This window comes from Streptomyces sp. NBC_01775 (assembly GCF_035917675.1).
Taxonomy (GTDB): domain Bacteria; phylum Actinomycetota; class Actinomycetes; order Streptomycetales; family Streptomycetaceae; genus Streptomyces.
Window position 1 is genome coordinate 2,780,944 of sequence record NZ_CP109104.1, and the last position, 57,671, is coordinate 2,838,614.

The following is a 57,671-nucleotide window of genomic DNA, read 5'->3' on the forward strand; positions in this document are numbered from 1 at the left end:
CGGTTCAGGAAAGGCGCGTCCCCAGCTGCGGCGGCGGACTGGTCGTCCTGCGGCTGCTGCTGTGGGCCGCTGTCGTACGACGACGGACCTCCTGGGGGCGTTGCCACGTTTCCTCCTCCGGCTCACGGACATACGGTCCGATGCGTCTTGGGGCTGTCCCTGCTCTCTCAACGCTCCTGCTCGGCACCGCGTCCCCGCACTTTATGGTGCCCGGACGCGATGTGCACTGTCGTCCGGCTCTTGCGTCCTAGTTGAGAAGACTGCCCTGTAGCTCGGCACGCAGGTCCGGGGTGAGGACATTTCCGGCACGGTCGACAAGCAGCGCCATCTCGTATCCGACAAGACCGATATCGGCCTCCGGGTGGGCGAGGACAGCGAGGGAAGATCCGTCCGAGATGGACATGATGAACAAGAAGCCACGCTCCATCTCCACCACCGTCTGGTTGACCGAGCCGCCCTCGAAGATGCGGGAGGCTCCTGCGGTGAGGGAGGTCAGTCCCGAGGCCACCGCTGCCAGCTGATCGGCGCGGTCACGCGGGAAGCCCTCGGACATCGCGAGCAGAAGTCCGTCGGCTGAGACCACCACCGTGTGCGACACCCCTGGGGTGTTGTCCACGAAGTTGGTGATCAACCAGTTCAGGTTCTGCGCCGCCTGGCTCATCGGGCTCACACTAACGCTCCTGATCGTAGGTGCTGCCGGGGCCGAAGCCCTGTCGGTCATTCTGGTTGGCGTCGCCCGCTGTGCGTCCTCGGCGGACGCCACGGTGCAGGTTGCTCAGTCTGCCGCGCACGTCCTCGGGTGCGCGAGAGACCGAAGGGCCACTCTGCGGGCTCTCTTCCGCGGCGCCCTCGACCAGGTTGGCCCTGGGCACCCGCCGCGGCAGGCCGGACGAGGTGACGCCGCCGGCCTGCGGATCACGCAGCTGTCCCGCCCTGTCCCAGCGTTCGTCGTTGGGAGACCGCCGGTGGGTTCCGGTTTCCTCCTGTGACCGCGGCTGTGCCGCCTGCTCGGGCGAGGTGCCCGGGCCGTCGGAACGGGCCTGGTGCTGCGCTGCCTGAGCCCCTTCTTGCTGCGGTCGCCCCGGCTCACGACGCGGAAGACCAGCGTCGGTAGTGGAGCGGTAGCTGCTCGGGAGGGGACCCGGACGGTCGAAGCCTACGCGGTCCTGCTCCCCGTCGGGAGTGCCGGGAGCAGATTCCGCTTCCGGTTGCTGCGAGGCGTACTGACCTTCGTACGCAGCATGTTGGGGCGGGACCGGACCCAGGGCCGGCTGCTCGGCGGATTGCGCGTAGGGCGACAGGGCGGGCTTGTCGTACGGCCCGGCGCCGGTCTCGTACGGCTGCTCGTACCCCGCCGCCTCGGGCTGCTGCCCGTACGCCGCGTCCGCCGGCTGCCCGTACGGGGCTTGCGCGGGCTGCCCGCCGTAGGGCTGCCCCTGCTGCTGCGCGTAGGGATCGTGCGGCTGCGGCGGCTGGGGCCGGCCGTACGGCTGCTGGGGGTAGTCCTGGCCGTTGAGCCCGTAGGGCAGCTCCTGGGGCTGTCCACCGGGCCCGTACTGCTGCTCACCGCTCCCTCGGGCCGGGAGCTGGGGGGTCTCGTCCCGCTGCTGGACCTCCAGCGCCGCACGGCGCTCCTCGCGCCGCCGGGAGCGGCCCACGGGACCGAGCGAGGAGAGGTCCTCGGGGGTGCCGTAGCGCGAGTCGTCGAAGCCGAGTTCGGCGGCCGACGGGGAGGAGTCGACGGGGGGCGGGGCCGCCGGCTGGATGCCCGGCTGCTCGGGCACGATCCGCGAGACCGAGAACTCCTCCTCGGGCCTCTCCTCGCCGCCACCGCCGTGGGTGATGGCGTCGGGGAGCATCACCAGCGAGGTGGTGCCCGCCTGTTCGCCGGAGGGGCGCAGCTGGACGCGGATGCTGTGCCGGTCGGCGAGGCGGCCGACCACGAACAAGCCCATGCGCTGGGAGATCGAGGCGTCCACGGTGGGCGGGTTGGCCAGCTTGTGGTTGATGTCCGCGAAGTCCTCGGCGGTCAGGCCGATGCCCTTGTCGTGGATCTCGATCATCATCCGGCCGTCGGGCAGCCGGGTCGCGGTGACGCGCACCTTGCTCTGCGGCGAGGAGAAGGAGGTCGCGTTCTCCAGCAGCTCGGCGAGCAGGTGCACGAGGTCGTTGACGACCTGGCCGTGGATCTCGGTCTCGGGGATCCCGGAGACCTCGATGCGCTCGTAGTGCTCCACCTCGGAGGAGGCGGCACGCAGGATGTCGACCAGCGGGACGGGCTCCGTCCAGCGGCGGCCCGGCTCCTCGCCCGCGAGGACCAGCAGGTTCTCGCCGTTGCGGCGCATGCGCGTGGCGAGGTGGTCCATCCGGAAGAGGTTTTCGAGCTGGTCCGGGTCGGCCTCGCTGTTCTCCATCTCGGAGACGAGCCCGAGCTGGCGCTCGATGAGGCCCTGGTTGCGGCGCGAGAGGTTGGTGAAGATCGCGTTGACGTTGCCGCGCAACAGCGCCTGTTCGGCGGCGAGCCGTACGGCCTCGCGGTGCACCTGGTCGAAGGCGCGGGCGACCTCGCCGATCTCGTCGCGGCTGGTGAGGGGGATGGGCTGGACGCGGGTGTCCACCCGGCCGGGATCGGTGCGGGAGAGCTGGTCGACCAGCATCGGCAGCCGCTGCTCGGCGACGTCGAAGGCCGCCGTGCGCAGGCTCCGCATGCTGCGGCTCATCGAGCGGGCCATCCGGCCGGCTATGACGAAGGCGAACAGCAGCGCGATCAGCACGATCGCGGAGTTGATGATCGCGTTGCGGCGGGCGTCGGAGGCGATCTGCTCGGTCTCATCGACCGCGTGCCGCGTCAGCTGCTTCTCGATGGCGCGGTAGGCGTCGAAGGTACCGGTGGAGGTGGCGAACCAGCTCTCGGTGGTGATGCCCTCCGAGCGCAGCTTGCGCGGGCCCGTGCCGCTGCCGATGGTCTCGACCATCTTGTTCATGGAGGGCGGTGCGACGAACCGCTTGCCGTTGGACGTGGCGTCGTCCTTGGCGTCGTCGACCCGCTTGCGGCCCGCCTCCTTGGCCTTGGCCGTCTCACTCTTGAGCAGCTCGACGTCCTCCGGGCGCCCGCCGGAGGTGTACTCGCCCAGCGCGATGCGCTCCAGGTAGTGGTACGAGGCCAGCGCGGTGAGCTGCTGCTTCTTGCTCTTGCCCGTCCCCGGATCGACCAGCAGATGGACGCCGACGCCCCGCTGGAGCGACTCGGCGGCCTTCGCCAGGGAGATCGCGTAGACGGTGCGGCCGTAGGAGGTGACGTTGCCCGTGCCCAGCCCCAGCTCGTTGGCGAACTCCATGAGCGGGTGCTGGATGGTGACGTAGCCCTCTTCCGTCTCCACCCCGCTCAGGTCCTTGGTGTACGCGCTCTCACGCAGCACCGGCAGCCGGGGCTCGACCTTCTCGAAGCCTTTGAGGCGGCGCTTGAGGCCAGGGTTCTCCGGCAGATGGGAGACGGCGCTCTTGAACTTCTTGGCCGCCCGGTCCGTCGCGCCGCGGGCGCTGCGCACCTCGGGGTCGTTCCGGCGGCCCTTGAGGAGGGGCTCGGCGGTGCGGTCACGCTCGTCGATGAGGGCGTTGCCGTAGTCGGCGGCGGCCTCGACCAGTTGGGCGGTGCGCTGGGCCTGCTTGGCGTCCTGCCAGGTCTCGAAGTCGGACTCGACCTTGAAGCCGCCGAAGACGAGGGCGACGAGCACGGGTATGAGCAAGATGGCGTTCAGCCGGGTGGGCACCCGCCAGTTGCGCACCGACATTCTGCTGCCGCTGCCGGTCTGTGCCGCCGAAGGCATCGTCGCATGTGGCCCCTGCGGCGCGGCGGCGCGCGACGGCGGGGTGAAGTTCCCCCTCGACCCGCCCGGTCCCCCGTCTGCTGGGCCCGGCGTTCCCGTCCTGGATCGCCTCACTCGACTTCTCACCTCTCGGCGCTCGGCGCCCCCTGGTCAGCTTGCGCTTTGGACTACTGCTGAGTTCAGGCGAATTCCAGCACGTCAGGGCCGTTCACTCAAAACACTTGACGAATACGGAGGGAGATGGAAGGCGGGCATGAAAAAAAGGGCATTGGGGCCGTGGTGCGCCAAATGGCCTCGGTTTCGTGCGCAGAGCGAGACGTTCTGCTCGCCTGTCGTGTTCACGCGGGCGTAATTGTCTGTCGAAACGTTATGAAGGCGAGGCCGGACATGGCGAAGAACACAGCCGCTGAAGGCGGGCCGCCTCCGGCCGGCCACCGGCGCTCTGGCGTCGGTGGCCGGACGGATCCCCGTCCGGCTGTGGGCGCGGCCTCGCGCGGCCGAGCCCCGGCACGCCCCCCGAAGCTCCCGGGTACGCGCGCCGGGCGCGCTACTTGAGGCGGGCGAGCAGCGCGTGCTCCACGAGGGTGATCAGCCCGCTCTTCGCCTCGGCACGGTGGCGGGCGTCGGTGATGATGATCGGTGTGTCCGGGCCGATCTGGAGGGCTTCGCGGACTTCTTCCGGGGTGTAGGGCTGATGTCCGTCGAAGCCGTTGAGGGCGATGACGAAGGGCAGACCGCTGTTCTCGAAATAGTCGACCGCCGGGAAACAGTCCGCGAGACGACGGGTGTCGACCAGCACGACAGCGCCGATCGCACCGCGCACCAAGTCGTCCCACATGAACCAGAAACGGTCCTGACCCGGCGTACCGAACAAATAAAGGATCAGGTCGTCGTCGAGGGTGATACGGCCGAAATCCATGGCCACCGTCGTGGTGGTCTTGCCCGCGGTGTGGCTCAGGTCGTCGATACCCGCGGACGCGGAGGTCATGACGGCCTCGGTGCGCAGCGGGTTGATCTCCGAGACCGCGCCGACGAAGGTCGTCTTGCCCACGCCGAAGCCACCGGCCACCACGATCTTGGCCGAGGTGGTGGAGCGTCCCGTCGCGGGCATGCCATAACCCTGCTGGCTCGCCTGCCCCATGGAGCCCATGGGGCCCACTGGCGGGGCCGGCTGGCGCCCGGCCGGGTCCATCTGCGGGCTAGAGCTTGCGAAGTCCACTGAGCACCCTTTCCAGCAAGGTCACGTCGGGGGCGCCGCCGGGCTCCGAGCCGCCGCCGGGCTGGTGGATGGCCACCATTCCGGCCTCGGCGAGGTCGGCGACGAGGATCCGGGCCACACCGAGCGGGATGGCGAGCAGCGCGGAGACCTCCGCGACCGACTTGACCTCCCGGCACAGGTGGCATATCCGCTGGTGCTCGGGCAACAGCCCCTGGAGCTGCATCGGGTCCGCGCTGGTGCTCACCAGGGCCTCGATGGCCAGCTGGTAACGCGGCCGGGTACGCCCGCCCGTCATGGCGTAGGGGCGCACCAGCGGCTGGTCGCCCTCACCCCCGTACGACGCGTGAGGATTGGGCACGCCGTACGGGTCGGGCGAGGCGGGCGGCGGGGTCATGGCTCCTCCGAGCGAGGCATGTGGTCGGCTGGCGGACTGTGGTGCTCAAGTGGGGGGAGCGTAACGGTCAGTTGAGGATGCTCCCCTGGAGCTCCGCACGGACATCCGGGGTCAGTACCGTTCCGGCCCGGTCCACCAGCAGGGCCATCTCATAGCCGATCAGGCCGATGTCCGCTTCGGGGTGGGCGAGGACGGCGAGGGAGGAGCCGTCCGAAATGGACATGATGAACAAGAAGCCACGCTCCATCTCCACCACCGTCTGGTTGACCACCCCGCCCTCGAAGATGCGGGAGGCTCCTGCGGTGAGGGAGGTCAGCCCCGAGGCCACCGCTGCCAGCTGATCGGCGCGGTCACGCGGGAAGCCCTCGGACATCGCGAGCAGAAGTCCGTCGGCTGAGACCACCACCGTGTGCGACACCCCTGGGGTGCTCTCCACGAAGTTGGTGATCAACCAGTTCAGGTTCTGCGCCGCCTGGCTCATCGGACTCAACTAACGCTCCTGCTGGTAAGTGGGACCAAGGCCGTTGCCATCCGTACCGGCCTGGCGACCCTGCTGGATACCGCGGCGGAGATTGGTCAGCCGCCCCCGCACGTCGTCGGGCGAGCGCGAGATCTGCGGTCCGGACTGTGCGGAGGACTGCTGCTGTGCGGTGCCCGCGACCAGGTTGGCGCGGGGCACGCGGCGCGGCAGGCCCGACGTGGTGACTCCGCCCGCCGCCGGCTGCCGGACCTGCTCGGCCCGGCGCCAGCGCTCGTCGTTGGGCGCGGCCCCCCAATTGGCTCCGGTGTCGGCCGGGTTGGCGGCGTGGGACGGGGTGCCGCCTTCCGAGGCGCCCCGCGCCGCCTGGCGCTGGGGCATCGGGGGGACGGCCGCCGCGGGCTGGCCCGGGCGCGGGGCAGGAGCCTGGGGCTGCTGCTGGGCCGGGGTCTGCTGCGGGGGCTGCTGCGGCTGGGGCCGCTGAGGCGGCGGCTGGTGCGACTGCTGCTGGTGCGGCTGTTGCTGCGGCTGTTGTTGTTGCTGCCGCTGCTGGGCCGGGCCGGGTGCCGCGTCCTGCGGGGGCTGCGGGGGCTGTGCCTGGCCTCCGCCCCGGAACCAGTTGGACTCCATGGACGCGAAGATCGGCGTCGGCGCGTCGGCCGGGGCCGGCGGGCCAGAGGGTATGCCGTCGGCGGGGGCGTGCTGGGGATCGCCCGGGCCGCCGAGAGCGTCCTGGCCTTCGCCCGGGACGCCGCCCGGTCCCGTGTAGCCGGGCCGGGCGTGCTCGCCCGTGGTGTCCGACTCGTCGTGTCCGCGCGGCGTGTCCTCGCCGCCGGGGCCCTGCTCGGCCCTGGCCCAGCTGGGACGGCCCTGCTCGGCGTCGCCCTGCCCGGCGCCCGTGGGACCGCCGGGGCGTCCGGCGGCGCTGCCGGGGACGCCGAGGTCCGAGTACGACGGACGGGCGAACTGGCCGGTGCTGCCGGGCCCGTCGGGCTGGGGGTACTCACCCGTGTCCGAGGAGCGTCCCTGCGCGGACGGCTGTGCGGGCTGCTGGGGCTGCGGATACTGGCCGGTCCGGCCGGGACCGTCCGGGCCGCCTCGCTGCTGCGGCTGCGGGTACTGGCCCGACTGGCCGGGGCCGTCCGGGCTGATACGGGGGAACTGACTCGTGTCGCCCGGACCACCCTGACCGCCCGCGGAGGAACCACCCGGCTGGGCAAACTCCCCCGTCTCCGAAGGCCCACCCACCTGGGGAAGCGCGAACTGACCCGTATTCCCCGGACCATCCGGACGCGGCTGCCCATACTGACCCGACTGACCCGAACCATCCGGACCACCCGGCTGCGGGTACTGACCCGACTGACCAGGACCATCCGGGCTGATACGCGGGAACTGGCTGGTGTCTCCCGGACCACCCTGACCGCCCGCGGAGGAACCACCCGGCTGGGCAAACTCCCCCGTCTCCGAAGGCCCACCCACCTGGGGAAGCGCGAACTGACCCGTATTCCCCGGACCATCCGGACGCGGCTGCCCATACTGACCCGACTGACCCGAACCATCCGGACCACCCGGCTGCGGGTACTGACCCGACTGACCAGGACCATCCGGGCTGATACGCGGGAACTGACTCGTGTCTCCCGGGCCGTCCTGGCCGCCACCCTGGGGGGCGCCGCCCGGCAGCTCGGCCGCCGGGCCGCCGCCTGCGGGCAGCGACGGGTTGCTGGGGCTGCCGGGTGCCTGGCCGGGGCCGGGCGGGGAGGGCGGTGCGCCGAAGAAGTTGACGTTCCCGGCGCCGGAGCCGCCCTGACCGCCGGAGGCTCCCCCGGTGCCGGGCAGTGCGGGACGCTGCGCGTTGCCGGACACCTGGCCGCGCGGCGGCACGGCACCCAGCCGGGAGGTCGCGCCGGCACCCGCGCCCGCGCCGAGGCCCGGGGCGCCAGGGGCGCCGTTCTGCGGGCCGCGCTGGAGGGCCGCGGCGAGGTTGCCGCCCTTCTGGGCACGGGGCGGGGGCGCGGCACCGGGACCGCCGGGCCCGCTCGTGGCGCCGGGCCTGCCCTTGGGGCCCTGCGCTCCGCCCTGGGCGACGTCGACGGGGAGCATGACCAGTGCGGTCGTGCCGCCGGAGTCGGAGGGGCGCAGCTGGATCCGGATCCCGTGCCGCAGGGACAGGCGGCCGACCACGAACAGACCCATGCGGCGGGAGACGGACACGTCCACCGTCGGGGGGTTGGCCAGCCGCTCGTTGATCGCGGAAAGGTCCTCGGGCGAGAGGCCGATGCCGGTGTCATGGATCTCGATCAGGACCCGGCCGTCGGGCAGGGCGTGACCGGTGACCTTGACCTTGGTCTGCGGCGAGGAGAACGAGGTGGCGTTCTCCAGCAGCTCGGCGAGCAGGTGGACGAGGTCGTTGACGACACGGCCCGCGACCTCGGTGGCGGGCACCGAGTTCAGCTCGATGCGCTCGTACTGCTCCACCTCGGAGGCGGCGGCACGGAGGACGTCGACCAGCGGGACGGGGCGCGTCCAGCGGCGGCCGGGCTCCTCGCCGGCGAGAACCAGCAGGTTCTCGCCGTTGCGGCGCATGCGGGTGGCGAGGTGGTCGAGCTTGAAGAGCGAGGAGAGCTGGTCGGGGTCGGCCTCGCGGGACTCCAGTTCGGAGATGAGCGAGAGCTGACGCTGGATCAGGCCCTGGCTGCGGCGCGAGAGGTTGGTGAACATCGCGTTGACGTTCCCTCGCAGCAGCGCCTGCTCGCCCGCCAGCCGGACCGCCTCGCGGTGGACGTCGTCGAACGCCGACGCGACCTTGCCGATCTCGTCCCGGCTGTGCACGCCGACGGACTCGACGGAGGTGTCCACATCCTGCGGCTCGGCCTCGGACATCTGCTTGACCAGCTCGGGCAGCCGCTTGCGGGCGACGTCCTGCGCGGTGTCCTGGAGGCGGCGCAGCGAGCGGACCATGGAGCGGGCGACGACGAAGGCGCCGACCAGGGAGATACCGAGGACGAGGAGGATGGCGGCACCGCTGATGAACGCCTCGCGCTGGGCCTCGGAGCGCAGCTCGCGTGCCTGCTGCTCCATCTTGGCCAGCAGGGTGCGCTCGATCTTGCGCATGGCGTCGATCTTGGAGGCGTCCTGGTCCATCCAGTCGACGAAGGTGCGGTTCTGCTTCTTGATCGCCCCGGGGCCGTGCAGCATCCGGTCGCGGTACTTGTCCGCCATCTGGATGTTGACGTCGCCGCCGTCGAGCGCCTTGGTGAGGGAGTTGTACTTCTCCTCGCCGTAGATCTGGCCGAAGCTGGCCAGCTCGGCGCTCTCACTGTCGGTGGCGGTCCTGGCGTAGAGGCGGTCGCTCTCGGACAACTGCGGGTTCGGCTTGTGCGCCAGACCGGCGGAGATGATCGCGCGCTGGATGGAGGCGTACTCCTTGGCGCTGGAGAAGGCAGCCAGGGCGCGGGTGCTCTGGATCATCTCCGAGTTGCTCGTCGCCTGCGCCATGTCCTGGGAGAGGGACAGGAGGGACTCGATGAGCTGGTTGTAGCTGTTGACCGTCTGGGAGACGGAGTTCTCGTTCTCGTAGGCGCGCTCGCGGACCGTGCTGATGTCGTTGAGCTGGCGGGTGATGTCCAGGACGGTCGACTGGACGCCCGCCATCACCTTGTCGCTGCCGTCGATGTCGCCGGAGGCTTCCTTGAAGGACTGGAAAGCCTTGTCGGTCGTCTCGCGGGGCGCGACGACCAGGTCGTCCTTCTCGTTGCCCGTGCTGATCAGGGGGCCGGCGGAGCGGTCGCGCTCCTCCTGGAGGGCGGCGGCAAGCTCGGTGGCCTGCTCCGTCATCTCGGTCAGCCGCTTCATGTTGTCGAGCTGGTCGACGTTTTCGAGCGAGCTGGAGATACGCATGCCGCCGAGCGTGGTGGCGGCGACGACCGGGAGGGCCAGCAGGGAGACGAGCCGCGTGCTGATGCGCCAGTTGCGCAGGGCTACGCGCGAGCCGACGTCGGGAGGGGCGTCGACGGGAGTGGCGGCGTCTTTGGCGGACTTGCCCGCGCCACCCGCCTTCTCAGCCTTGGACGCCTTGCCCGACTTCCCGGACTTGCCCTGTTTGCCCGTGGCTCCGGCCGGGGCCGCGCCTCCTGGGCCCTGGAGCTCGGCGGACGGGCCGTTCGCACCCTGGGAGGGCGCGCCGGGCGCACCCTCCTGGGCATGCTGGGGCTGGGGCCCTCGGTCGGCCGAGCCGCGCGCCTCCGGGTCCCCCTCGGCGCTGCCATCCCTCTTGAAACGTCCCTGCACTAGCGTCGCAACCTCTGGACCAGGCGTCCCCCCGCTTGTGACGGCGGGACGGTATCGAGTCGTGGGGGTTCCAAGGCCCCCCTGGCGGTCGTGATGACCGGCGCGTCCCTCATCTCCGTCGCGCGGCGCCGTACTGCGCCTGACGCGCGCCGGTCTGTTTCGTCGTGCGGCGGTCCGGGGAATTCCAGCACAGTGCCGGATCTCCAACAAGGGCTGTGGATAACCCGTGGAGGCCGGTCACTTTTCGCTCATCAACCCTCACGCGGAGTAGAAAAGGCGCCGGAAATTCCGGACTTTTCCCCACGGGGATCCTGGCTGCACAGGGTGCCCAACTCGCAAGCGGTGAGTGCGTATTGCGCCGTAAGCCCGCTCTGTCCGGTTAAGGCTCCGGATTCCGTGATTCCTTATGTCGCTTTTGGTAACGGGCTCGTGAGCAAACTCACATGTTCCACGTTGCCTACGTCACGTCTCAAGTGGGAATAGCGGGCCTACTCTCGGCCTTTACACAACGTACCCAAGTGACAACCCGAGCGAGGTAAGGGCACCAGTGAAGTCCACCTTGACCATGCACAACATAGCCAACCCGCGCCGCACCACGCTGGCGCACCTCAAGGACGCCGACGAGCTGACGACCGAGGCCGTCGCCGCACACGAGGCGACCGAAGCGCGGGAGTACACCGGGCTCCAGGAGACGGGCGCGGACGTCGAACTCCCCGCGCGCACCGCCAATCCCCGGCGCACCGTGCTGGTGGACGCCCCGGCGGACTGAAGCGGCGCCGACCGGGCCACGCCCCGCGGCAGGTGGCCCATCGATCGCCGCACACCCCTTCGCGAACGCACAGTTTCGCGGCGGAATCGCCGTCGCTGACGCACTGCGGACCGCCGTCGGCACACCGCCACGCACGAAGGCCGCACACACGAAGGCGCGTGCGGGAGTCCGGTTCCGGACTCCCGCACGCGCCTTCGTCGTTCCCCCGCCGCCTCGGCGGCCCCCGTCTAGTGCCGTGACCGGCAATGTCTACCCCGGAAGGAGTGTCGTCCGGTGCGTGCGATCGCAAGGCGGCCGGAAGTCCTTGATTGGGGTCTCCCCTGCTCGAACGAAGTTGAGAGCTTGGGGAAGGAGCTACCAGGGCTTTTGGCCAACGCCGCGAGCGTGCGTGCCGGGCGGCGCGACGGGGCAAAGCTTGCCGGGAGGGGCACTAGCCCTGCCAGCTGTGCGGGGCGCGGAACCCGTGCTGGCGCTCCAGGCGGCGCCAGCCCGCCTTCGTCGGCCGGCCGCCGCGGCGCGCGGGCACCTGGGCGTGCTGCGAAGTGGCGGCGGCACGGGCGAGGAGCAGCGCGGTGACGGCTGCCAGCTCCTCGGCGTTGGCCTCGCCCCTCTCCACCCGGACGAGGCTGCCGAGCTGGGCGCCATCGTTCACGGGGCTGCTGTCCTCGGTGCTCAGTGAGCCCGTACTGCCAGGCTCCTGGGGGGTGTTGCTCATCTGTACTCCCATCACTGCGGAGGATTGCCGTGCTTGCGTGACGGCAGGTCGGCGTGCTTGCTGCGGAGCATCGCGAGGGACCGGATGAGGACCTCGCGGGTCTCGGACGGGTCGATGACGTCGTCGACCAGGCCACGCTCGGCGGCGTAATAGGGGTGCATCAGCTCGGCCTTGTACTCCTTGACCATGCGCACCCGCATGGCCTCGGGGTCGTCGGCCGCGGCGATCTGCCTGCGGAAGATGACGTTGGCGGCGCCCTCGGCCCCCATCACCGCGATCTCGTTCGTCGGCCACGCGTAGGTGAGGTCGGCACCGATGGTCTGGCTGTCCATGACGATGTACGCACCGCCGTACGCCTTGCGCAGCACCACGGAGATGCGCGGCACGGTGGCGTTGCAGTAGGCGTACAGCAGCTTGGCGCCGTGCCGGATGATGCCGCCGTGCTCCTGGTCGACACCGGGCAGGAAGCCGGGGACGTCCAGCAGGGTGAGGATCGGGATGTTGAACGCGTCGCACATCTGCACGAAGCGGGCAGCCTTTTCACTCGCCTCGATGTCCAGCACCCCGGCCAGCGACTGCGGCTGGTTGGCGACGATGCCGACGACTCCGCCGTCCATCCGCGCCAGAGCACAGATGATGTTGGTCGCCCAGCGCTCGTGGACCTCCAGGAAGTCGCCGTCGTCCACCAGTTCTTCGAGGACCTTGCGCATGTCGTAGGGCCGGTTGCCGTCGGCGGGCACCAGGTCCAGCAGCGCGTCGCCGCGCCGGTCCGCGGGGTCGTCGGTGGGCTCGGTGGGCGGGTTCTCGCGGTTGTTCTGCGGCAGCAGCGAGAGGAGGTAGCGGACCTCTTCGAGGCAGGTCTCCTCGTCGTCGTAGGCGAAGTGCGCCACTCCGGAGGTGGCCGCGTGCACATCGGCGCCGCCGAGCCCGTTCTGCGTCACCTCGGCGCCGGTCACCGCCTGGACCACGTCGGGTCCGGTGATGAACATCTGCGAGGTGTCCCGCACCATGAAGACGAAGTCGGTCAGCGCCGGGCTGTAGGCGGCGCCGCCGGCGCAGGGGCCGAGCATCACGGAGATCTGCGGGATGACACCGGATGCCTTGGTGTTGCGCTGGAAGATGCCGCCGTACCCGGCGAGCGCGGAGACGCCCTCCTGGATACGGGCGCCCGCGCCGTCGTTGAGGGAGACCAGGGGCGCGCCCGCGGCGATCGCCTTGTCCATGATCTTGTGGATCTTGGTGGCGTGCGCCTCGCCGAGCGCGCCGCCGAAGATCCGGAAGTCGTGCGCGTAGACGAAGACCGTCCGGCCGTGCACGGTGCCCCAGCCGGTGATCACCCCGTCCGTGTAGGGCTTCTTGGCTTCGAGGCCGAAGCCCGTGGCGCGGTGCCTGCGCAGCGGTTCGACCTCGCAGAAGCTGCCCTCGTCCAGCAGCAGCTCGATACGCTCGCGCGCGGTCAGCTTCCCCTTGGCGTGCTGGGCCTCGGTGGCCCGCTCACTGGGGCCCCGGTACGCCTCGGCACGGATGGCGTGCAGTTCGGCAACGCGCCCACGCGCATCCTGCGCGGGGGCGGACGAGGGCGCGGCCTCCTTCGTCCGGGGTGACGGCTGGGGCAGATCGGTCATGTATAGACCCTACGAAACGCGAGGGCCGATCGCCGTCGTCAGATTCGTACAGTCTCCACGCCCGAATCATGGCCGCGCTGGACAGAACCCGACACCCCTGAGTGCGCCAAGTACTGGTTTCTCTCATCAAGAGCGCCAGGGACTGTAGGAATCCCACAGCCCCCTACCGGCGGTAGTTTGCGTCCGCGCTCAGTGGGGCCGCCGCGTGCACCGGAGCGTGGCGCGCGCGGTACCGGGGGTGAGCGTACGGGCTCCGAGACGCACAGTGTCCCCCGGGCTCCCCGGTGCGCGGCGGCCACGGCGGCCGACGGCATCGGACCGAGTGCCCCCGCGCTGTGCCGCCGGCGCCGCTGGAAAGTACTCCAGCGGCGGGACCCGGAAGGTACTCCGGCGGCGGGACACGGCGCCCCAGCGGCAGGACGCGGGCGGCCGGATACGGCCTTGCGCGGCCGGGCACAGCCTAGTCGTGCGGCTGGACGCCCGCGCGCAGCAGCCCGTAGGTGTAGCCGTCGTCAAGTGCCTGCCAGGAGGCGGCGATGACGTTGTCGCCGACCCCCACCGTGGTCCACTCCGCGCTGCCGTCGCTCATCGACAGCAGCACCCGGGTCGTGGAGGAGGTGCCCTGCGCGCCCTCCAGGATGCGGACCTTGTAGTCCACCAGCGCCAGCCTGGCCAGCTCGGGGTGGAGGCGCTCCAGGCCCGCGCGCAGGGCGTGGTCCAGCGCGTCGACGGGGCCGTTGCCCTCCCCGGTGACGACGGCCCGCTCCCCCTTGGCCCACAGCCTGACCGTCGCCTCGTTGACCTGTACGCCGTCGGGGCGCTGCTCGACGATGGTGCGCCAGGACTCCGCGCGGAAGAAGCGGGGCGCGGTGCCGGCGGCGCCGCCGCGCACCTCGTCGCGCAGCAGCAGCTCGAAGGAGGCGTCGGCCGCCTCGTACGTGTAGCCCTTCAGCTCCTGCTCCTTGACCCGCTCGACCACCCGGCCGACCAGTTCGCGGTCGCCGCCCAGGTCGTAGCCCAGCTCCTTGCCCTTCAGCTCGACGGAGGCGCGTCCGGCCATGTCGGAGACGAGCATCCGCATGGTGTTGCCGACGAGTTCGGGGGCGATGTGCTGGTAGAGGTCGGGGTCGATCTTGATCGCGGAGGCGTGCAGTCCGCCCTTGTGGGCGAAGGCCGAGGTGCCGACGTAGGGCTGGTGGGTGGAGGGGGTGAGGTTGACGACCTCGGCGATGGCGTGGGAGACACGAGTGGTCTCGGCCAGCGCGCCCTCGGGCAGCACCCGCTTGCCGTACTTCAGCTCCAGCGCGGCCACCACGGGGAAGAGGTTGGCGTTCCCGACCCGCTCGCCGTACCCGTTGGCGGTGCACTGGACATGCGTGGCGCCGCCGTCCACGGCCGCGAGGGTGTTGGCGACGGCGCAGCCGGTGTCGTCCTGCGCGTGGATGCCGAGCCGGGCGCCGGTGTCGGCCGCGACGGTGCGCACCACGGCCTGGATCTGCGCGGGGATCATGCCCCCGTTGGTGTCGCACAGCACGACGACGTCGGCCCCGGCCTCGTGCGCGGTGCGCACGACGTCCTTCGCGTAGGCGGGGTTGGCGTGGTAGCCGTCGAAGAAGTGCTCGCAGTCCACGAAGACGCGGCGGCCCTGCTCGCGCAGGTAGGAGACGGTGTCGCGGATCATCGCGAGGTTCTCTTCGAGCGTGGTGCGCAGGGCCAGCTCGACGTGCCGGTCGTGCGCCTTGGCGACCAGCGTGACGACCGGCGCTCCCGAGTCGACCAGCGCCTTGACCTGCGGGTCGATCTGCGCGGGTACGCCCGCCCTGCGGGTGGAGCCGAAGGCGACGAGCTGCGCGTGCTGGAAGTCGATCTCCTGGGGGGCGCGGGCGAAGAACTCGGTGTCGCGCGGGTTGGCGCCCGGCCAGCCGCCCTCGATGAAGCCGACGCCGTACTCGTCCAGGTGACGGGCGATGGTCAGCTTGTCGGCGACGGTCAGGTTGACGCCCTCGCGCTGCGCCCCGTCACGCAGCGTGGTGTCGAAGACGTGGAACGCATCGTCGGGGGCGCCGGAGGTGCCGGGGGCGTCGGATCGAGCGGTGGCTTCGGTGGTCATGCTGGTGGCTCCTGGCTGGATCAGTGGGTTGCGGAAGTATGCGCTCCACTTGCCCCCATCATCCCTCGCGCCTGCCGTCCCCGGCCAAGGTGGGCCAGAAAACGAAAAAACCCCTCGCGGGTGCGAGAGGTCTGCGCGCGGGTCTGGGGCACGGTGGCCGCTGCCGAGCAGGTCTTCCTGCGACAGTCGGTCACTGCGGACCGGCGCGCCTGCTGCCAATAATCATGACGAACGAGGGCACGGGGGCAGTGTGGCACGCATGGTGCCAGACTGCGCGGTATGTCTCACGATGCGGAACGGAGGCGGCCGTCCGTCTGTGACCTGCCCGTGGGGGCACCCTGGGGCAGGGCCTGTGACCCTCCGCTCATGCGAAACAGCCGCCGCCCGGCCCCGACGCGGGGACACGAGCTGCGGCTGTCGAGCCTGGACCCGGGAATTCGGTGAGGCTACGCGGAGCCCTTCACCGTGCGGACGAAGGCGGCCCAGCTGCCTGCGGGGAAGATGAGCGTGGCTCCCTCCGGACACTTCGTGTCCCGGACCGGGAGGGCACCGGGGAAACCATCGGCGACCGAGACGCAGGCTCCGCCTTCGCCGTTGCTGTAGGACGACGTACGCCATATAGCGGTACCGAGTTCGTCTGCAGAGATCACGGTTTCCAGTCCTTCGCAGTCGCCTCGACAAGTTCCAGGGACGCCGTCAGCGGCAACGCCGCAGCCCTGGCCAGATCGTACGACGCCTGGTATTCCGCCACCAACGCCGGTTCGTCGATGAGCTGGCCCGTGTGTGCGCTCTCCACGTAGGCGACGGCGGGCGCGTCTGGGAAGGTCATCAGGATCAGTGAGTTGGCCATGATCGGGTGTGCTCCCGCCGAGAACGGCTGCACTTGAACGATGACTTGTCCGGCGCGCCCGACCGAGGCGACGTGCGCCAGCTGGCCAGCCATGACCTCAGCTCCGCCGACAGCGACGTACAGCGCCGCCTCGTGCAGGATGGCCCACAACTTCGGGCCTGTTGAGTCCAGAAGACGCCGGGCGCGTTCCATGCGTGTCGCAACACGCTCTTCTACTTCGGCATCCGACGCGAGCGGCATAGAGGCGCGCGTCTGGGCTCGGGCGTACGCCTCTGTCTGCAAGAAGCCCGGCACCACCATCGGCAGGTACTCGCAGAACGTCGCCGCGTGCCTCTCCATCTCGGCCGCGTCCGCGAAGTAGTCCGGATGCTTGGACTCGCGGGCCAGCGCGCACAGCCGCTGCATGTGCTGTCCGCTGCCCAGGATCTCGTCGAAGCTGCGGGACAGCTCCTCCTGGGGGCGCCGTGCGCCCGTCTCGAACTGGCCGATGTACGCGCCTGAGCAGAAGGCGCGGTCGCCCAGTCCTTCCTGGCTGAGGCCCGAGCCCTCACGCAGGCGCCGCAGCTCCGAGCCGTAGAAGGCACGGGGCGAGGTATACGGGTCGAGGTCCTTCGAGTGGTGAGCCACCGCCATCAGCTTCTTTCCGTGACACGGGCGTTGTTGAGGTCACGCCCCTTCCATGAGGCTACGACGGATTGTCACTCTCTGAATGCGAATCGTGACAGACGACCGACGGCCCACAGAGAGACAGACCGCCCATGCACAACGCAGCACACACCGTCCCCACCCGGATCCCCTCCCCCGTCCACGAGTTCAGCCAGCTCTTCAGCTCCACCCGGCGCGGGGCCCGGCTGGCCCGGCTGATGGGGGTACAGCGGCTCGCGGACTGGGGCTGGCCGTACGACAGCGAGATCAGTCGCGTGGCCGCGCTGGTGATCGGGGAGCTGACGGCCAACGCCGCGCTGCACGGACGGGCGCCCGCCGGGCGGCTGGCCGGACGGGACTTCCGGCTGCGGCTCATGATCGGCCCCGGCCTGGTACTGCCGCGCACCTTGCGCGTGGAGGTCGCGGACGGGCGCGGGGAGCGGGTGCCCCGAGGACTCGGGGATACGACGGCGGTGCGTGCGGTCCCTGGTGCTGACGACGAGGGCGGGCGCGGCCTGTTGCTGGTCGAGACGCTGGCCTCGCGCTGGGGCGTCGTCGCCCGGCCACCATCTGGGAAGACGGTGTGGGCGGAGTGCGACCTGTTCCCTACGCACCCTCGGTGAAGCCGACGCCGTACTCGCTCAGGCGCTCGCCGACGCCCCCTCCTCATTGAGCGAAGTCCACCGACCTCGGTTCCGGAAACGTGACCTCGTTCCGGCACTCCACAATACTGGTGAGCAATTTGGCGGCGTTCGTGAGGAGAGCGGCGCGCGTACGGTCCGAGAGATCCAGCCGGTCCGCGAGCGTGACGCGCATCGCGAACTGCTTCTTCAGTTTCGACTTGCGCACCAGGTCCGGCCGCCGGCAGTCGACAAGCAACCGGAATTGCTCGGTCTTCCCCTTGGCACCGAGGCGCTGATAGCTGGTGACCTTCCCCTGCTTCTCGGCGGCAGACGGGAAGGTCTGCGGGCCCCAGTTCTCCTCGACCTCGACGAGCATGTGTTCCTTGAGGTCGCCGATTGCACATCCACTGTAATCACCGCTGGGGGTGGCGCCCTTGCGCGTATTCATACTGCGGCTCATCGAGCCGCCGCCGGTATACAGGTACTGAATCCCAATACCGAGTTCTGTTTTCTTCGTTGGCGACTTGGACTTCAGTTCCTTCAGGATTTCATCTTCGAGGATACGGCTGCACGTGTTCCTGGAGATCAGCTCAGGTGCGTCTTTCGTATCCGTCCTCTTCCTGTCACTCGGCCTTGGATCAGTTACGCATGAAGCCGTGAGCAGCGCAACCAGACAGGATGAGGCCAGCATCAGCGCTGCTCCTCCAAAACCTCGGCTCTTGCGCATGATGAAACCCTTCACCCAATTGCTCCGGGGTTGGCCCGGCTGTAAGCAGTCTTACGGCGGAACTCTGCCTCATCGAACCAGTCGGAGTGCTCCAATTCAGGATGAGCCGTGAGATACAAATTCAGTGGATCCTTGCTTCGAGCCCGGCCAGCTGTCGCGAAATCCGACCGCACTTCGTCGACATCGGCGTCCACGCGTGCTTCAAATTTCTCTTGCTCGCGCTCGACCCCCCGGTCAATCATGATCCCACGCTCGGTACTGAAGGCTTCGGTGACGGAGCCGACTATTGGAACGGCGTAAGTAGCCTTCGTGGTCCCCTCCAGCACACTCTCGACACCCGTGGAAACCACGCCACTCCCCTGACCGATACCGTACTTCTTCCACTCAGCTGCTTCTTGCAATTTTCTGGCCTGCTCGGTTTTCAGGTCGTCACTGTCGCCAACGATGGACCCGAATCGAGAGTGATCTAGGAGACCTTGATTCTCAGCACCTGACTCAACGGCCAACATGGACGCTTTCCCAGGCCCCAAGCCAGAATCAAGGACCCGCGATGTATACTCCTGCTGGGCACCAGAGAGGATATGATGCCCATCCTCCGTACCACCGACAATCGCCATGAAGTCGCGGGCGTCGCTCGTCGAGGGGCTAATAGCATTCTTCCCGTCAACCGGGCCAAAAGCGGCATCTCGAATGTCGTCTCCGTACGGTGATTCAGCATCCGCCGACGTGGCCCAGTTGAGGTTGTCGATATATCCTGCGCCCATCTTGGCGAAGCTGTCGCTCAGATGACTGCGACCTGGATGAAATTTATCATCCAGAAAGGCATGGTCTTCCGCCACCACATTTACCGTCTGATTCATGATGCTCGCGCCTGCCGCAGTCTTGTGCACCCCCGACTCCGGCTCGTCATACGGTCGACCGAGCGCCCCTGCCTCTACTGCATGACCGAGTTCGTCGTATCCGTAACCTCGATCTCCGGCCCCCATAGGGTCGCCATTGGGCCATTCTCGATCCTTGAGGAGGTACCGGAGGTCGGGGTCAACTCCAACATTCCGCGAGCCGCCGACCTCGTTGCTTCCGAAAAGCTCCTGCGCCGCCTCCGAGTTGTGCCCCAGCGCTTCCATGTACCCCGCCATCGGGTCCAGGCCATGGTCGCTCCCCTTGCCGAGGTTGAGGACGGGGTCGTAGCCGTCCGGGCGCCAGAAGTCCTTCAGGTCGCCTCTGGCTTCAGCCTTCTTGTCGAACTCGATGAGGCCTTGAACATGCTTGTCGCCCGTCCCGAATCCCTTGCCGTACTGATGCAGGAAGCCCTTGTCGTATTCGCCGTCCCGCATGAGGCTGCTCATGATCTGGAATCCGTACGGGCCCTTGGAAGAGCGGCCGGGTGCCAGGCTGTCACCCGAGTAGTTGACGTCGGCAAAGCGTTTGGTTCCGAGCCGGATGACGTCGTGTTTCCAGTCCTTCATCGCCGCACTGTCGGAGTGCGAGGCCGAGGCCAAGGTGAGGCTCATCGACTTCTGTAGCTTGGCCAGCGCCTTCGTGCGGGCCTCGCCCTTCTGCGGCTCGTTGGCGTTGCGTTGCCAGAACTCCAGAGTGCCGCGGGCCCCCAGGCCCGTTGCCACCTTCTCCCCGAAGTATGGATCGCCCTCGTGCTTGTTCAGGTAGGCGGTCGCACGTTTCACTTCGGCCGGTGAGAGCGTACGGTGGTCGACCTCGGCGAGCTTGGTGAACGCGCGGGCGTCCTTCGCCGCCTCCCGGCGGGCCCGTCGGGCGTCCTCAAGGCTGTCGACACCGTCCGAGGCGAAGCCCTTGTCGCGTCCATTAGGGTCCCGGCTCAGGGCCCACTTGAGGAGTTGGTCGGCCTCTCGCGCATCTTCCATGAGCCGGGAGATCTCCCGGTTGTAGAAGTCGGCGCTGTCACCGAACCGGAAACCTTGGGACGGTCCTTCCCCGTCAGAGCCCTCGCCGTTCTGTACAGAATCCCGCCGGGAGACCTTGCCCGTGCCGTCGATCTGAAGGTAAGTACTCGCGTCCAGCTGTTCCTTGTACTCCTTGAGCGTCTTCTGGCAACCGTGCAGCTTTCTGTAAGCACTTCCCAGAAAGCCGTGCACGTCATCCGCCTCGTCAGCGGCCTTCTCCAGCCGGAAGGTGATGTCCCAGAAGGTGCTTTTCGCTGCGCTTGCGGCCTCGCCATGCCAGTCGGATTTCGTGAGCGGTGACTGCACGTGATCGAAGAAGTAGGTACCGACACGGCGGAACTTGCCGGGGAGATCCTTCCACTTGGCGACGGCCTCTCGTAAAGGTTCCAGGTTCGCCGAGATCAAGGTCCCGAAGGTAAGCATCAGTGCGGGCCCTTCCCCATTTCCTCGGCCCCTTTGTTGCCCTCCGCAACACCGTCCATCTCGTCCTTCACCCCGTGATCCCTGCCTCGGAAGTTGAAGCTCGCCTTGCGCAGCGCCGCCACCACGTTCACGCTCAGCCGGTTACGGAGATAACGCATCTGGTCGCTCCAGCGTTCTTCGAAGGTGTCGAACGCGGACGCACAATCGAAGCCGGACAGACTCGCCTTGAGCTGCCCGGTCTCCGTCATCGCCTTGTTGTCGGCACGCATGAAGGCAGCGGTGACGTCCGCTGCGTCCTCAGCCTTCGCCCGCAGCACTGAGGGGGTCACATGCAGCCTGCGCTTTCCAGCTTTGGCTGCCTGCTCTTCGGGGCCCGCCTGGTTGAGTTGCATGCGGGTCGATTGTTCCGACTTCGCCTTGGCCATGTGCCCGGCCCATTCCGCTTCGAAGGACATCCTCGATGTCTCCATAACTCACTGCTGGTTCGGCTGACCTGGTACCCGTGGGCATGCCCACGCCATCGCGGGCCTCACCGTATCAGCTTGTTAACTCTCCGCAGATGGAGTGTGGCCCTCCGCTCATGCGACGCAGCCGCAACCCCGCCCCGCCAGGCGGGGTATGAGCTGCGGCTGCCGCGCACGGGCCCGTTCGCCCGGGGCTCAGACCTCGCGCAGCCCCTGGTCGCCGACCTCGGTGACGAAGGTGGCAGCCGTGCTGACCTGGGCGCCCGGGGTGGTCACCGCCGCGACCGTGCGGAAGTCGGCGCGGGCCTCCTTGGAGGTGAGGCGGACGGTCACATAGCCGCGCCTGCCGTTGTAGAACTTCATGTGCGGGTTGGCGCCCGTGTAGTCGGCCCAGTCGGCGGGCTTGTCCTCGCCGTCCTTGCCGCTGGTGATGGAGGTCGCCACGATCTCGGTGCCGAGGGTGCGCGAGTCCTGGTCGCCGAAGCGGCGCTTGATGTCGTAGGCGTAGCCCTTGTGCACATCGCCCGTGAGCACCATCAGGTTCTCGATCCCGGCGGACTCCGCGCCGGCCAGCAGCCGCTCGCGGGAGGCGGGGTAGCCGTCCCAGGCGTCCATGCTGAGCTTGTAGGCGGGGGTGCTGTTGGTGCGGCGCTCGCTGAAGGTGACCTGCTGGGGTACGACGTTCCACACCGTGTCCGAGGCCCGCCAGCCGTCGAGCAGCCAGCGCTCCTGCGTGGCGCCCGTGATGGTGCGCTTCGGGTCCTCGGACTCGGGTCCCGGCGCGTGGGCGCCGTCGCCGTACGCCTGGTCGGAGCGGTATTGCCGGGTGTCGAGGATGTCGAACTGCGCGAGCTTCCCGAAGCGCAGCCTGCGGTAGAGGCGCATGTCGGGGCCCGAGGGCTTCTGGGGGCGGCGCAGCGGCTGGTTCTCCCAGTAGGCGCGGTAGGCGGCGGCCCTGCGCACCAGGAACTGCTCGGAGGACCCTCCGTCCTCGGGGATGTCGTCCGCGTAGTTGTTCTCGGTCTCGTGGTCGTCCCAGGTGACGAGGAAGGGGTGCGCGGCGTGCGCGGCCCGCAGGTCGGGGTCGGACTTGTACAGGGCGTAGCGCAGCCGGTAGTCCTCCAGCGTGGCGGTCTCGCGGTTGAAGACGGCGGGAAGCTCGCGGTCGGTGTACTTCCGGGCGCCGCCGTGCGCGTCCACCGCGTACTCGTACAGGTAGTCGCCGAGGTGGAAGACCAGGTCAACGTCCTCCTCGGCGAGGTGACGGTGCGCGGTGTAGTAGCCGTCGTGGTACGCCTGGCACGAGATGGCGGCCAGCCGCAGGTCGGTCAGGTTCGCGCCGGCTGCCGGGGCGGTGCGGGTGCGGCCCACCGGGCTGATCCACTTCCCGGTGCGGAAGCGGTAGTAGTAGACCCGGTCGGCGTCCAGGCCCTCGGCCTCGACGTGCACGGAGTGGTTCAGCTCGGGGTGCGCGCTGATCTCGCCCCGCCGGGCGACGCGGCGGAAGCGGCGGTCGTGGGCGATCTCCCACCGCACGGTGATCCGCGCGTTCGGCAGCCCGCTGCCGGTCTCGTACGGCTTGGGCGCCAGGCGGGTCCACAGGACGACGGAGCCGGGCAGCGGGTCGCCGGAGGCGACGCCGAGGGTGAAGGGGTCGTCGCTGACGGCCTTGTTCGCGTCGGCCTCGGCCGCGTGCGCGCTGCCGGGGAGGTTCGTGGCGAAGGCGAGCGCCGCTGCGGCACTCGTGACGGTCAGAAAGCGGCGGCGGCCCAGCGCCGCCGCCGCTCTTTCGATCTCCTGCTGGCTCTCCTGGCCGTGCTGGCTCACTCGATGCGGCATCGTGGATGTCGGCCCTCCGGGAGGCGGTCGATGACACCGTCATCACACTGATGCGCAGCGGCCCCTCGGCCACGGAAGCACGACCCACACATGTCAGGTACATGTACTGTCGGTCGGTTCCGGGCTTACGGGGACACGCCCCACCACCTCTTGAGAGCCAGCGGATCCGGGAGCCGGAGAGTCCGGGAGCCAGGGGCCGGGCGCCGGGAGCCGGCCGGCGGGCCCAGCGAGGTCAGGAGCCCAGCGTGTGCATCCAGCCGTGCTTGTCCTCCGCCTTGCCGGTCTGGATCGCCAGCAGCGCCTCGCGCAGCTTCATGGTGATCTCCCCGGCGCCGCCGTCGGCGACCTTCCACTCCGCCCGCGCCGACTTCGCCTCGCCGACCGGTGTGATCACGGCGGCCGTGCCGCACGCGAACACCTCGCTGATCGAGCCGTCCGCGTTGCCCAGCCGCCAGTCGTCGGTGGAGATCCGGGCCTCCTGTGTGGTGTATCCCATGTCCGAGGCGATCCGCAGCAGCGAGTCCCGGGTGATGCCCGGCAGCAGGGTGCCGGTCAGTTCCGGGGTGACGATGCGGGCGCTCTCGCCCTCGCCGTAGACGAAGTAAAGGTTCATGCCGCCCATCTCCTCGATGTAGCGGCGCTCCACGGCATCCAGCCAGACGACCTGGTCACAGCCCTGCGCGGCGGCCTCGGCCTGGGCGACGAGGGACGCGGCGTAGTTGCCCGCGCACTTGGCCTCGCCGGTGCCGCCCGGCGACGCGCGCACGTACTCCTCGGACAGCCAGACCGAGACCGGCTGCACACCGCCGGTGAAGTAGGAGCCCGCGGGTGAGGCGATGACCATGAACGTGTACTGGTTGGAGGGCCTGACCCCCAGCCCCACCTCGCTGGCGAACATGAAGGGACGCAGGTAGAGCGAGGCCTCGCCCTCGGAGGGCACCCAGTCCTTGTCCTGCCCGACCAGCAGGTCGCATGCCTCGATGAAGGTCTCCACCGGCAGTTCGGGCATGGCCAGGCGGTGGGCGCTGCGCTGGAAGCGGCGCGCGTTGGCGTCCGGTCGGAAGACCGCCACGGAGCCGTCCGGCTGCCGGTACGCCTTGAGTCCTTCGAAGATCGACTGCGCGTAGTGCAGCGTCATGTTCGCGGGGTCCATCTGGAGCGGCGCGTACGGCTGGAGCTGGGCGTCGTGCCAGCCCCGGCCCTCGGTCCACTGGATGGTGACCATGTGGTCGGTGAAATACCGCCCGAAGCCGGGGTCCGCCAGCACCGCCTCGCGCTCGGCAGCGGCCATGGGCTGTGCGGCGGGCTTGAGATCGAATTCGATACGGGGCGTCGTCATGTCAGCGCGTCCTTCGCTTGTGTTGTTGCGGACCGCGCTCCGGTTCGTCTCAGCCCCAGCCCAGTGCTAGGACGTCCGAGCTTCCCCACATATCGCGGCCCCACGTCCGATTATCGCGCGTGAGACATGTGTACGGGCCACAGGTGGGCAGGGAGGCGGTCCTGGGGATAGATGGTGGCACCCAACCGCCTAGTAGCACAGATACGTACAGCACAGCGGCCGGGCACCTGGCCCGGCCGCTGGTGAGCGGGGAATCCGGGCCTAGCCGGCTACTCGCACCGCGAGCGCGTCGCCGGTCTCCTCCGTCGAGCGCGTGGTGTCGGCACGCTCGGCGAGGTCGGCGGTGACCGCCTCGTCGATGCGCGCCGCCTCGGCCTCGAAGCCGAGGTGGCGCAGCAGGAGCGCGACGGACAGCACGGTCGCGGTGGGGTCGGCCTTGCCGGTGCCCGCGATGTCGGGCGCGGAGCCGTGCACCGGCTCGAACATGGAGGGGAACTCGCGGGACGGGTTGATGTTCCCGGAGGCCGCCACGCCGATGCCGCCGCTGACGGCGGCGGCGAGGTCGGTGAGGATGTCGCCGAAGAGGTTGTCGGTGACGATCACGTCGAACCGCGCCGGGTCGGTGACCAGGAAGATCGTGGCGGCGTCGACGTGCAGATAGTCGGTGGTGACCTCGGGGTACTCCTGGCCGACCCGGTCGAAGGTGTCCTTCCACAGGTGGCCGGCGTGCACCAGGACGTTGTTCTTGTGGACCAGCGTCAGCTTCTTCGCCTCACGCGCCCGCGCACGCTCGTAGGCGTCGCGCACGACCCGCTCCACACCGAAGGCCGTGTTGACGCTGACCTCGTTGGCGACCTCCTGCGGAGTGCCCTTGCGGATGCTGCCGCCGTTGCCGACGTACGGCCCCTCGGTGCCCTCGCGGACGACTACGAAGTCGATGTCCGGGCGGCCCGCCAGTGGCGAGTCGGTGTTCGGGAACAGCTTCGAGGGGCGCAGGTTGACGAAGTGGTCGAAGGCGAAGCGGAGCTTGAGCAGCAGGCCGCGCTCCAGGACCCCGGAGGGGACGCCCGGGTCGCCGATGGCGCCGAGCAGGATCGCGTCGTGCTCCTTGAGCTGCTCCAGCTCGGCGTCCGGGAGGGTCTCCCCCGTGGCGTGCCAGCGCCTGGCGCCGAGGTCGTACTCGTGGGTCTCCAGCTTCACGTCCTGCGGAAGGACGGCGGACAGGACCTTCAGGCCCTGGGCGACGACCTCGGGGCCGATTCCGTCGCCGGGGATCACTGCGAGATTGAGGGTGCGGTCCGTGCTGGAGGCCGTTCCTGAAGACATGGGCAGACCCTACTCCTCGTCCCACGCCCTGACATCACAAGTCCACATGACGGACAACGGTTCCAGCTCCGGGCCGCTGCCGAAAAGCCGGGGCGCCGCGGCGGTCGGACGGCGTTCACCACGCGTACTCCCCCATGTCTTCCCCGAGTTGTCGCGCGCTGGGAATTTTGTTTTCCATGACAGCGAACGACCTGCCCGCCGTCGGCATACCCGCCCGCCTCGCCGCACGCATGAGCATGCCTGAGCAACACGCGTATCTGCGCGAGAAGCTGTCCCGCCGCGAGAAGCCGTCCCGGCGCGGAGTGCTGCGCGGCGGCGGGCTGGTCGTCGCGGGGGCGGCGGGGGCTGCCGGGCTGGTGAGCGCCTCCGAGGCCGCGCTCGGCGACGGGCCCGGCGCCGCCGCCGGGCCCACGCTGGTGGCCTCGCCGGTGAAGGTGGACGGCTCGCTGGTGGCACCGTTCGGCCGCCACCTGGCCTTCGGCTCCGACCCGAAGACCCGGATGCGGATCTCCTGGCAGGTGCCGTTCGCGGTGAAGCGGCCCTACGTGCGCGTCGGGCTCAAGCCCTGGGAGCTGGGCCGCCGGATCGAGGCCGAGGTCCGGCCACTGCACACGCCCTCGCTCGGCCGCGACGTCCCCGAGGTCGAGCAGCTGTATCTGCACGCCGCGCTCGACGGGCTGCGCCCGGGCACGACGTACTACTACGGCGTCGGCCACGACGGCTTCGACCCGGCCTCGGCCGAACGGCTCGGCACCGTCGGCTCGTTCACCACCGCGCCCGCCGACGCCGGGGAACGGTTCGTCTTCACCGCCTTCGGCGACCAGGGCGTCAGCTACGACGCGCTCGCCAACGACCAGCTCCTGCTGGGCCAGAACCCCGCCTTCCACCTCCACGCCGGCGACATCTGCTACGCCGACGACTCGGGCCACGGCAAGGAGTCGGACACCTACGACGCGCGGGTGTGGGACCAATTCCTCGCCCAGACCGAGTCGGTCGCCGCGCGCGTCCCCTGGATGGTGACCACGGGCAACCACGACATGGAGGCGTGGTACTCCCCCAACGGCTACGGCGGCCAGTCGGCGCGCTGGTCCCTCCCCGACAACGGGCCCGACCCCGAGAAGGCGCCCGGCGTCTACTCGTTCCGGTACGGGAACGTGGGCGTCGTCGCGCTCGACGCCAACGACGTCTCCTACGAGATCCCCGCCAACCGCGGCTACACCGACGGCGCGCAGACGCGGTGGCTCGCGCGCGAGCTGAAGCGGCTGCGCGCGGCCGACGGGGGTGACAGGGGCGACGGGGCGGCCGACAGGGTCGACTTCATCGTCGTCTTCTTCCACCACTGCGCGTACTCCACCAGCACGCACGCCTCGGACGGCGGGGTGCGGGACGAGTGGGTCGCGCTGTTCGAACAGCACCGGGTCGATCTCGTCGTCAACGGACACAACCACGTCTACGAGCGGACCGATCCGGTGCGGGGCGGCGAGCCCACGCGGAAGCTGGAGATCGGCGGGACGACCGAGCCCCGCCGGGACGGCACGGTGTACGTGACCGCCGGGGGCGCGGGGAAGAAGCTGTACGACTTTCCGGTGCCGGACAGCTATGAGGGGCATCTCGACGAGCGGGAGAGTGTGCCCAGCTTTCACTGGACGAAGGCGCGGGTGCAAAACCGCGACCACGTCGAGTGGTCGCGGGTCCGCTACACGGGGTTCTCGTTCCTCGCCGTCGAGTCCCGGCCGGGGGGCCGGCCGTCACTCGAAGTGACGGCCTTGGCGGAGTCGGGCCGCCGCATCGACCACTTCGTGGTGCGGCACGGCTGAAATGGCCCCTGCCCCTCCCTCAGCCTCCGGCCGGGAGGTACCCCCACTTCCCGTTTCTTTGGGGGCTCGGCCCCCAAGCCCCCGGTCCTCAAACGCCGGACGGGCTACTCAGCAGCCCGTCCGGTCCCCAGCGACAGCCGAAGGTCTCAACGGCGGTCGAAAGCACGCTGAAGGGCCTCCGACGCCTTGCGGCGCTCTTCTTCGCGGAGTCGCGCCGCCGCACGGGAGCGGCGGAGCCTCGAGGCGGGGGCGTGAGTGTGGGTGGCTGTGGGCGTGGCCATGGGAAGCAACTCCTTCTGCGCGAGCGAGGGGAGATCTGCCTGACAGCCGGAGGCGGGGACAGCCGGTGCGGCAGGGGTCACCTGCGCCAGGCACACGGCGTCACGTCCGCGATGCGCTCGGTGGAGCGGGACGTTCGGCTCCTACAAAGATAGGAGCTCGCAGCCGTGATGTCTCGCCAAATAGTTGGCCTTCCTACTATCTGAGACGAGGCCCACACACACGACAGGGCCCGGCCCCCTCCTGGGAAGGGGCCGGGCCCTCATCGCACAGGGGCGGCGGGGGTCAGCCCATGTGCGGGTACCGGTAGTCCGTCGGGGCGACCTGGGTCTCCTTGATCGCGCGCGGCGAGGACCAGCGGATCAGGTTGAACTTCGAGCCCGCCTTGTCGTTGGTGCCCGAGGCCCGCGCACCGCCGAAGGGCTGCTGGCCCACGATGGAGCCGGTGGGCCGGTCGTTCAGGTAGAAGTTGCCCGCGGCGAAGCGCAGCTTCTCGGAGGCGGCGGCCAGCACCGCCCGGTCCTGGGCCAGCACGGCGCCGGTCAGCGCGTAGGCCGAGGCGGACTCCATCTGGTCCAGCATCGCTTCCCAGGCCCCGTCCTGACCGTCTTCGTAGACGTGGACGGCGATGACCGGGCCGAAGTACTCGGTCTTGAAGACCTCGTTCTCGGGGTCGGAGCAGGCGATGACGGTCGGGGTGATGAAGTAGCCGACGCTGTCGTCGTAGGTACCGCCCGCGACGATCTCGCAGGACGGGTCGGCCGCGGCGCGGTCGATGGCGGCCTTGTTCTTGGCGAAGGCACGGTCGTCGATGACGGCGCCGATGAAGTTCGACAGGTCGGTGACGTCACCCATGGCCAGGCCCTCGACCTCGGCGGCCAGCTCGTCCTTGAAGCCGCTCTCCCAGATGGAGCGCGGCACGTAGGCGCGGGAGGCAGCCGAACACTTCTGGCCCTGGTACTCGAAGGCGCCACGGGTGATGGCGGTCTTGAGGATCTTCGGGTCGGCGGTGGAGTGCGCGACGATGAAGTCCTTGCCGCCGGTCTCGCCGACGATGCGCGGGTAGGACTTGTAGCCCGAGATGTTCTCGCCGACGCTCTTCCACAGGTGCTGGAAGGTGGCCGTCGAGCCGGTGAAGTGGATGCCCGCCAGGTCCGGGTGCGGGATCGCGACCTCGGAGACCTCCTTGCCGTCGCCCGTCACCAGGTTGATGACGCCCTTGGGCAGGCCGGCCTCCTCCAGCAGCTCCATGAGGAGGATCGCGGAGTGGGTCTGCGTCGGGGACGGCTTCCAGATCACGACGTTGCCCATGAGGGCCGGGGCCGTGGGGAGGTTGCCGGCGATGGCGGTGAAGTTGAACGGCGTGACCGCGTAGACGAAGCCCTCCAGCGGGCGGTGGTCCATGCGGTTCCACACGCCGTGCGGCTGCACCAGCGGCTGCTCGGTCAGCAGCTCACGCGCGAAGTGCACGTTGAAGCGCCAGAAGTCGATCAGCTCACAGGGGGCGTCGATCTCGGCCTGCTGCGCGGTCTTGGACTGGCCCAGCATGGTGGAGGCCGCGATGGTCTCGCGCCAGGGCCCCGACAGCAGCTCGGCGGCCTTGAGGATGATCGCCGCGCGGTCGTCGAAGGACAGCGCGCGCCAGGCCGGGGCCGCGGCGAGTGCCGCGTCGATGGCGTCCTGCGCGTCCTGGCGCGTGGCGTCGGCGTAGGTACCGAGGACGGCCTTGTGGTTGTGCGGCTGCACGACGTCGTGGCGCGCGCCACCGCCCATGCGCTTGACGCCGTCGATCGTCATCGGCAGGTCGACGGGGCTTCCTGCCAGCTCCTTGAGCTTGGCCTCCAGGCGCGCACGCTCGGGGCTGCCGGGCGCGTAGGTGTGCACCGGCTCGTTGTACGGGGCGGGAACCTGGGTCACAGCGTCCACGGGTTGCTCCTTGGGTCGTGAGGTGTTTTCCCGGGGGCTGCGGCTCGTGTCGGCTTCGCCGGGGCCCCCGGGGCCCCCGGCAGGGGGCAGCGGTCTGCGAAGGGTGCGTCAGCCTCGGCTGACCAGCGAGCGCAGGAAGAAGGCCAGGTTCGCGGGGCGCTCCGCGAGGCGCCGCATGAAATAGCCGTACCAGTCGGTGCCGTACGGGACGTAGACTCGCATCCGGTGGCCCTCCGCCACCAGCCGCTCCTGCTCGGCGCTGCGGATGCCGTAGAGCATCTGGAACTCGTACTCGTCCTCCTTCCGACCGTAACGCGCGGCCAGATCCTGGGCGATGGCCACCATCCGCGGGTCGTGCGAGCCGACCATCGGGTAGCCCTTGCCCGCCATCAGGACCTTCAGACAGCGCACGTACGCCCTGTCGACCTCGCGCTTGTCCTGGAAGGCGACCTCGGGGGGCTCGTTGTAGGCGCCCTTGACCAGCCGGACCCGGGAGCCCTCGCCGGCCAGCGCGTGGCAGTCCGCCTCGGTCCTGAACAGATAGGACTGGACGACGGCACCGGTGGCGGGAAAGCGCTGCCGCAGCTCACCGAGGATGGCGAGCGTGGAGTCGACGGTGGTGTGGTCCTCCATGTCGAGGGTCACGGTCGTCCCGGCCTCGGCGGCGGCCTCCACCACGGGCAGCACGTTCTCGGTGGCCAGCTCGTGCCCGCCGGGCAGGGCCTGCCCGAAGGCGGAGAGCTTCACCGACATCTCGGCCCGCGCCCCCAGCCCGGCACCGGCCAGGGCCTCGGCCAGCGCGAGGTAGGCGTCACGGTTGCGCAGCGCCTCGGACCGGTCGGTGATGTCCTCGCCCAGATGGTCAATGGTGACTTCCATACCACGCCCGGCGAGCGAGGTGATGCCGCTCAGACACTGATCGAGCTGCTCGCCCGCCACGAACCGGTCCACCATCGGGCGGGTGACCGGCGCGGCCGAGACGAGGCGTCGGATGCTGTCGCTGCGCGCGGCGGCGAGGAGCACGGGTCCCAGCACGGGGCACCTCCACGGATTGTTCTTGTGCAGGACTCGACGGCGCGGGAGCGCGGGAGCCACCCAGGAATGTAAGGATCCCGCCACCTCGCGGCCATCGACACCTGTCACGCGTCCGTGCCCTGCATCTCAGACAGATGTATGAGAATGGGCCTACAGCCCCGCGCGGCTGGGCTCCCGGGGATCCTGGGGGCTCCCGGCCGGAGGCCCGGGGACCGGCGGGTAGGGAACGAGTGACGACGGAGGCCCGGGCGGTATGAGCGAGGACTACCAGGCGCTGATCGACGAGGTCTCCCAGCTGGTGGGCACGCCCGCCACGCTGGAGGGCCGCGACTTCGCGCTGATCGCCTTCGGCGCCCACGGGGGCGGGGGCGAGGAGGGCGAGGCCGACGGCCCGGCGCTGGATTCGGTGCGCACCCGCACCATCCTCCAGCGCCGCTCGACGCCCGCCGTGCGCGCCTTCTTCGAGAGCTTCGGCATCACCAGGGCCACGGGCCCCGTCCGCGTCCCTCCCCCGGCCTCCGGCGGGGAGGTGCCCCCGGACCCGGCGACCGGGGTGGTGCACGGCCGCATCTGCCTGCCGGTGCGCGAGCGGGGCGTGGTCTACGGCTACATCTGGCTGCTGGACGACGGGGCCCTGGAGCTGACCGACCCCCGGCTGGCCGCCGCGATGGCGGTCGCCGACCGTGCGGGCGCGCTGCTGGCGGCCCAGACCCGCGACGAGGCCCGCACCGGGGAACTGCTGCGCACCGCGCTCGCCCCGGCGGGCGGCGGCGCGCGGGACGAGGCGCTGGCCGGGCTGCGCACCGCGCTGGGCTCCGCCGCCACGGGGCCGCTGGCGCTGGTCGCCGTCGCGCCCTGGCCCGAGGACGAGTCCCCCGGCCCCGGGCGCGGTCCGGTGCCCGCCGCCATCCCCCGGCTCGCGGCGCAGTGCGCGAGGGACGGCGCGCTGGCGGTGCTCGTACGGCTGCGCGGCCCGCACGGTCTGGAGCCCGCGCGCACGGCGGCCGAGCGGCTGCTGCGCTCCCCGGTCTCCACCGCCGGTACGGGCGCGGAGGCGCGGGGTCCGGCCGCCGGGCTGAGCGCGCCGCGCACCGGGGTCGACGAGCTGCCCGAGGCGTGGGCCGAGGCCCTCGCGGCGGCGCGCGCCGCACGGGCCGAGTCACTGCCCGGCGCCCTCGCCGCGTGGGACGCCATCGGCCCCTACCGCATGCTGACGCGCCTTCGGGGCCCGCTCGACGATGTTCCCGACCCCGCCGTACGGGAACTGCTGCGGCCCGCCCACAGCGAACTGGCCCGCACCGCCGAGGTGTTCCTCGACTGCGCGGGCCAGGCGGGCCGCACGGCCGCCGCCCTCGGCATCCACCGCCAGACCCTCTACTACCGCCTCTCCCGGGTGGAGCGCCTCACCGGCCTCGACCTCGACGAGGGTGAGGACCGGCTGCTCCTCCACATGGCCCTCAAGGCAGCCCGGCTGTGAACGGCAGGGTGTGCCAGGGGCTCTCCGGATCCTCGGTGAGGATGCGGTGCGCGACGAGGGCGGACTCGTACCACTCGCCGAATGCCTCCTCGTCGAAGCGCAGTGCGCGGCCGAGTATGTAGCCCGCAGACAGCTCCGCCCAGGATCCGTAGGCACTGCCGCACAGCTCCCCCGCGCGCAGCACGGCCTCTTCGGCCTGACTGGTGGTGGCCAGCCGGGCGCCGCGGCCCCAACGGGCCACGTTGACGGCCCGGCCGTAGTCGTAGGCGAGCGCGGAGCGGACCCGGCCGTCGGGCGGCAGCACTCCGTCGGCACGGAAGCGCGCCTCGTAGCGGAGGATCGTCCCGGTGAGCGAGGTGACCATGCCGGCGAGCGCCTGCTGGTCCGCGTCCTCGTTCAGCTCCAGCAGACGGCCGAGCGCGACCTCGCGCCACCGGCCGGCGGTGACGGGCTCGTCGGGGCGGTGCTCGGTCAGGGCCTCGCGTATCCCGAGCAGGAACTCCGGTTCGGGAGGGCTGTTGCTGCCTTCGAGGAGGAAGTCCAGCTGCTCGCGCCAGGTTTCATGGTCGGTGATCTCCCACAGCGCACTCAGGGTGGCGGTGTCGCCTTCGTAGCTGGTACAGACATCGCCCACGTCGTTCCAGAACACCGCGTTCTGCACGGCGAGATGGGCGCCGCAGGCCAGACCGTGCGCGAGAGGGCCCGTCAGGATGCCGGTCCGCAGGGTGAGCAGCGCGTCCGTCTCGCGCCGGGGCCCGGCCCGCCGGGCCTGCCGGTGCCAGCGCCGGGCCAGCGCGCGGTTGCCGGGAAAGTACGCCTCGGTGGGGGTGCCGGGGTTCACGAGCAGCCCCACGTGGTCCGCATCCGACAGCTTCCAGCGCTTCCAGAGCCGCTCGGCGTCCGTCAGGTGCACGGCGACCAGATGCCTGTGGGGTTCGCGCAGCAGCACACCGCGGGTGTGGACATGCAGGCACGGACGGCCGTCCCGGGTACGTATCCGGGGCTGGACAGTGCCGCCGTCCACCCGGTCCTTGTACACGTAGATGAACAGTTCGGTGCGTTGCAGTACCGCCAGATAGGCGTCCCAGTCGGCCCTTGACCGGGCTTCCAGCAGCGCGTCCTCGATGTCGGTCGGCGTGCTCCAGTCGGCCTCGCGCCGGGTCTGTTCCGTTCCCCGTGTTCCCATGGGCCAGCACCCTAGCCAGCGGCAGGAGGCCGGGACGACAGAGGGACCGCACGAAGTTCTCCGCGCGGTCCCGTTCCGTCGGCCGGCCCCTGGTTTCCGGGGCCCGGCGTCAGTCCGTGAGGTTGACGCCCTGGGCGCGGGTGGCGCCGATCTCTCCGGCGATCTCCGCGAGCACCGGGGCGTCGATCGTGCCGTCGACGGTCAGCGCGACGAGGGCCTCGCCGCCCTCCTCCGCGCGGGAGACCTGCATCCCGGCGATGTTGATGCCCGCCTCGCCCAGGATGCGGCCGACGGTGCCGACGACGCCGGGGCGGTCGCTGTAGCGCAGGAAGGCCATGTGGTCGGCGACCGCGAGGTCCACGCCGTGGTCGTTGATGGCCACGATCTTCTGGAGGTGCTTGGGGCCCGCCAGGGTGCCCGAGGCGGAGATCTCCTCGCCGTTGGACAGGGTGCCGCGCACGGTGACCACGTTGCGGTGCTCGGGCGACTCGCTGGAGGTGGTCAGCCGCACCTCGACGCCGCGCTCCTGCGCGAACAGCGGTGCGTTGACGTAGGAGACCGTCTCGTCCACCACGTCCTCGAACACGCCCTTGAGCGCGGACAGCTCCAGCACCTTGACGTCGTGCTGGGTGACCTCGCCGTACACCTCGACGTCCAGCCGGACGGCGACCTCGCCCGCGAGCGCGGTGAAGATCCGGCCGAGCTTCTCGGCCAGCGGCAGCGCCGGGCGCACGTCCTCGGCGATCACGCCACCCTGGACGTTGACCGCGTCCGGGACCAGCTCGCCGGCCAGCGCCAGCCGTACCGACTTGGCGACGGCGATGCCCGCCTTCTCCTGCGCCTCACCCGTCGAAGCGCCCAGGTGCGGCGTGGCCACGACCTGGTCGAAGGCGAACAGCGGGGAGTCGGTGCACGGCTCCGAGGCGTACACGTCCAGGCCGGCGCCCGCGACCCGGCCCTCCTTGACCGCCTCGGCCAGCGCCTCCTCGTCGACGATGCCGCCGCGCGCCGCGTTGACGATCCGCACGTCCGGCTTGACCTTGCGCAGCGCCTCGTCACCGATGAGCCCGAGGGTCTCGGGGGTCTTGGGGAGGTGGACGGTGATGAAGTCGGAGACCTCCAGCAGCTCGTCCAGCGAAAGCAGCTTCACACCCATCTGCGCGGCCCGCGCGGGCTGCACGAACGGGTCGTAGGCGACGACCTTCATACCGAAGGCGGACATGCGCTGGGCGACCAGCACGCCGATGCGGCCGAGGCCGACGACGCCGAGGGTCTTCTCGCTCAGCTCCACACCGGTGTATTTGCTGCGCTTCCACTCGCCGTTCTTGAGCGCGGCGTTGGCCTGCGGGATGTTGCGCGCCGTCGCGATCAGCAGGCCACAGGCCAGCTCGGCGGCGGTGACGATGTTGGAGGTCGGCGCGTTGACGACCATCACACCCGCCTTGGTGGCGGCGGGGACATCGACGTTGTCCAGGCCCACGCCCGCCCGGGCGACGACCTTCAGCTTGCCCGCAGCCGCGACGGCCTCGGCGTCGATCTTGGTGGCGGAGCGGACGAGGACGGCATCGACATCGGCGAGAGCGGGGAGAAGTTCGGCCCGGTCGGCGCCGTTGCACTGCCGGATCTCGAAATCCGGACCGAGTGCGTCGACGGTGGCGGGCGACAGCTCTTCGGCGATGAGTACTACGGGCTTGCTCACGTGGTCTCCAGTCCTGGCGGATCGTCCCCGCGCCACGATGGCGGGGCAGGTGGTCGGCCGAGTCCCTTCGGCTGACCGCGATGAAGTGCGCGGAGGGTCATCCCCGCGGAGCGCAGGGGCAGACGCACGACGCTGTGAGCCTGGTTGCTACGCAGTCTAGCCGCGGGTGGAAGAGGGCACGGGGGATGTCGCCGGTTGCCCCACCGGCGTGGGCGATCGTTCCGCAAGGGGCGGAACGGGTGGGCACGCCGGAGCCCGCAGGCGCCCACGCTCCGCACCCGGCGAACCACGGGCGGCGCCCGGTTGGGGCCGTACACCGTCGTCGCCGGGTGCGGGTCAGCTCGTGCCCACCCTCCGGCCCGGAGGGCTACTTCTCTTCGTCGACCCAGCTCATGAGGCCGCGCAGCTTCTTGCCCGTGGTCTCCAGGAGGTGGTCCTGGTCGGCCTTCTTGTACTCGTTGTACTTGGGCAGACCCGCGTTGTACTCGGCCATCCAGTTGTTGGCGAAGGTGCCGTCCTGGATCTCGGTCAGCAGCTTCTTCATCTCGACCTTGGTCTGGTCGTTGATCACCCGCGGGCCGCTGACGTAGTCGCCCCACTCGGCGGTCTCGGAGATCGACCAGCGCATCTTCTCCAGGCCGCCCTCGTACATGAGGTCCACGATCAGCTTCAGCTCGTGGAGGCACTCGAAGTACGCGATCTCCGGCTGGTAGCCGGCCTCGGTCAGGGTCTCGAAGCCCGCCTTGACCAGCGCCGCGGTGCCACCGCAGAGCACGGCCTGCTCGCCGAACAGGTCGGTCTCGGTCTCCTCGGTGAAGGTGGTCTTGATCACACCGGCCCGGGTGCCGCCGATGCCCTTGGCGTAGGACAGGGCGAGCGCCAGCCCGTTGCCGCTCGGGTCCTGCTCGACGGCCACGATGCACGGGACGCCGCGGCCTTCCTCGTACTGCCGGCGGACCAGGTGGCCCGGGCCCTTGGGGGCGACCATGCACACGTCGACCGTGGCCGGGGGCTTGATGAAGTCGTAGCGGATGTTCAGCCCGTGCCCGAAGAAGAGCGCGTCGCCGTCCTTCAGGTTCGGGGCGATGGACTCCTCGTAGATCTTGGCCTGGAGCGGGTCCGGGACCAGCACCATGATCACGCTGGCTTCCTTGACCGCCTCGGCCGGCGTGGTCACGCGCAGGCCCTGCTCCTCGGCCTTGGCGCGGGACTTGGAGCCCTCGTGCAGGCCGACCCGGACATCGACGCCCGAGTCACGCAGGGACAGCGCGTGGGCGTGGCCCTGGCTGCCGTATCCAAGAACCGCGACCTTGCGGCCCTGGATGATGGACAGATCGGCGTCGTCGTCGTAGAACAGCTCGGCCACTGGGAGTTTCTCCTTGTACTGATGGAATGGTGCTGCCCAACCTATGACGGCGGGGCGGGGCTGGTCAGGGGCGGACGGTCAAGCGGAACGCTCCAGCGCGCGCAGACTCCGGTCGGTGATGGAGCGGGCGCCGCGTCCTATGGCGATCGTGCCGGACTGCACCAGTTCCTTGATGCCGTACGGCTCCAGCATCTTCAACATCGCCTCCAGCTTGTCGCTGCTGCCGGTGGCCTCGATGGTGACGGCTTCCGGCGAGACATCGACGGTCTTGGCGCGGAAGAGCTGAACGATCTCCACGATCTGGGAGCGGGTGTCGTTGTCGGCGCGGACCTTCACCAGGACGAGTTCGCGCTGGACGGCGGACGCCGGCTCCAGTTCAACGATCTTGAGGACGTTGATCAGCTTGTTGAGCTGCTTGGTGACCTGCTCCAGCGGCAGGTCCTCGACGTTCACCACGATGGTGATCCGCGAGATGTCGGGGTGCTCGGTCACGCCGACGGCGAGCGAGTCGATGTTGAAGCCCCGGCGTGAGAAGAGGGCGGCGATCCTGGCGAGGATGCCGGGGGTGTTCTCGACCAGAACGGAGAGCGTGTGCTTGGTGGACATCTGTCGGTGCCTTCCGTTCCGGTTCAGTCGTCGCTGTCGCCGAAGTCGGGGCGCACGCCGCGCGCCGCCATGACCTCGTCGTTGGAGGTGCCTGCCGCGACCATAGGCCAGACCATGGCGTCCTCGTGGACGATGAAGTCGACGACGACGGGGCGGTCGTTGATGGAGTTGGCCTTCTCGATCACCGCGTCGAGCTGTGCCGGGTCCTCGCAGCGGATCCCGACGCAGCCCATGGCCTCGGCCAGCTTGACGAAGTCGGGGACGCGGGTGCCCCGGTTGGGCTCGCCCACCTCGCCGTTGTGCAGCACGGTGTTGGAGTAGCGCTGGTCGTAGAAGAGGGTCTGCCACTGGCGGACCATGCCCAGCGCGCCGTTGTTGATGATGGCGACCTTGATGGGCGCTCCGTTGAGAGCCGCGGTGACCAGCTCCTGGTTGGTCATCTGGAAGCAGCCGTCGCCGTCGATGGCCCACACGGTGCGCTCCGGCATGCCGACCTTGGCGCCGAGCGCGGCGGGAACGGCGTAGCCCATGGTGCCCAGGCCGCCGGAGTTGAGCCAGGTGGCCGGCTGCTCGTACTTCACGAAGTGCGCCGCCCACATCTGGTGCTGGCCGACGCCGGCGGCGAAGACGGTGCCTTCCGGGGCCAGCTCGCCGATGCGCTCGATGACCTGCTGCGGGGCGAGCGAGCCGTCCTCGGGCAGGTCGTAGCCCAGCGGGTAGGCGTCGCGCCAGCGGTTCAGCTGGGCCCACCAGTCGGCGTAGCGGTCGGTGGAGGCGGCGCCGGGCTCCGCCGCGGCCTCGGCCTGCAAGGCGACCACCAGGTCGGCCAGCACCTCGCGGGCGTCCCCGACGATCGGCACGTCGGCGACGCGGTTCTTGCCGATCTCGGCGGGGTCGATGTCGGCGTGGACGATCTTGGCGTACGGCGCGAAGGAGTCCAGCTTGCCGGTGACGCGGTCGTCGAAGCGGGCGCCCAGGGCGACGATCAGGTCGGCCTTCTGGAGCGCGGTGACGGCGGCGACGGTGCCGTGCATGCCGGGCATGCCCAGGTGCTGGGGGTGGCTGTCGGGGAAGGCGCCGATGCCCATGAGGGTGGTGGTCACCGGTGCGCCGGTCAGCTCGGCGAGCACCTTCAGCTCCGCGGTGGCGCCGGACTTCTGCACACCGCCGCCGACGTAGAGCACCGGGCGCCGGGCCTCGGCGATCAGCTTGGCGGCCTCGCGGATCTGCTTGCTGTGCGGCTTGGTGACCGGGCGGTAGCCGGGCAGGTCGGTGGTGGGCGGCCACTGGAAGGTGGTCTGGCCCTGGAGCGCGTCCTTGGCGATGTCGACGACGACCGGCCCTGGCCGTCCCGTGGAGGCGATGTGGAAGGCCTCCGCGATCGTCTTCGGGATGTCGTCGGGGTCCCTGACCAGGAAGTTGTGCTTGGTGACCGGCATGGAGATGCCGCAGATGTCGGCTTCCTGGAAGGCGTCCGTGCCGATGGCGCCGGAGGCCACCTGCCCGGTGATGGCGACCAGCGGCACCGAGTCCATGTGCGCGTCGGCGAGGGGGGTGACCAGGTTGGTGGCGCCGGGGCCCGAGGTGGCCATACAGACGCCGACCTTGCCGGTGGCCTGCGCGTAACCGGTGGCCGCGTGGCCCGCGCCCTGCTCGTGGCGGACCAGGACGTGACGGACCTTGGCGGAGTCCATCATCGGGTCGTAGGCGGGCAGGATGGCACCGCCGGGAAGACCGAATACCGTGTCGGCGCCGACTTCCTCAAGAGCACGGATGAGGGACTGGGCGCCCGTGATACGGGGGGCAGCCTGCGCCGGAACGGAGTGCTGCTGCTGTCCGCCGTTTCGGGCCCGCGGCTGCGGCTTGGGGGCCCCGGTGGCCTGCTCGGTCATCGGCTTATCTCTTCTCGAAGAGTGAGGTTGACGCTCTTTTTGGGCGGTTTTGGGGATGTTATGCCGGTGTGTACTCGGGTGCTGGTGCAACAAAAAACCCCTCGTGCCGTGAGGCAAGCGAGGGGAGCGCGCCGCTGTGGTCGCGGGGTGGTGGGAACCCCGGTCAGCTGACGCGCTTTCCAAGTACGAGAATTCGGGTGCGCATGGTCTTGACCCTCTCCCCGTCAAGCCCCGAGTGTCAAGTGGGTGGGACAGGCGTCTCAGCATTCGAGCGCAGCGGGGAATGGGTCACAGGGTCGGGCCCCGCGGTACCCCCCTGCCGTACCGGCAGCGCGCCCGCGACCGCCACGGCCCTGCCCCCGGGACGCGTCCCGGGATGGCCTCCCTGATGACTGCCGGGGTGCTCCTCGCCGTGCCCCGAGGCGCCACCGCTGCGGGTGGACTCGGGCACCGCGTAGACACCGCGTGCCAGCGCCCTGCGCAGCCTGTGCTCATCCAGCGGGCCTGCGAAGACGGCGCCCTGGCCGTGGGTGCAGCCCATCTCGCGCAGAAGCGTCGCCTGCTCGGGCAGGTCCACCCCCTCCGCGACGGTGGTCAGTCCCAGGTCCCCGGCGATCCTGAGCAGCCCGGCGGTGATCTTGCGCTGCCGGGAGGACTCCACGATGCCGTCGGTCAGCCCCCTGTCCAGCCGCAGGATGTCCACCGGCAGCCGGCGCAGCGCGGAGATCGAGGCACCCCCCGAGATCCCGCTGCCGAAGCCGTCCAGCGCGATGAGCACGCCCAGCCGCCGCAGCGCGGTCAGCCGCCGCTCCAGCTCGTCCAGCGGGATACGCGGGTCGCTGTCGGACAGCTCCAGGATCAGCGCCCCCGGTGCCCCGGGGAGTCCGGCGGACCCCGCGGGCACGCCCAGCGCGGCGCCGCCGGTGTGGCCCGGCGCCGCTGCCAGCCCGTGCCGGGCCAGCAGCGCGCCCACACTGCGCGGCTCCATCCCCGGCTCGGTCAGCCGCCGCGCGGGAAGCCGTACCGTCACCGGCGCTCCGTATCCGGCGCGCTGGCGTGCCGCGGCCTGCTGTACGGCCTCCTCCAGCAGCCAGCGGCTCACCTCGGCGGCGCGCTCGCCCCCGGCGCCCCGCGCCTCGCGCGCCGAGGCGCCCTCGGTGCGCAGGAACTCCGCCGGTGTGAACAAGATGCCCTGGGCCGAGCGCCAGCGGGCCTCCGCGGCCACGGCCGTGACCTTGCCGCTGGACAGCTCCACGATCGGCTGGTGCAGCAGCGCGAACTCGCCGTCGTGCAGCGCGCTGCGCAGCCGCGCGGCCAGCTCGGCACGCTTGACGACCTCGGCCTGCATCTGCGGCGCGTACAGCTCGACGCGCGCCTTGCCCGCCTGCTTGGCGCGGTACATGGCCAGGTCGGCGTTGCGCATCAGGGCACTCGGGGTGATCCCGGGCTCGGCGAAGGCGATACCGATGGAGGCGGCGACCCGCACCTCCGTGCCCTCGACCCGGTAGGGGTCGGAGAGGGTGAGCCTGAGCCGGTCGGCGATGTCGTGGATGCGCAGCTCGCGCTCGGCGTCGGGCGTCTGGCCCGGCTCCCCGTCGCCCCGGATGAGCACGGCGAACTCGTCGCCGCCCAGCCGGGCCGCCGTGTCCCCGGAGCGCACGGACTCGTGCAGCCGCCGGGCCGCCTGCACCAGCAGCTCGTCCCCGGCCTGGTGGCCGACGGTGTCGTTGACGGCCTTGAAGCCGTCCAGGTCGATGAAGAGCACCGCGGTGCCGCAGTCGCCACCACGCCGCCCGCCGATGGCCTGGCGCACGCGCTCGGTGAACAGCGCCCGGTTGGGCAGGTCGGTGAGCGCGTCGTGGGAGGCGTTGTGCTGCAACTGCGCCTGAAGCCGTACGCGTTCGGTCACATCGCGGCTGTTGAAGATGAGGCCGCCCTGGTAGCGGTTGACCGTCGATTCCACGTTCAGCCAGTGGCCGTCGCCGTGCCGGAAGCGGCACTCGATTCTCGTGCAGGACTCGTGCTCGGAGGAGGTGGCGAGGAAGCGGCGCAGCTCGTGCAGCACCTGGCCGAGGTCCTCCGGGTGCACCAGCGAGGACAGCTCGGAGCCGACGAGCTGGTCGGCCTCCCGGCCGTAGACCCCGGCGGCGGCGGGCGAGACATAGCGCAGTATTCCGGTGGAGGCGGCGATCATGATGACGTCGCTGGAGCCCTGCACCAGGGAGCGGAAGTGGTTCTCCTTCTGCGCCAGCTCCTGCGTGAGCGTGATGTTGTCCAGCAGCATGATGCCCTGGCGCAGCACGAGCGCGAGGACGACGGTGCAGCCGGTGAACAGCACGACGCGGTCGATCTCGCGGCCGTCCAGGGAGTTGTAGAGGATGCCCAGGGTGCACACGGCGGCGGCCAGGTACGGCGTCAGCGCCGTCAGCGAGCCCGCGATGGGGCGGCTGGGGTGGGTGGCGCGCGCCTCGGCCTCCCGCGCGGTGGCCAGCGGCTCCGGCTCGGCCTCGTGCTGCGCGTCCCGGGACTCGCGCCTGGCGACCCAGGGCGCGTAGGCGAGCAGCAGCGAGCCGGCGAACCAGCCGGCGTCCAGGATCTGCCCCGAGGCGTAGCGCTCACGCAGCATCGGCGAGGTGAACAGCGCGTCGCACAGCACGGTCAGCGCGAGGGCGCCGATGGCCGTGTTGATGGCGCTGCGGTGTGCCGAGGCCCGCCGGAAGTGCAGCACGAGCACCATGCTGACCAGCACGATGTCCAGCAGCGGGTAGGCGAGGTTGAGCGCCGCCCTGGCCACCGAGTCGCCCTGCCAGTAGGCGGTGTGGGCGAGCGCGAGGGACCAGGACAAGGTGAGCAGCGAGCCGCCGATCAGCCAGGCGTCGAGGCTGAGGCAGGCCCAGCCGGCACGGGTGACCGGGCGCTTGGCGAGCACCAGCAGGCCGACGATGGCCGGGGGTGCGAACAGCAGGAAGCAGAAGTCGGCCATCGAGGGCCGGGGTACCAGCTCCCCGAGCACCAGTTCGTACCAGCCCCACACGCCGTTGCCGAGCGCGGCCATCAGCGAGGAGATGCCGAACAGCACCCAGGCCGGGCGGCTGACGTCCCGCTGCCCGGACTCTCCCCTTTGACCCGCGCCCGCACGCAGGGTGCGCGCATACCACAGGCAGGAGCCGGCCGCGAGGAACGCGGCGGCGCTGAGCCCGAAGTCGCCCATGATCAGGGCGACGGTCCGCGAGCCCCAGCCGAGGGCCGAGCCGAGTGCGTAGGCGGCGCAGACGGCCGCGAGTGTCAACTGCGGTACGAGCCCCGCCCGTCCCGCGCCGTCGGAGCCCCCTCCGCGCGGCTCCGGCGTCGCGGTGCGGCTCCGACCGGTGCCCACAGGGCCCGCGGTGGCGGTGGTCGTCCAGTACCGGCCCCGCCTGGGGGCCGCTTCGTGGGTAGTCATCGCGCCACCCGTACGGACGGCGGCTTCTTGACGGTGCCGGGCCGCCCGGCCCTGCGGTCCGCCGCCGAACGCGGGGGCCGCGTACGGCTGTTGAGGTGTCGGCTTGCGCGGTCCCTGTGCCGCGCGCGGCAGTTCGTCCGTTGATCGTGCATTCGCCCGTCGCCCCCCTCGTGTCCGGGTTTCGCCCCCCGATCGGGACGATACACCAGGTTCGTCACTCAGGGACATAGTCCCAATACAGACGGTAACGACAAGAGGGGGCTCCGGTACAGGGTGCAGTCGTACGCCTCCGTAGCGTGGCTTCTGACGGCCCGGGAGGGTTTACGAGGGCTACGCCACGGCCACCGTGTTCTCCAGCTCCTCACCGGCCGCCCAGCGCCTCAGTTGCTCGCCGAGCAACCTCCTGGCACGGGGGTAGAAGGCGGAGGTGATCCCTCCGAGGTGCGGGGTGATCAGCACACCGGGCGCCCGCCACAGCGGATGATCCCGGGGCAGCGGTTCGGGATCCGTCACATCGAGCGCCGCGCGAAGCCGCCCCGGAACGCCGTCCTCCGCGCCGGGCGCGGATGCCGGAGTGCCGACCTCCGCCAGCAGCGCCTTGGTGTCCACCACTCCCCCGCGCGCGACGTTGACCAGCAGCGCTCCGTCCTTCATCCGGGCGAGGAAGTCCGCGTCGACGAGTCCGCGGGACTCCTCGGTGAGCGGGGTCGCGAGGATCACCACGTCGGCGAGCGGCAGCAGTTGACCGAGATCACTCAGGGGATGTACGGGGCCGAGCGGCGCCGCCCTCCCGGAGCGCGCGACGCGGTGCACGGCGGCCACCTCGAAGGGCAGCAGCCGCTTCTCCACGGCCTCCCCGATGGCGCCGTAGCCGACGATCAGCACGGTGCGGTCGGCGAGGGCCGGCATGAAGTCCGGCTGCCACTCTCCGCGATCCTGTGCGCGGACGGATTCCGGGAGGTGACGCAGGGATGCGAGGGTGAGCGCCAGGGCGAGTTCGGCGGTGCTCGCGTCGTGCACACCACGGGCGTTGCACACGCGTGTCCCGGCGGGGAGGCGCGGGATGGCGGGGAGGATGTGATCAATGCCCGCGGTGAGGGTCTGCACGACCCGCACCTGCGTCATCCGGGCGAGCGGCCGTACGGCGATCTCAGCACCCTTGTAATAGGGAACGACGTAGAAAGCACAGTCGGCCGGGTCCGCCGGGAAATCCTCCCCTCCGTCCCAGTAGCGGTACGTCAGGGAGTCCGGAAGCCCCTCGACGGAGTCGGGTGGAAGCGGAAGCCAGATCTCGGTCGCGGAAGCCATGGGGAGAGACTAGGCGGGGTTACCGCCCCACCGGGAGCCGGGGGGAAAGCCGGTTCGGGGTCGTGACCCGTGTGACGAGAAGATATGTGTGGGACACCGGAGGCAACCGTTAGTTTGGAGGCCGTTCGGGAGGGAGCAAGGAGCCAGGTGGAGCGCAGGACGATCGGTGCGGCAGCCCTCGGCGTGGGCGCCGTGGGCCTCGGCTGTATGCCGATGAACTGGGCCTACTCCACCTCGCAGCAGCGCGGAGAGGTATCGCTGCGCACCGTGAACGCCGCCCTCGACCGCGGGATGTCCCTGCTGGACACGGCCGATATGTACGGCCCCTTCACCAACGAACTGCTGGTCGGGCGGGTACTCAAGGAGCGCCGTGCCGACGCCTTCGTCTCCACCAAGTGCGGGCTGCTCGTGGGCGAGCAGCACATCGTGGCCAACGGCCGCCCCAGCTACGTGAAACGTGCCTGCGACGCCTCGTTGCGCCGGCTCCAGACCGACGTGATCGACCTGTACCAGCTGCACCGCGCCGACCCCGAGGTCCCGGTGGAGGAAACCTGGGGTGCGATGGCGGAGTTGGTGACGGCGGGAAAGGTGCGGGCGCTGGGCTTCTGCGCCGTTGGCGCCCGCGCGGACAGGCGCGCGGGAACCCGCATCCACGAGGCGACCATACGGCAGCTCGAACGGGTGCAGCAGGTCTTCCCCGTGAGCGGTGTGCAGGCCGAACTGTCCGTGTGGTCACGGGAGGCGCTGGAGACGCTGCTGCCGTGGTGCGACGCGCGCGGGGTGGGCTTCCTCGCGGCGATGCCGCTGGGCAACGGCTATCTGACCGGGGAGCTGACCACGGGGCGCGGCTTCGAACCGGACGACGTGCGCGCGCGGCATCCGCGGTTCACGGCCGAGATGATGGCCGCCAACCAGCCCATCGTCGCCGGATTGCGCCGGGTTGCCCGCCGTCACGGAAACGCGACACCCGCCCAGGTCGCCCTCGCCTGGCTGCTGGCCCAGGGGTGCCATGTGATCCCCGTACCGGGCACGAAGAAGCCGCACTGGGCCCTGGAGAACGCGGGCGCCCCGGACCTCGTGCTCACCGCCGAGGACCTGGTGGAGATCGGCGCCCTGCCGGTGGCGCGCGGCTCCTGGGACTGAGACCCGCGCGGCGGCACCGCGCGGTGTGGTCCCCTATGGACACTCGGACCCTCCGCGGGGAGGGCCCTGTTCCAGGACGAGTGCGCTGCCGAGGACCGAGGAGAGCGGAACGTGCGACGAACGACGGGTGTGAGCGTGGGCGTTGCCTTCACGGCCTTCGCGATGCTGCTTGCCGCCGGGTGCTCCGGCGAGGACGGGGGCGGTGGCGAGGAGCCGGGCGGGCGGGACAGTTCCTCGGACGCGTCCGCGGATCCCAGCGCCTCGGCGGCCCCCGCCAAGGGCTCGGTCAAGGTCGTCAAGACGCTCACCACCGGGCTCAAGTCCCCCTGGGGCCTGGCCGCGCTCCAGGACGGGGACCTGTTGGTGTCCTCGCGGGACAGCGGGCAGATCCTGCGGGTGGACGGCAAGAGCGGGAAGAAGACCAAGGTGGGCACCGTCCCCGGCGTCGCGGCGGCCGGTGAGGGCGGGCTGATGGGCCTGGCAGTGCCGTCCGACGACCCGAAGATGGTGTACGCCTACTTCACCACCGAGTCGGACAACCGCATCGTGCGCATGGTCTACGACGAGAAGAAGGAGCCGGGCAACCAGCTCGGCGCCCCGGACACCCTGCTCAAGGGCATCCCCAAGGGCACCATCCACAACGGCGGCCGGATCGCCTTCGGCCCGGACGAGATGCTCTACGCCGGCACCGGTGAGTCCGGGGAGGGCGGCCTCTCCCAGGACAAGAAGTCGCTCGGCGGCAAGATCCTGCGGATGACGCCCGACGGTGACCCTCCCGGCCAGGGCAACCCCGAGTCCGACTCGGTCGTCTACTCCTACGGGCACCGCAACGTCCAGGGGCTGGCCTGGGACCGGGACAAGAGGCTGTGGGCCTCCGAGTTCGGCCAGGACACCTGGGACGAGCTGAACCTCATCGAGCCGGGCAAGAACTACGGCTGGCCCGACGCCGAGGGCAAGGCCGGCAAGAAGGGCTTCCAGGACCCTGCCGAGCAGTGGCGGCCCGCCGACTCCTCACCCAGCGGCGCGGCCGTCGTCAAGGGCTCGGTCTGGATGGCCGGGCTGCGCGGCGAGCGGCTGTGGCGCATTCCCCTCAAGGGCGCGGAACCCGCGGCCAAGCCCCAGGCGTTCCTGAAGGGGAAGTACGGACGTCTTCGTACAGTCGTGCCCGATCACAGCGGTGGCGGGGACGGCCTGTGGCTCGTCACCAGCGAGACGGACGGGCGGGGATCGCCCCAGAAGGGGGATGACCGCATCCTCCGGCTCAAGGTGAGCTGAGCTTGAGGGGAGCTGAGGGGGCCATATGTTCAACCTGATCGACGAGCTGTTCTCGCCGAGCCGCAAGCACAGCGAGGACGAGCGGCAGCGGCTGGAGCACACCCGCTTCGAGGCCGGAAGCCCAGACCCGGGCAAAGGCCCGATAGACCTCGCCTCCGGCCGGGTCACCGTCCGCCCGCCCGAGCAGCGGAAGGGCTGACCAGCGGCAGCCGGGAGGCCCGCTTGCCCGCCTCACCGCGGGCCGGTACGGATGAGGCCCATCGCGGTGCCGCTGCCGCACGAGGCGATGCGGGCGCCGGGGACGCCCAGCTCGGCCCGGACGCCGGAGAGTGCACGGACGCCGGAGAGTGCACGGCCTGACGTCTCCGCCGCCTCGGCGGCGGGCAGCGGTAGGCCGGGCGGCAGCCTGGCCGGCCCGGCCTCGCGGCCCTCCTCCGCCGCCGCCGGCACGGCGGGAGCGCCGCGCGGCGCGGGGGTGAAGGAGGCGCGAGCGGCGGGCCGTCGGCGCCCCGTCCGGGACAACCACCGGGTCCCACATGGGCCATGGGCGTTGGCGGCAGGGGCCCGGCCCACTCCAGCGGCCGTCTTGCCGCCCGCCTCTGCCGGGTCGCGGTCCCGGGCGGGGAGCCGCCTTCGTGCCGTACGCCACCCGCCGGAGGCCCGACTTGCCGAGCCCCGGCCGAGCCCTGCCTTTACTGGCCGGCTCCCGCACCGGCGCCCGCACCGCCGGTCGCGGGGACCTCGGGCTGCGCGGCGAACAGGTCGAAGTACATGCCACCGGCGACTATCAGGCCGATGATCCCGAGGACGACACCGCCCAGGCCGACGGCCTTCATCCACGGCTTGGCGCCCACGCGCCCGTTGAGCATCGCCAGCAGGATCCCGCCGACGACGACGGCGAGGACCGCGAAGATTCCGTTGACCACGGCAGCGGCGTGCCAGGGCGCGCCGTAGAGCGAGTTGACCTGTTCGGTGGCCGAGCCGCCGGAGCCCTGGGCGCCGCTGGAGATCTGGCCGATGAGCTGCTTGCGCTCGCGGAGCATCTCCCCGAAGGAGGTGCCGGTCAGCGAGGCCAGGCCGAGGCCCGCGCTGACGACTGCGGCTGCGCCCGCGCCCCAGCCCCCGCCGGAGGCCCGCTCCCGCGCCTCGGCCGCGTCGAGCTCGGCCTCGTGGTCCGCGTCCTCGTCGTCGGCGAGGTCGTCAGCGGCATCGTCGTCCCGAGGGCCGACGGCGTCCCTGGGCTCCTCGGACGCCTCGTCGCGGTCCTTCTTCTCCCCGCCCTTGCGCAGGGCCCCGGCGGTGTCCCGGTCCTCGGCCGCGGACTTCGCTCCGGTGGTCTCCTCCGGTGCGCTCTCGTCCGTCGCGGGGGTCTTGTCAGTCGTGGTCTTCGTGCTTTCGGTAGCCATAGGCGGTCACGGTAGGTGTCGTTTCTGAGAGACCGATGAGAAATTCTGTGCGCTGCGTGGACAGAGGGACGTCTCAGGCCACCGGGGCCGTCGGGGACTCGGCGACGGCCGGGACCCCGGGTACCTCGGGCGCCTCGGGGACCTTCGAGATCTCGGGGACCTTCGGGACCTCCGGGGCATGCGGTGCCTTGGGGGCGGTCGCCGTCGGATCGACGATGCCCGGCTCGATGCTGATGCGCGGAAGCCGGCGCTCCAGCCAGCCCGGCAGCCACCAGTTGGCACCGCCCAGCACATGCATCAGCGCGGGCACCAGCAGGGTACGCAGCACGAAGGCGTCCAGCGCGACGGCGGCGGCCAGCGCGATGCCGAACATGGCGATCATCCGGTCTCCGCTGAACACGAAGGCACCGAAGACCGCGATCATGATGACGGCGGCGGAGTTGATCACCCGGCTGGTCTCGGACAGGCCGACGCGGACGGAGCGTCTGTTGTCGCCGGTCAGCCGCCATTCCTCGTACATCCGGCTGACGAGGAAGACCTGGTAGTCCATGGAGAGCCCGAACAGGACGGACACCATGATCACGGGCAGGAAGGGTTCGACGGGGCCCGCGCTGCCCAGGCCCAGCGCTTCGCTGCCCCAGCCCCACTGGAAGACGGCGACGACGACGCCGAAGGCGGCGGCGACCGCGGCGATGTTCATGGCCGCCGCCTTGAGAGGAATACCGATGCTGCGGAAGGCCAGCAGGAGCAGCACACAGCCCAGGCCGACGACGGCGCCGACGAAGAGCGGGAGCTTGCCAATGATGATCTTGGCGAAGTCGTCGTAGCCCGCCGTGACGCCGCCGACCCGCACCTGGAGCGTGGAGCCTTCTTCGGCCTTGGGCAGCACCTCGCCGCGCAGCGTGTCGACCAGGTCGGAGGTGGCCTGGGACTGGGGCGAGGTGTCGGGCACGACGGTGATCACGCCGGTGTCCCCGCTGCCGTTGAACTCCGGCCCGCTGACCTGGGCTATGCCCGGGGTGCGGCGCAGGTCGTCGGGCAGGTGATCGAAGGCGAGCTTGTCCCCGGCGCCGTCCAGTTCGCCCACGAGGGTCAGCGGCCCGTTGCTGCCGGGCCCGAAGCCGTCGGCCAGCAGGTCGTACGCCTTGCGGGTGGTGCTGGTCGCGGAGTTGTTGCCCTGGTCGGAGGTGCCCAGATGGAGGCCGAGGGTGGGCAGCGCGAGGACGGCCATGAGCACGGCGGCCACCGCGCCCAGCACCTTGGGATGGCGCTCGACGAAGGCCGCCCAGCGCATGGCGAAGCCGGTGGGCCGGTCGGGGCTCGGCCCGTTCGCCACCAGCCGCCGGCGCTCGCGCCGCCCCAGCGCCCTCATCCCGAGCAGGCCGAGCAGCGCGGGCAGCAGCGTGACGGAGGCGGCGACGCTGAGGACGACGGTAAGAGAGGCGGCGAGCGCGACCCCGTTGAGGAAGCTGAGCCGCAGGATGAGCATGCCCAGCAGCGCGATGCACACGGTGGCCCCCGCGAAGATCACCGCCCGGCCGGAGGTGGTCACGGCATTGAGCGCCGCCTCGCGCACGGGCAGCCCGGCGCGCAGTCCTCTGCGGTGACGCGTGACGATGAACAGCGCGTAGTCGATGCCGACGCCGAGGCCGATGAGCATGCCCAGCATGGGCGCGAAGTCGGCGACGGTCATGATGTGGCTGAGCAGCCCGATGCCCGCGGCGGCCGTGCCGACGGCGACGACGGCTGTGATCAGCGGGAGGAGCGTCGCGCAGAGCGAGCCGAAGGCCAGATAGAGCACGACCGCCGCCGCGGCCAGCCCGATGATCTCGGCCAGGTGTGCCTTGGGGGTCTCGGTGACGGAAATGCCGGAGCCGCCGGCCTCGACCTGGAGCCCGTCGCCCGCCGCCCTCTTCGCCGTGTCCACGACGCGCTGGACCTGCTTCTCGTCCAGCTCCTCGGCGGGCTTGCCGAAGGTGAGGCTCGCGTACGCGGTGTGGCCGTCCTGGCTGATCCGCTCGCCGCCGTCGGCACCGTAGGGGGACTGCACGGAGCCGACGCCCGGCAGGTTCTCGACCTCGCGCAGGGTCTCGGCCATCCGGTCCCGCACGGCCGAGGCGCGCACGCTCCCCTTGTCGGTGTGCCACACCAGGGTGTCGTCGTCGCCGCTCCGGTCCGGGAAGGCGGACTCCAGCCGCTGGGCGGCCTTGCCCGACTCGGTGCCCGGGGCCTCGTAGTCGTTGGAGTAGGAACTGCCGGCGAGGGCCGAGGCCGTCACGGCTCCGGCGAGTGCGGTCAGCCAGAGCAGCAGAACGAGTACGCGGCGCTTCAGACACCAGCGGGCAAGAGCTGTCACGGGCGGTCGCCTGCTTCCCGGGTCGTGCGCTAGCTCTGCCGGGATGCGGGCCGTGCTGTGCGCGTGACGGGCTTGTGTGGGGCTGTGGAACTGTGTGGCTTGTGTGGCTCGTGTGGCTGTCGCGGACGCAAGGGGAGCCGAAGCGGTGCCGAGTAGTCCGGTTCGGAGCAGAGTGCCACTCCGGAGAGATCCTTTGACGTCTTTGTGGCGTTACACACAAACGTCCCCCGGAGGACGTCGTCCCGGTGAGCCGCGGCCCCTGTCCGCCAGGCCGTAGTACGTAGTACACCCGTGTGCCACGTCGGTACGGGGCGTGACCCGTGTCGGCGCGCAGATGGTGACGACCCGCTGTTGGGGTTCTCCGAGCCACCATTCCCGGTGCCGATTCAAGGGCGATTCCCAGAAGCTTCCCGACCGCTTTCCAAATGGCCCCGACGGCCAATGCGGTCCCCCGGCTGGTGTGTGCAGCCCCCGTCCGAGAAGAGGGTTTCTCGAGGCCCTCGGAGCGCGCAGGTGGGCCAACACCTTCGCCCCGGCACCTCGTTCTCAGGTCGCGCGACCAGCGCAGCCCCTCCGACCTGGGAGAACCATGCACAAGCGCACCCTGTCGACGGCCGTTCTCACCCTGGTGCTCTCCGCGAGCGCGCTGACCGCGGGCGCGGGCACCGCGGCGGCGGCGTCGCCTGGTGCCGGCACCGGCACCGGCACCGGCACCGGCACGAACACGGGCACAAGCGCGGACGCCACCGTCCGGCAGCAGGCGGACCAGATCATGAACCTCAGCTACGAGGAGTTCGCGCGGACCCCGCGCACCACCCCGTTCAACTGGACGACCGACGGCTGCTCCGTCCCCGGCCCCTTCGCCCCCTACCGCCAGGTCTTCCACCTGGCCTGCACCCAGCACGACTTCGGATACCGCAACTACGGCGGCAACCACGAGCTGAAGCTCAGCCCCACCCGCGAGACCAAGAACTGGATTGACGGCCGCTTCCGCACCGAACTGATCCGCACCTGCGAGAACACCTACAAGACCCCGCTCAGGCACCAGAGCTGTCTGGCGGCGGCCGACGCGTACTACTTCGGGGTCAACACGACCCCCACGGCCGACCGGGCGTTCTTCTGAGCCGACCGTTGTCTGAGCCCTCCCGCGCAGCTCTCCGCGAGGGATCCTGCGCTCAGCGAGGTCCTGCGCTCACCGAGGACTTGGCATCCCGCAGAAGTCCAGCGAACCTGCTCCCCGGAGGCGGGGCGGCCCGGGGCCTCCGGGAGCGGTGCACCGGTCTCCAGCAGCGCGGAGCGGGGCCCAGCATCACGACCCGAGCTGTCCTCCCTCCAACGGGGCGAGGACACTCGGCACGAGCCGGGCTCCCGTCACCGGGTCACCCACACCCACAAGGGCGGTCCTGACGCGCCGGAAGCGTGCGAACCGTTTATGCGAGGCGCCGATGCCTCGCGGAACAGGACGTACAGGCGCCGCTCGCCGATGCTCAGCGCGGGGACGACTCCCCTGGAACGAGCTCGCCGACCCCCGCGTCGGCGGAGGCGAGCCCCCGGGCCCACCCGACATCAGAGCAACGTTCGGTCCACAGGCGGGGCCTGGTGACTCGTTCGGTGGTGGGCTGGGAGGGGTCCAGACCTCGCATCACTCGTCGCCCTCGTGTGAGAAGCGAAGCTCTGAAAGACTTCGCTCAGCGCCGCGTAGCGAGTCGATCATTTCTGGCACATCATAGTAGGGAAGAACACATCCCGGCCGGTAAAGCGACAGGGCTTCTTCGAGTTCCTCCGTTGCAGCGGATTCCGGAAAGTATTCGTGTAGGAGTCGTTCGATCCGATTCACCGCCGACAAAGACTGGTCTTGCCCGGACAGGAATCCCTGAACCAGCAGGAGGATTTCCACTCCAGGTTTCACGAGATGTTCACCCCCTTGGGGATCACAACGGTTACGGCATGATTCGGGTGAATGGAACTGATCACGACGAACGGCTTTCCAGGTAGATCCATGGAACGCGCCTGAATCGTTCGGCGGAGTACACACAGGACGACCGAACCCCTACTTTTTGCGATCCGGAAATTGAAAGAAGAGATTGGCGTGGCATTGAATATAGAACTGGATCGAGACATCGAAGAAAGGTGGCGATCGGAATGAAATTAGACATATAGTGGAGCAAAGTGTCAAAGTATCCCCAATTAAGGCACTCCAGGTGGATAACCCTGATCTCGCAGTTCGAACAGCGATCAGAAAAGGCGTCGCGGAGCCACGCCCCGAATGCCACACCCGTGTCTATCTATCCACTGGCTAGCGACGAAATATCACTGGCAGGAATCCTGTACGAATCAGCCAGAAACCTATCGAAGATGACAACCAGGGAATCTGGCATGTACCTGATTCCTGAAGTCGTGGAGTCATCTGACTCCCCCAACGCGATCACGATACTTTCTGAATTCGCGAAGTCGACACGGAAGGACCAAGGCATCTCCGGCGTCCCCTCATTGGGCACATGCCATGCGATCCCTGCCCCGGTGACTGACTGACCAAGGAACCGCGCCCACTCGCTGCGTTCGGTCACCTCGACCGCGCACTCAGCAGCTCGGCGGCTACTGTCATCTTCTTCTCGCAACTCGACTGCCAGGCCCTCTTTGAGTCCGTCCATCGCCCAGGAAAAAGCCAATACAATTCCGGCTTCCATGACCAACTCCACGGCCATGTCCACCTCATGCACCACGTCGGTTCTGTGCCCCTCGGGCCACCCCTCTCCATGAGGGACTACGTACCGCACTTCGGTGAGATAGGTGCGCGAGGCCCGATTCAACAACGCGCTGAACTCAGCCTCGTGCCGTCGATGTTCGGACCAGGGTTGCAGCACAATCATCGCTAATACCTACCAAAGTACTGAAAATCGCCGTTTGAATCGAAAGTTGCACCGAATCCTCTACCCCCCGACGGATCCGGCATAACGTACCGTGTTCCACCTGCGAAGTTCCCCGAAGTCACTGGGACTTGCACTGAACGGGAATTCGTGAGGATGTCATCCAAAAGGTCCTGCCCCGCAGAGTCCAGTTCTTTCCCCGGCACGGTCGCCAGGTCTCCCCGGGCCATGTGCTTTTGGTACTCGCGCCCCGCATGGGTCCGCTTCCCCTTGGCCGGCCGCTGACCGCTCTGCGACATGCCATCCAGGCACTTCGCCAGCCCTAGAGGGTCGACCCACGCCAACGGGTTGTTCACATAGCTGTGCTGATTCGGCGCCGCTTCCAGTCCCAACGGGTCCGGCGTCAGATAGCGCGCCGTCGCCGGGTCGTAGTAGCGGAAGTAGTTGTAGTTGAGGCCCGTTTCGGGGTCGGCGTACTGGCCGGGGAAGCGGAGGGGGCAAGCAGGGCCCGGGGGGTCGTGGGGGGCGGGTAGGGGGGTGCCCCAGAGGGTGGTGCGGGGGTGCCACGCCACATGGCCGTCCGGGGTGACCAGTTCGGTGGGGGTACCGGTGAGGTCGGTGAGGACCGCGTGGAAGAGAGGGGTGGTGGCGGTGGGGTTCTTGAGTTTTGTGAGGAGCGATTCGTCCTTGGAGCGGACGAGAGGGGTGTGGTCGGTCTGGCACAACGGGCGGTGCGTGCCTGGGGCGTAGTCCCAGGTGGTGGTGTTGCCCTCGGCCGTCGTCTGTTCCGCCAGCCGTGTGCCGTCCCAGGCGAAGGTCAGGCCGCTGCTGTCGGGCCCCGTCTTGGAGGTGCGTCGGCCCATGGGGTCGTATGTGTACGTCCATGTGCCGTGCGGCGTCGTCGCGTGGGTGAGGCGGTCCTCGGCGTTCCAGGTGTAGGTCCAGGTGCGGGTCTGGCCGTTGAGGAGGCGGCGGCACGTGGAGGTGCGGCGGCCCGCCGCGTCGTACGCGTATGTGGTGCGTCCCGCGCGGTGCACAAGAGTGCCTGCTATGTCGCGGTCGCCCGCTGACTCGTGCGCGGGGGCGTCGGCGGAGGTCACGTTGCCCGCTGTGTCGTAGGCGTAGGTCTCGCGCCAGCCGTGGGCGCGGACGCCGGTGACGCGGCCTACGGGGTCGAGGTCGAAGCGGCGGGTACCGGTGGCCAGTTCGGTGATCTCTGTGAGGTGGCCGTCAGGGCGGTAGGTGTACGTGCGGTGCTGGAGGAGTGCGGAGCCACCGCCCGCGCGTGCGGCCTGGATCGTGAGGCGGTCGGCGTCGTCCCACGTCTGTGACAGGACGACGTCGCCGCAGCGGCGTTCGGTCTCTCGGCTCGCCGCGTCGTGCGTGAAGGTCAGGGCGCCGTGGTCGGTGGCCAGCTCCAGCGGGCGGCCTTCGGCGTCGTAGGTCCAGGTGGAGGTCAGACCGGAGGGCGTGGTGCGGCGGGTGCGTCTGCCGAGTGCGTCGTAGGCGTACGACGTAGTCCTGCCGTTGACCGTCTCGGTGAGGACGCGGCCCAGCGCGTCGCGGGTGAGCGTGACCTCGCTGTCGGGGTTCGCCGCCCGTATGAGTTCGCCGGCCGTGTCGTAGGCGAGTGTGGTCTCCGCACCCGTGGAGGCGTCCTGTTGTGCGGTGACGCGGCCGAGCGGGTCGCGCGTGTAACTGAGGGTCTGCCCTGCGGCGTTGGTGCGGGCCAGCATCTGCCCCGCGGGGTCGAGCTCGTAGGTGAGCGTGGCGCCGTTGAAGTCGGTCTCCGCGACGAGGCGGCCGGCGGAGTCGTACTCATAACGCCAGTGCAGGCCCTGCGGGTTGGTGACGGTGGTCAGCCGCATCTCGGTGTCGTAACCGAAAGAGTACGTCGCGCCGTCCGCCTCGGTGCGGGTGGCGGGGACGTCGAAGGGGGCCGGAGTGTGGCGGGTGGTGTGGCCCGCGGGGTCGGTGTGGGTGAGGAGGTTGCCCTCCCCGTCCCACGTCCAGGTCTCGCGCCCGCCTTCCGCGTCCTCCCGCCACGACGGCATGCCCTCGGGCGTCCAGGCCATACGTGTCATGTGGCCGAGCGGGTCGGTGATCTCGCTGACGCGGCCGAAGGTATCCCGCACGACGCGTGTGGTGTGGTCAAGTGCGTCCGTCACGGCGGCCGGGAGCCCGGCCCGGTCGGGGGCGATGGCGCGGGTGTGACCGAGCGCGTCGGTGACGGCGGTCAGGTGGCCGCGCTCGTTGTACCGATAGACGGTCCTCGCCCCGGCAGGGTCCGTGGTGCGGGTGAGGTTGCCCAGTTCGTCGTAGGCGTGGTGCCACTGGCCGCCGCCCGGTTCGGTGACGGTGAGCGGCTGGCGCAGCTCGTTGTAGGTGGCTGACGCACACGAGCCGTCGGGCAGGGTCACGGAGGTGAGATTGCCGTCGGCGTCGTAGGCGTAGTGGGTGGTGCGGCCCAGTGGGTCGGCGACCGACAGGGGTTCGGTGCCGCGCTCGTTCCAGGCGGTGCGCGTGGTGTGGCCGAGCGGGTCGGTCTCGGCGACAACCTTGCCGTTGGCGTCGTAGCGGCACACCGTGCGCTGTCCCAGCGAGTCGGTGTATGTGGTGGTGCGTGCGGGATCGTCGTAGGCGAAGGTGCCGTCGTAGATCCCGTCGACGCCCCGGGTACGGACGACGCGACCCACCGCGTCGTACTCATAGCGGAACCACACGCCGTTGCGGTCCTGCCACACGAGCATCCGGCCGGCGTCGTCGTAGGTGAAGCGCAGGGCCTTCCCGCTGGAGTTGACGACCTCGGCGAGGTTGCCCGCCGCGTCGTATCCGTAGCGCGCGACGAGCGTGCCGGGCCTGCCGGCCGGCCCGTCCTGGAGGGTGTAGGCAGACGGCTCCTCATCCAGCAGCCACAGCGCCGTCACACGCTGCCCCTCGCTCTCGACAGCGAGGTGGTAGCCGCCGGAGTGGCGTATCGCCGTAGGCACGCCGTCCGCGTTCCGGTCCACCTCGATACGGGCGCCGTTGCGGTCCTGCCAGGACTCGACGGGAAGTCGTACGGTCGTGTCGTCCTGGGTGGGGCCCGGGTGCGCGAAGGTGCGCACGATGCCGGTGTCCGGGTCGGTGACCGTCATGACCCCGTCCGGCTTGCCGTCCCACTCCAGCGGCCAGCGCGGGCCTCTCTCCGGCAGGACGGGAGCGTCCGGCTCCGGCACCGGGTAGACAAGTCGCATGCCGTCCGCTGCCGCGAAGACCACGCCCTCCGCGTCGAGCTGGACCTGCTCGTCGAGCGTGGACGTCCACGTCGGTCCGAAGCACACACCCGCGCGATACGAGGAAAGGTGCGTACGGGAGAACGTGAACGGGAGAGACGCGGGCAGCGAAAGGTCGGTCTGCTCCATCAGCATCGCGCCGGTCGCGACGTCGACCGGCTCCCCCTTGACCGGCGTCTCCTTGAACGACCGTGCGCTCGCGGGAATCAGGTCGTCCCGCAGCGAGGAGGGCCGCCGCAGCATCGGCGGCCTGGCCGCGGCGTTCACTGCGGCGAACGGGCCCATGGCGGCGCCGAACAGCGAGCCGGTCTTGGCTGCCTTGCTGACCTCATCCAGGCTGACGCCGTCCTGATTGCCCGCCAGTATCCGCATGGGCTGTGCGACAGCCAGGTCGAGGGCGGCGCTCTCCACTCCGGCGAACGCATAGCCCGCCAGCACACCGGCGACGATCCGGGCCGCGGTGGCGGATATGGACACGCGCAGCGTGGCACCGAGAGCGATGATGCTGCGCGCGGCAGCGGTTGCGGCGAGGTCCGAGGCGCCGAGGGTGGGACCTGTCAGAAGGATGCCGCCGACGATGACCGAGGCGCTGATGCTGATCTCGGTCCACAACTGGGACATCGCCGTGTCGATCTCATCGGCGAGTTCGTCCAGCCCTTTGGCCATGGAGCGCGCGGACTTGGGGAGATCACGCAGCCATCCCTTGTCGCCCTCGCCGACATAGCGGGACCAGAACTTCTCGAACGCGTCGATGGCCTTACCGCTGTTGACGTCGATGATCGAGCGCGCGGAATGGTTCGTCGCAACCTTGACGTCATCGACGGTCTCGGCGAAGGCCCGCCACGCCTTGGCGGCCTCGCGGAGCTGGTCGGGGTCACCGTCGGGCCAGGTGAGGCCGATCTTCTCCAGGATCGACCGCGCCTCGTCCTCGATGCTCACTTGCCGCCGCCCTTGGCCCCGCCGTCGCTGTGCTGATTCGAGATCTTGGTGAAGATGCCCTCGATCAGATCCTCGTTGTCGACGTGGCCGTCCTTCATGTCGTCGATCGCCTCGTGAATGCTGACGAGGCCGAGCACGAGCACGCCCGTGGTGCTCTCGATGGATTTCTGGTTCTTCTGGTACTTCTTCTCGAACTTCGCACCCGCCTCGTCCTCGCCCCAGGGCTTGCCCAGACCGTCCAGAGTGGTGACGAGGGTGGTGAGAGCGCGGCTGAGCTTCTTGCTCTGCTCGCCGAACACGGGCGCCGCCAGCTTGAGTTCGGGCACACCGATCCCCAGGACCGATCCGCCCTTCCCCGCACCGGCCCCGTAATCAGACGTGGTGTCATGATTGAGACGCATATGCGTGGAGTCGTCGGGGCGGGCCATGAGGACCTCCTGGGGCGCTCGTTCGCAGTCGGCGGTCTGCGTGCGTGCGCTCTGTGTGCTGCGGTCTGCGTACGTACGGTCTGGGCGGTCTCGACGTCCCCGAACGTCGATCTCCCCTCCTCGCATATTCGAACTTCCGTATGCGGGAACGCCTGAGTGTAGTCATTCCGTCACTCCGGCAACAAACGTGTCCCACGCACTTTTCGCGACGCGACATGGCTCGCCACAGCGGGGCACGCCCACGCATCGGCGCCTCGTCAGCCCCGGACCGCGCGCCGCACCGTCAGCTTTTCCGTCGCCGGGACGCGCAGGGCGGGGCCCTCGTCCAGGGTGAGGACGATGGCGAGGGCGCCCGTGGCGAAGCGCTCGC

43 protein-coding genes (2 of these 43 only partly in view) are annotated in these 57,671 nt (G+C 69.9%); 8 read left to right on the forward strand and 35 right to left on the reverse strand.

What is annotated here, in order from left to right; translation table 11 throughout:
- The 7 genes from OHB04_RS12410 to OHB04_RS12440 all read right to left on the reverse strand — a co-directional run.
- Nucleotides 1–107, reverse strand: the 5' portion of a protein-coding gene (locus tag OHB04_RS12410; protein WP_326807452.1) for a DUF742 domain-containing protein. It extends 682 nt beyond the left edge of the window; 107 of the gene's 789 nt are visible here — the first part of the coding sequence; the start codon lies at nt 105–107; its stop codon lies off the left edge, out of view.
- A gap of 140 nt (nt 108–247) precedes the next feature.
- Nucleotides 248–661, reverse strand: coding sequence for a roadblock/LC7 domain-containing protein (locus OHB04_RS12415; RefSeq protein WP_326692699.1), 414 nt, complete (start codon nt 659–661; stop codon nt 248–250).
- A 10-nt stretch (nt 662–671) separates the two neighbouring features.
- Nucleotides 672–3,941, reverse strand: coding sequence for a nitrate- and nitrite sensing domain-containing protein (locus OHB04_RS12420; RefSeq protein ID WP_442814824.1), 3,270 nt, complete (start codon nt 3,939–3,941; stop codon nt 672–674).
- 433 nt (nt 3,942–4,374) lie between these two features.
- Entirely contained in the window at nt 4,375–4,968 is a 594-nt protein-coding gene (locus tag OHB04_RS12425; protein WP_405805720.1) for a GTP-binding protein, read from the reverse strand.
- Between the two features lie 58 nt (nt 4,969–5,026).
- Nucleotides 5,027–5,440 (reverse strand): DUF742 domain-containing protein, encoded by a 414-nt coding sequence (locus OHB04_RS12430; protein ID WP_326687739.1) that lies wholly within the window; start codon nt 5,438–5,440, stop codon nt 5,027–5,029.
- 67 nt (nt 5,441–5,507) lie between these two features.
- Nucleotides 5,508–5,921 (reverse strand): roadblock/LC7 domain-containing protein, encoded by a 414-nt coding sequence (locus OHB04_RS12435; RefSeq protein ID WP_326692700.1) that lies wholly within the window; start codon nt 5,919–5,921, stop codon nt 5,508–5,510.
- A gap of 9 nt (nt 5,922–5,930) precedes the next feature.
- Nucleotides 5,931–10,205 carry a sensor histidine kinase gene (locus OHB04_RS12440; RefSeq protein WP_326687740.1) on the reverse strand — a complete coding sequence of 1,425 codons (4,275 nt, stop codon included), beginning with the start codon at nt 10,203–10,205 and terminating at the stop codon, nt 5,931–5,933.
- 547 nt (nt 10,206–10,752) lie between these two features.
- Here OHB04_RS12440 and OHB04_RS12445 point away from each other — a divergent pair.
- Nucleotides 10,753–10,974 carry a hypothetical protein gene (locus OHB04_RS12445; protein WP_326687741.1) on the forward strand — a complete coding sequence of 74 codons (222 nt, stop codon included), beginning with the start codon at nt 10,753–10,755 and terminating at the stop codon, nt 10,972–10,974.
- A gap of 430 nt (nt 10,975–11,404) precedes the next feature.
- On the opposite strand, the gene OHB04_RS12450 is transcribed toward OHB04_RS12445, so the two are convergent.
- The 5 genes from OHB04_RS12450 to OHB04_RS12470 form a co-directional block, all read right to left on the reverse strand.
- Nucleotides 11,405–11,689 (reverse strand): acyl-CoA carboxylase epsilon subunit, encoded by a 285-nt coding sequence (locus tag OHB04_RS12450; RefSeq protein ID WP_326687742.1) that lies wholly within the window; start codon nt 11,687–11,689, stop codon nt 11,405–11,407.
- Nucleotides 11,690–11,700: 11 nt separating this feature from the next.
- Complete coding sequence (locus OHB04_RS12455) at nt 11,701–13,314, reverse strand: acyl-CoA carboxylase subunit beta (protein WP_326687743.1); 1,614 nt, start codon at nt 13,312–13,314, stop codon at nt 11,701–11,703.
- Nucleotides 13,315–13,774: 460 nt separating this feature from the next.
- The gene (cimA, locus tag OHB04_RS12460) at nt 13,775–15,424 is read right to left on the reverse strand and encodes a citramalate synthase (RefSeq protein ID WP_326807454.1); all 1,650 of its coding nucleotides are present in this window, start codon (nt 15,422–15,424) and stop codon (nt 13,775–13,777) included.
- 446 nt (nt 15,425–15,870) lie between these two features.
- The gene (locus OHB04_RS12465) at nt 15,871–16,074 is read right to left on the reverse strand and encodes a DUF397 domain-containing protein (RefSeq protein WP_326807455.1); all 204 of its coding nucleotides are present in this window, start codon (nt 16,072–16,074) and stop codon (nt 15,871–15,873) included.
- On the reverse strand, nt 16,071–16,901 hold the full coding sequence (locus tag OHB04_RS12470; RefSeq protein WP_326807456.1) for a helix-turn-helix domain-containing protein: 831 nt from the start codon (nt 16,899–16,901) through the stop codon (nt 16,071–16,073). The genes OHB04_RS12465 and OHB04_RS12470 overlap by 4 nt, the downstream gene beginning before the upstream one ends.
- Before the next feature lie 131 nt (nt 16,902–17,032).
- On the opposite strand from OHB04_RS12470, the gene OHB04_RS12475 reads away from it, so the two are divergent.
- Nucleotides 17,033–17,542 carry an ATP-binding protein gene (locus OHB04_RS12475; protein ID WP_326687747.1) on the forward strand — a complete coding sequence of 170 codons (510 nt, stop codon included), beginning with the start codon at nt 17,033–17,035 and terminating at the stop codon, nt 17,540–17,542.
- A 43-nt stretch (nt 17,543–17,585) separates the two neighbouring features.
- On the opposite strand, the gene OHB04_RS12480 is transcribed toward OHB04_RS12475, so the two are convergent.
- The 6 genes from OHB04_RS12480 to OHB04_RS12505 all read right to left on the reverse strand — a co-directional run bounded on the left by OHB04_RS12480 (nt 17,586) and on the right by OHB04_RS12505 (nt 25,579).
- Complete coding sequence (locus tag OHB04_RS12480) at nt 17,586–18,269, reverse strand: hypothetical protein (protein ID WP_326807457.1); 684 nt, start codon at nt 18,267–18,269, stop codon at nt 17,586–17,588.
- 11 nt (nt 18,270–18,280) lie between these two features.
- Entirely contained in the window at nt 18,281–20,593 is a 2,313-nt protein-coding gene (locus OHB04_RS12485; protein ID WP_326807458.1) for a hypothetical protein, read from the reverse strand.
- Between the two features lie 17 nt (nt 20,594–20,610).
- Nucleotides 20,611–21,066 carry a hypothetical protein gene (locus OHB04_RS12490; protein ID WP_326687750.1) on the reverse strand — a complete coding sequence of 152 codons (456 nt, stop codon included), beginning with the start codon at nt 21,064–21,066 and terminating at the stop codon, nt 20,611–20,613.
- Between the two features lie 204 nt (nt 21,067–21,270).
- Complete coding sequence (locus tag OHB04_RS12495) at nt 21,271–22,914, reverse strand: alkaline phosphatase D family protein (RefSeq protein ID WP_326687751.1); 1,644 nt, start codon at nt 22,912–22,914, stop codon at nt 21,271–21,273.
- A 232-nt stretch (nt 22,915–23,146) separates the two neighbouring features.
- A complete protein-coding gene (locus OHB04_RS12500; protein ID WP_326687752.1) occupies nt 23,147–24,253 on the reverse strand; it encodes a branched-chain amino acid aminotransferase in 1,107 nt (368 codons plus the stop codon).
- 261 nt (nt 24,254–24,514) lie between these two features.
- Complete coding sequence (locus OHB04_RS12505) at nt 24,515–25,579, reverse strand: 3-isopropylmalate dehydrogenase (protein WP_326687753.1); 1,065 nt, start codon at nt 25,577–25,579, stop codon at nt 24,515–24,517.
- Between the two features lie 176 nt (nt 25,580–25,755).
- Between OHB04_RS12505 and OHB04_RS12510 the strand changes: the two genes are divergently transcribed.
- Nucleotides 25,756–27,396, forward strand: a complete 1,641-nt coding sequence (locus tag OHB04_RS12510) for a purple acid phosphatase family protein (RefSeq protein ID WP_326687754.1) — start codon at nt 25,756–25,758, stop codon at nt 27,394–27,396.
- A 564-nt stretch (nt 27,397–27,960) separates the two neighbouring features.
- On the opposite strand, the gene pruA is transcribed toward OHB04_RS12510, so the two are convergent.
- Both pruA and OHB04_RS12520 read right to left on the reverse strand, forming a co-directional pair.
- Complete coding sequence (pruA, locus tag OHB04_RS12515; RefSeq protein WP_326687755.1) at nt 27,961–29,601, reverse strand: L-glutamate gamma-semialdehyde dehydrogenase; 1,641 nt, start codon at nt 29,599–29,601, stop codon at nt 27,961–27,963.
- A gap of 108 nt (nt 29,602–29,709) precedes the next feature.
- Entirely contained in the window at nt 29,710–30,636 is a 927-nt protein-coding gene (locus OHB04_RS12520) for a proline dehydrogenase family protein (protein ID WP_326687756.1), read from the reverse strand.
- Nucleotides 30,637–30,889: 253 nt separating this feature from the next.
- Here OHB04_RS12520 and OHB04_RS12525 point away from each other — a divergent pair, with 253 nt between their 5' ends.
- Nucleotides 30,890–32,113 carry a PucR family transcriptional regulator gene (locus OHB04_RS12525; protein ID WP_326807459.1) on the forward strand — a complete coding sequence of 408 codons (1,224 nt, stop codon included), beginning with the start codon at nt 30,890–30,892 and terminating at the stop codon, nt 32,111–32,113.
- On the opposite strand, the gene OHB04_RS12530 is transcribed toward OHB04_RS12525, so the two are convergent.
- The 7 genes from OHB04_RS12530 to OHB04_RS12560 all read right to left on the reverse strand — a co-directional run bounded on the left by OHB04_RS12530 (nt 32,094) and on the right by OHB04_RS12560 (nt 43,612).
- Complete coding sequence (locus OHB04_RS12530; RefSeq protein ID WP_326687758.1) at nt 32,094–33,299, reverse strand: DUF1266 domain-containing protein; 1,206 nt, start codon at nt 33,297–33,299, stop codon at nt 32,094–32,096. The two genes, OHB04_RS12525 and OHB04_RS12530, sit on opposite strands and share 20 nt — an antisense overlap.
- A 109-nt stretch (nt 33,300–33,408) precedes the next feature.
- Nucleotides 33,409–34,998 (reverse strand): phosphoglycerate dehydrogenase, encoded by a 1,590-nt coding sequence (gene serA, locus OHB04_RS12535; protein WP_326687759.1) that lies wholly within the window; start codon nt 34,996–34,998, stop codon nt 33,409–33,411.
- 367 nt (nt 34,999–35,365) lie between these two features.
- Nucleotides 35,366–36,364 (reverse strand): ketol-acid reductoisomerase, encoded by a 999-nt coding sequence (ilvC, locus tag OHB04_RS12540; RefSeq protein ID WP_326687760.1) that lies wholly within the window; start codon nt 36,362–36,364, stop codon nt 35,366–35,368.
- Nucleotides 36,365–36,442: 78 nt separating this feature from the next.
- Complete coding sequence (gene ilvN, locus OHB04_RS12545) at nt 36,443–36,970, reverse strand: acetolactate synthase small subunit (protein WP_326687761.1); 528 nt, start codon at nt 36,968–36,970, stop codon at nt 36,443–36,445.
- A gap of 23 nt (nt 36,971–36,993) precedes the next feature.
- Nucleotides 36,994–38,862, reverse strand: a complete 1,869-nt coding sequence (locus tag OHB04_RS12550; protein ID WP_326687762.1) for an acetolactate synthase large subunit — start codon at nt 38,860–38,862, stop codon at nt 36,994–36,996.
- A gap of 238 nt (nt 38,863–39,100) precedes the next feature.
- Nucleotides 39,101–42,304, reverse strand: coding sequence for a putative bifunctional diguanylate cyclase/phosphodiesterase (locus OHB04_RS12555; RefSeq protein WP_326687763.1), 3,204 nt, complete (start codon nt 42,302–42,304; stop codon nt 39,101–39,103).
- 330 nt (nt 42,305–42,634) lie between these two features.
- Nucleotides 42,635–43,612: a 2-hydroxyacid dehydrogenase gene (locus OHB04_RS12560; RefSeq protein WP_326687764.1), complete on the reverse strand. Its 978-nt coding sequence runs from the start codon at nt 43,610–43,612 to the stop codon at nt 42,635–42,637.
- Between the two features lie 147 nt (nt 43,613–43,759).
- On the opposite strand from OHB04_RS12560, the gene OHB04_RS12565 reads away from it, so the two are divergent.
- The 3 genes from OHB04_RS12565 to OHB04_RS12575 all read left to right on the forward strand — a co-directional run bounded on the left by OHB04_RS12565 (nt 43,760) and on the right by OHB04_RS12575 (nt 46,229).
- Complete coding sequence (locus tag OHB04_RS12565) at nt 43,760–44,755, forward strand: aldo/keto reductase (protein WP_326687765.1); 996 nt, start codon at nt 43,760–43,762, stop codon at nt 44,753–44,755.
- A 162-nt stretch (nt 44,756–44,917) separates the two neighbouring features.
- Nucleotides 44,918–46,030: a PQQ-dependent sugar dehydrogenase gene (locus tag OHB04_RS12570; protein WP_326809436.1), complete on the forward strand. Its 1,113-nt coding sequence runs from the start codon at nt 44,918–44,920 to the stop codon at nt 46,028–46,030.
- Nucleotides 46,031–46,055: 25 nt separating this feature from the next.
- Nucleotides 46,056–46,229 carry a DUF6191 domain-containing protein gene (locus tag OHB04_RS12575; RefSeq protein ID WP_326687766.1) on the forward strand — a complete coding sequence of 58 codons (174 nt, stop codon included), beginning with the start codon at nt 46,056–46,058 and terminating at the stop codon, nt 46,227–46,229.
- A 32-nt stretch (nt 46,230–46,261) separates the two neighbouring features.
- Here the strand turns inward: OHB04_RS12575 and OHB04_RS12580 are convergent, their stop codons facing one another.
- From OHB04_RS12580 to OHB04_RS12590, 3 genes are all read right to left on the reverse strand, one after another.
- On the reverse strand, nt 46,262–46,552 hold the full coding sequence (locus tag OHB04_RS12580; protein ID WP_326807460.1) for a hypothetical protein: 291 nt from the start codon (nt 46,550–46,552) through the stop codon (nt 46,262–46,264).
- A gap of 170 nt (nt 46,553–46,722) precedes the next feature.
- Complete coding sequence (locus OHB04_RS12585) at nt 46,723–47,436, reverse strand: hypothetical protein (RefSeq protein WP_326807461.1); 714 nt, start codon at nt 47,434–47,436, stop codon at nt 46,723–46,725.
- Nucleotides 47,437–47,509: 73 nt separating this feature from the next.
- Nucleotides 47,510–49,792: an MMPL family transporter gene (locus OHB04_RS12590; RefSeq protein WP_326807462.1), complete on the reverse strand. Its 2,283-nt coding sequence runs from the start codon at nt 49,790–49,792 to the stop codon at nt 47,510–47,512.
- Between the two features lie 589 nt (nt 49,793–50,381).
- Between OHB04_RS12590 and OHB04_RS12595 the strand changes: the two genes are divergently transcribed.
- On the forward strand, nt 50,382–50,915 hold the full coding sequence (locus tag OHB04_RS12595) for a phospholipase A2 (protein WP_326687769.1): 534 nt from the start codon (nt 50,382–50,384) through the stop codon (nt 50,913–50,915).
- 519 nt (nt 50,916–51,434) lie between these two features.
- Here OHB04_RS12595 and OHB04_RS12600 read toward each other — a convergent pair.
- The 5 genes from OHB04_RS12600 to OHB04_RS12620 all read right to left on the reverse strand — a co-directional run.
- Nucleotides 51,435–51,701, reverse strand: coding sequence for a hypothetical protein (locus tag OHB04_RS12600; RefSeq protein ID WP_326687770.1), 267 nt, complete (start codon nt 51,699–51,701; stop codon nt 51,435–51,437).
- A 376-nt stretch (nt 51,702–52,077) separates the two neighbouring features.
- The gene (locus OHB04_RS12605; protein ID WP_326687771.1) at nt 52,078–52,515 is read right to left on the reverse strand and encodes a hypothetical protein; all 438 of its coding nucleotides are present in this window, start codon (nt 52,513–52,515) and stop codon (nt 52,078–52,080) included.
- Between the two features lie 149 nt (nt 52,516–52,664).
- Nucleotides 52,665–56,873 carry a DUF6531 domain-containing protein gene (locus OHB04_RS12610; protein ID WP_326687772.1) on the reverse strand — a complete coding sequence of 1,403 codons (4,209 nt, stop codon included), beginning with the start codon at nt 56,871–56,873 and terminating at the stop codon, nt 52,665–52,667.
- Nucleotides 56,870–57,301 carry a hypothetical protein gene (locus tag OHB04_RS12615; protein ID WP_326687773.1) on the reverse strand — a complete coding sequence of 144 codons (432 nt, stop codon included), beginning with the start codon at nt 57,299–57,301 and terminating at the stop codon, nt 56,870–56,872. Before OHB04_RS12615 ends, OHB04_RS12610 begins: the two co-directional genes overlap by 4 nt.
- A 257-nt stretch (nt 57,302–57,558) precedes the next feature.
- A protein-coding gene (locus OHB04_RS12620) for an ATP-binding protein (RefSeq protein ID WP_326687774.1) crosses the window boundary here: on the reverse strand, nt 57,559–57,671 show its final stretch. The gene runs 514 nt beyond the window's last position; the window shows 113 of its 627 coding nt (coding positions 515–627); the start codon falls outside the window, past its right edge; it ends in the stop codon at nt 57,559–57,561.

What these genes read in the sequence shown, in the direction of transcription:
- OHB04_RS12415 (WP_326692699.1), bottom strand. Translation starts at nt 661, where the DNA reads ATGAGCCAGGCGGCGCAGAACCTGAACTGGTTGATCACCAACTTCGTG.
- OHB04_RS12425 (WP_405805720.1), bottom strand. Translation starts at nt 4,968, where the DNA reads ATGGGGCAGGCGAGCCAGCAGGGTTATGGCATGCCCGCGACGGGACGC.
- OHB04_RS12430 (WP_326687739.1), bottom strand. Translation starts at nt 5,440, where the DNA reads ATGACCCCGCCGCCCGCCTCGCCCGACCCGTACGGCGTGCCCAATCCT.
- OHB04_RS12435 (WP_326692700.1), bottom strand. Translation starts at nt 5,921, where the DNA reads ATGAGCCAGGCGGCGCAGAACCTGAACTGGTTGATCACCAACTTCGTG.
- OHB04_RS12450 (WP_326687742.1), bottom strand. Translation starts at nt 11,689, where the DNA reads ATGAGCAACACCCCCCAGGAGCCTGGCAGTACGGGCTCACTGAGCACC.
- OHB04_RS12455 (WP_326687743.1), bottom strand. Translation starts at nt 13,314, where the DNA reads ATGACCGATCTGCCCCAGCCGTCACCCCGGACGAAGGAGGCCGCGCCC.
- cimA (WP_326807454.1), bottom strand. Translation starts at nt 15,424, where the DNA reads ATGACCACCGAAGCCACCGCTCGATCCGACGCCCCCGGCACCTCCGGC.
- OHB04_RS12475 (WP_326687747.1), top strand. Translation starts at nt 17,033, where the DNA reads ATGCACAACGCAGCACACACCGTCCCCACCCGGATCCCCTCCCCCGTC.
- OHB04_RS12480 (WP_326807457.1), bottom strand. Translation starts at nt 18,269, where the DNA reads ATGCGCAAGAGCCGAGGTTTTGGAGGAGCAGCGCTGATGCTGGCCTCA.
- OHB04_RS12490 (WP_326687750.1), bottom strand. Translation starts at nt 21,066, where the DNA reads ATGTCCTTCGAAGCGGAATGGGCCGGGCACATGGCCAAGGCGAAGTCG.
- OHB04_RS12495 (WP_326687751.1), bottom strand. Translation starts at nt 22,914, where the DNA reads ATGCCGCATCGAGTGAGCCAGCACGGCCAGGAGAGCCAGCAGGAGATC.
- OHB04_RS12500 (WP_326687752.1), bottom strand. Translation starts at nt 24,253, where the DNA reads ATGACGACGCCCCGTATCGAATTCGATCTCAAGCCCGCCGCACAGCCC.
- OHB04_RS12505 (WP_326687753.1), bottom strand. Translation starts at nt 25,579, where the DNA reads ATGTCTTCAGGAACGGCCTCCAGCACGGACCGCACCCTCAATCTCGCA.
- OHB04_RS12510 (WP_326687754.1), top strand. Translation starts at nt 25,756, where the DNA reads ATGACAGCGAACGACCTGCCCGCCGTCGGCATACCCGCCCGCCTCGCC.
- OHB04_RS12525 (WP_326807459.1), top strand. Translation starts at nt 30,890, where the DNA reads ATGAGCGAGGACTACCAGGCGCTGATCGACGAGGTCTCCCAGCTGGTG.
- OHB04_RS12530 (WP_326687758.1), bottom strand. Translation starts at nt 33,299, where the DNA reads ATGGGAACACGGGGAACGGAACAGACCCGGCGCGAGGCCGACTGGAGC.
- ilvN (WP_326687761.1), bottom strand. Translation starts at nt 36,970, where the DNA reads ATGTCCACCAAGCACACGCTCTCCGTTCTGGTCGAGAACACCCCCGGC.
- OHB04_RS12550 (WP_326687762.1), bottom strand. Translation starts at nt 38,862, where the DNA reads ATGACCGAGCAGGCCACCGGGGCCCCCAAGCCGCAGCCGCGGGCCCGA.
- OHB04_RS12555 (WP_326687763.1), bottom strand. Translation starts at nt 42,304, where the DNA reads ATGACTACCCACGAAGCGGCCCCCAGGCGGGGCCGGTACTGGACGACC.
- OHB04_RS12560 (WP_326687764.1), bottom strand. Translation starts at nt 43,612, where the DNA reads ATGGCTTCCGCGACCGAGATCTGGCTTCCGCTTCCACCCGACTCCGTC.
- OHB04_RS12570 (WP_326809436.1), top strand. Translation starts at nt 44,918, where the DNA reads ATGCTGCTTGCCGCCGGGTGCTCCGGCGAGGACGGGGGCGGTGGCGAG.
- OHB04_RS12575 (WP_326687766.1), top strand. Translation starts at nt 46,056, where the DNA reads ATGTTCAACCTGATCGACGAGCTGTTCTCGCCGAGCCGCAAGCACAGC.
- OHB04_RS12585 (WP_326807461.1), bottom strand. Translation starts at nt 47,436, where the DNA reads ATGGCTACCGAAAGCACGAAGACCACGACTGACAAGACCCCCGCGACG.
- OHB04_RS12595 (WP_326687769.1), top strand. Translation starts at nt 50,382, where the DNA reads ATGCACAAGCGCACCCTGTCGACGGCCGTTCTCACCCTGGTGCTCTCC.
- OHB04_RS12615 (WP_326687773.1), bottom strand. Translation starts at nt 57,301, where the DNA reads ATGGCCCGCCCCGACGACTCCACGCATATGCGTCTCAATCATGACACC.